The 57,671-nt window shown below is 26.6% G+C and carries 46 protein-coding genes (2 of these 46 running past the window's edge); 35 read left to right on the forward strand and 11 right to left on the reverse strand.

Annotated features, from left to right (window positions below; genetic code table 11):
* The 3 genes from KHQ81_00830 to KHQ81_00840 all read left to right on the forward strand — a co-directional run.
* A protein-coding gene (locus tag KHQ81_00830; GenBank protein QVK18292.1) for an ATP-binding cassette domain-containing protein crosses the window boundary here: on the forward strand, nucleotides 1–2,181 show its 3' portion. Its footprint begins 537 nt before the window's first position; the window shows 2,181 of its 2,718 coding nt (coding positions 538–2,718); its start codon lies beyond the left edge, outside the window; the stop codon is at nucleotides 2,179–2,181.
* A 677-nt stretch (nucleotides 2,182–2,858) separates the two neighbouring features.
* A complete protein-coding gene (locus KHQ81_00835; protein QVK18293.1) occupies nucleotides 2,859–3,239 on the forward strand; it encodes a hypothetical protein in 381 nt (126 codons plus the stop codon).
* A 233-nt stretch (nucleotides 3,240–3,472) separates the two neighbouring features.
* The gene (locus tag KHQ81_00840; protein ID QVK18294.1) at nucleotides 3,473–4,939 is read left to right on the forward strand and encodes a helix-turn-helix domain-containing protein; all 1,467 of its coding nucleotides are present in this window, start codon (nucleotides 3,473–3,475) and stop codon (nucleotides 4,937–4,939) included.
* 651 nt (nucleotides 4,940–5,590) lie between these two features.
* On the opposite strand, the gene KHQ81_00845 is transcribed toward KHQ81_00840, so the two are convergent.
* Nucleotides 5,591–7,018 carry a DDE-type integrase/transposase/recombinase gene (locus tag KHQ81_00845; GenBank protein ID QVK18295.1) on the reverse strand — a complete coding sequence of 476 codons (1,428 nt, stop codon included), beginning with the start codon at nucleotides 7,016–7,018 and terminating at the stop codon, nucleotides 5,591–5,593.
* Between the two features lie 210 nt (nucleotides 7,019–7,228).
* On the opposite strand from KHQ81_00845, the gene KHQ81_00850 reads away from it, so the two are divergent.
* From KHQ81_00850 to KHQ81_00885, 8 genes are all read left to right on the forward strand, one after another.
* Nucleotides 7,229–8,959 carry a hypothetical protein gene (locus KHQ81_00850; GenBank protein ID QVK18296.1) on the forward strand — a complete coding sequence of 577 codons (1,731 nt, stop codon included), beginning with the start codon at nucleotides 7,229–7,231 and terminating at the stop codon, nucleotides 8,957–8,959.
* A 661-nt stretch (nucleotides 8,960–9,620) separates the two neighbouring features.
* A complete protein-coding gene (locus tag KHQ81_00855) occupies nucleotides 9,621–11,201 on the forward strand; it encodes an ABC transporter ATP-binding protein (protein QVK18297.1) in 1,581 nt (526 codons plus the stop codon).
* A complete protein-coding gene (locus KHQ81_00860; protein QVK18298.1) occupies nucleotides 11,185–12,780 on the forward strand; it encodes an ABC transporter ATP-binding protein in 1,596 nt (531 codons plus the stop codon). Before KHQ81_00855 ends, KHQ81_00860 begins: the two co-directional genes overlap by 17 nt.
* Before the next feature lie 501 nt (nucleotides 12,781–13,281).
* Nucleotides 13,282–14,625, forward strand: a complete 1,344-nt coding sequence (locus KHQ81_00865; protein ID QVK18299.1) for an IS3 family transposase — start codon at nucleotides 13,282–13,284, stop codon at nucleotides 14,623–14,625.
* 342 nt (nucleotides 14,626–14,967) lie between these two features.
* A complete protein-coding gene (locus KHQ81_00870; protein QVK18300.1) occupies nucleotides 14,968–15,471 on the forward strand; it encodes a ferritin in 504 nt (167 codons plus the stop codon).
* 530 nt (nucleotides 15,472–16,001) lie between these two features.
* Nucleotides 16,002–17,873, forward strand: a complete 1,872-nt coding sequence (locus KHQ81_00875; protein ID QVK18301.1) for a hypothetical protein — start codon at nucleotides 16,002–16,004, stop codon at nucleotides 17,871–17,873.
* Between the two features lie 108 nt (nucleotides 17,874–17,981).
* Nucleotides 17,982–18,692 (forward strand): hypothetical protein, encoded by a 711-nt coding sequence (locus tag KHQ81_00880; protein ID QVK18302.1) that lies wholly within the window; start codon nucleotides 17,982–17,984, stop codon nucleotides 18,690–18,692.
* Between the two features lie 289 nt (nucleotides 18,693–18,981).
* Nucleotides 18,982–19,848 (forward strand): hypothetical protein, encoded by an 867-nt coding sequence (locus KHQ81_00885; protein ID QVK18303.1) that lies wholly within the window; start codon nucleotides 18,982–18,984, stop codon nucleotides 19,846–19,848.
* A 312-nt stretch (nucleotides 19,849–20,160) separates the two neighbouring features.
* Here KHQ81_00885 and KHQ81_00890 read toward each other — a convergent pair whose 3' ends face one another.
* Complete coding sequence (locus KHQ81_00890) at nucleotides 20,161–21,120, reverse strand: SAM-dependent methyltransferase (GenBank protein ID QVK18304.1); 960 nt, start codon at nucleotides 21,118–21,120, stop codon at nucleotides 20,161–20,163.
* A 566-nt stretch (nucleotides 21,121–21,686) separates the two neighbouring features.
* Here KHQ81_00890 and KHQ81_00895 point away from each other — a divergent pair.
* The 13 genes from KHQ81_00895 to KHQ81_00955 all read left to right on the forward strand — a co-directional run bounded on the left by KHQ81_00895 (nucleotide 21,687) and on the right by KHQ81_00955 (nucleotide 38,414).
* Nucleotides 21,687–22,106 (forward strand): hypothetical protein, encoded by a 420-nt coding sequence (locus tag KHQ81_00895; protein QVK18305.1) that lies wholly within the window; start codon nucleotides 21,687–21,689, stop codon nucleotides 22,104–22,106.
* Nucleotides 22,103–22,999: a hypothetical protein gene (locus tag KHQ81_00900; protein QVK18306.1), complete on the forward strand. Its 897-nt coding sequence runs from the start codon at nucleotides 22,103–22,105 to the stop codon at nucleotides 22,997–22,999. The genes KHQ81_00895 and KHQ81_00900 overlap by 4 nt, the downstream gene beginning before the upstream one ends.
* The gene (locus tag KHQ81_00905; GenBank protein QVK18307.1) at nucleotides 23,000–24,100 is read left to right on the forward strand and encodes an ATP-binding protein; all 1,101 of its coding nucleotides are present in this window, start codon (nucleotides 23,000–23,002) and stop codon (nucleotides 24,098–24,100) included.
* Nucleotides 24,101–24,202: 102 nt separating this feature from the next.
* Nucleotides 24,203–24,742: an O-acetyl-ADP-ribose deacetylase gene (locus tag KHQ81_00910; GenBank protein QVK18308.1), complete on the forward strand. Its 540-nt coding sequence runs from the start codon at nucleotides 24,203–24,205 to the stop codon at nucleotides 24,740–24,742.
* 251 nt (nucleotides 24,743–24,993) lie between these two features.
* Nucleotides 24,994–26,427, forward strand: a complete 1,434-nt coding sequence (locus KHQ81_00915; protein QVK18309.1) for a helix-turn-helix transcriptional regulator — start codon at nucleotides 24,994–24,996, stop codon at nucleotides 26,425–26,427.
* 406 nt (nucleotides 26,428–26,833) lie between these two features.
* Complete coding sequence (locus KHQ81_00920; protein ID QVK18310.1) at nucleotides 26,834–27,391, forward strand: hypothetical protein; 558 nt, start codon at nucleotides 26,834–26,836, stop codon at nucleotides 27,389–27,391.
* An 86-nt stretch (nucleotides 27,392–27,477) separates the two neighbouring features.
* On the forward strand, nucleotides 27,478–29,115 hold the full coding sequence (locus KHQ81_00925; GenBank protein ID QVK18311.1) for a hypothetical protein: 1,638 nt from the start codon (nucleotides 27,478–27,480) through the stop codon (nucleotides 29,113–29,115).
* Nucleotides 29,116–29,194: 79 nt separating this feature from the next.
* Nucleotides 29,195–29,500, forward strand: coding sequence for a hypothetical protein (locus tag KHQ81_00930; protein ID QVK18312.1), 306 nt, complete (start codon nucleotides 29,195–29,197; stop codon nucleotides 29,498–29,500).
* Between the two features lie 151 nt (nucleotides 29,501–29,651).
* Nucleotides 29,652–31,343 carry a hypothetical protein gene (locus KHQ81_00935; protein ID QVK18313.1) on the forward strand — a complete coding sequence of 564 codons (1,692 nt, stop codon included), beginning with the start codon at nucleotides 29,652–29,654 and terminating at the stop codon, nucleotides 31,341–31,343.
* 274 nt (nucleotides 31,344–31,617) lie between these two features.
* The gene (locus KHQ81_00940; protein QVK18314.1) at nucleotides 31,618–33,267 is read left to right on the forward strand and encodes a peptidase S41; all 1,650 of its coding nucleotides are present in this window, start codon (nucleotides 31,618–31,620) and stop codon (nucleotides 33,265–33,267) included.
* A gap of 424 nt (nucleotides 33,268–33,691) precedes the next feature.
* A complete protein-coding gene (locus tag KHQ81_00945; GenBank protein QVK18315.1) occupies nucleotides 33,692–35,947 on the forward strand; it encodes a hypothetical protein in 2,256 nt (751 codons plus the stop codon).
* Between the two features lie 92 nt (nucleotides 35,948–36,039).
* Nucleotides 36,040–37,551, forward strand: a complete 1,512-nt coding sequence (locus KHQ81_00950) for a hypothetical protein (GenBank protein QVK18316.1) — start codon at nucleotides 36,040–36,042, stop codon at nucleotides 37,549–37,551.
* 83 nt (nucleotides 37,552–37,634) lie between these two features.
* Nucleotides 37,635–38,414, forward strand: a complete 780-nt coding sequence (locus tag KHQ81_00955) for an AAC(3) family N-acetyltransferase (protein ID QVK18317.1) — start codon at nucleotides 37,635–37,637, stop codon at nucleotides 38,412–38,414.
* A gap of 155 nt (nucleotides 38,415–38,569) precedes the next feature.
* Here the strand turns inward: KHQ81_00955 and KHQ81_00960 are convergent, their stop codons facing one another.
* The 3 genes from KHQ81_00960 to KHQ81_00970 form a co-directional block, all read right to left on the reverse strand.
* A complete protein-coding gene (locus KHQ81_00960; GenBank protein ID QVK18318.1) occupies nucleotides 38,570–39,037 on the reverse strand; it encodes a LysM peptidoglycan-binding domain-containing protein in 468 nt (155 codons plus the stop codon).
* Nucleotides 39,038–39,173: 136 nt separating this feature from the next.
* Entirely contained in the window at nucleotides 39,174–39,992 is an 819-nt protein-coding gene (locus KHQ81_00965; GenBank protein ID QVK18319.1) for a purine-nucleoside phosphorylase, read from the reverse strand.
* A 180-nt stretch (nucleotides 39,993–40,172) separates the two neighbouring features.
* A complete protein-coding gene (locus tag KHQ81_00970; protein ID QVK18320.1) occupies nucleotides 40,173–40,364 on the reverse strand; it encodes a hypothetical protein in 192 nt (63 codons plus the stop codon).
* Between the two features lie 244 nt (nucleotides 40,365–40,608).
* Here KHQ81_00970 and KHQ81_00975 point away from each other — a divergent pair, with 244 nt between their 5' ends.
* Genes KHQ81_00975 through arsB form a run of 3 tightly spaced genes read left to right on the forward strand, consistent with a single transcriptional unit; the run spans nucleotide 40,609 to nucleotide 42,398 of the window.
* Nucleotides 40,609–40,938, forward strand: coding sequence for a winged helix-turn-helix transcriptional regulator (locus tag KHQ81_00975; protein QVK18321.1), 330 nt, complete (start codon nucleotides 40,609–40,611; stop codon nucleotides 40,936–40,938).
* 9 nt (nucleotides 40,939–40,947) lie between these two features.
* Complete coding sequence (locus KHQ81_00980; protein QVK18322.1) at nucleotides 40,948–41,346, forward strand: arsenate reductase ArsC; 399 nt, start codon at nucleotides 40,948–40,950, stop codon at nucleotides 41,344–41,346.
* A gap of 2 nt (nucleotides 41,347–41,348) precedes the next feature.
* Entirely contained in the window at nucleotides 41,349–42,398 is a 1,050-nt protein-coding gene (arsB, locus tag KHQ81_00985; protein ID QVK18323.1) for an ACR3 family arsenite efflux transporter, read from the forward strand.
* A gap of 93 nt (nucleotides 42,399–42,491) precedes the next feature.
* On the opposite strand, the gene KHQ81_00990 is transcribed toward arsB, so the two are convergent.
* The 3 genes from KHQ81_00990 to KHQ81_01000 all read right to left on the reverse strand — a co-directional run bounded on the left by KHQ81_00990 (nucleotide 42,492) and on the right by KHQ81_01000 (nucleotide 45,114).
* A complete protein-coding gene (locus KHQ81_00990; protein QVK19515.1) occupies nucleotides 42,492–43,520 on the reverse strand; it encodes a DUF2804 domain-containing protein in 1,029 nt (342 codons plus the stop codon).
* Between the two features lie 82 nt (nucleotides 43,521–43,602).
* Entirely contained in the window at nucleotides 43,603–44,043 is a 441-nt protein-coding gene (locus KHQ81_00995) for a YaiI/YqxD family protein (protein QVK18324.1), read from the reverse strand.
* Between the two features lie 564 nt (nucleotides 44,044–44,607).
* A complete protein-coding gene (locus KHQ81_01000) occupies nucleotides 44,608–45,114 on the reverse strand; it encodes a hypothetical protein (GenBank protein QVK18325.1) in 507 nt (168 codons plus the stop codon).
* 152 nt (nucleotides 45,115–45,266) lie between these two features.
* Between KHQ81_01000 and KHQ81_01005 the strand changes: the two genes are divergently transcribed.
* Both KHQ81_01005 and KHQ81_01010 read left to right on the forward strand, forming a co-directional pair.
* Nucleotides 45,267–45,938: a haloacid dehalogenase-like hydrolase gene (locus KHQ81_01005; GenBank protein ID QVK18326.1), complete on the forward strand. Its 672-nt coding sequence runs from the start codon at nucleotides 45,267–45,269 to the stop codon at nucleotides 45,936–45,938.
* Nucleotides 45,939–46,047: 109 nt separating this feature from the next.
* Entirely contained in the window at nucleotides 46,048–47,199 is a 1,152-nt protein-coding gene (locus KHQ81_01010; protein ID QVK18327.1) for a GNAT family N-acetyltransferase, read from the forward strand.
* A 337-nt stretch (nucleotides 47,200–47,536) separates the two neighbouring features.
* On the opposite strand, the gene KHQ81_01015 is transcribed toward KHQ81_01010, so the two are convergent.
* From KHQ81_01015 to KHQ81_01025, 3 genes are read right to left on the reverse strand one after another with little or no spacing between them, the layout of a single operon-like run.
* Entirely contained in the window at nucleotides 47,537–48,751 is a 1,215-nt protein-coding gene (locus KHQ81_01015; GenBank protein ID QVK18328.1) for an aspartate kinase, read from the reverse strand.
* 21 nt (nucleotides 48,752–48,772) lie between these two features.
* Entirely contained in the window at nucleotides 48,773–50,056 is a 1,284-nt protein-coding gene (locus KHQ81_01020) for a homoserine dehydrogenase (GenBank protein QVK18329.1), read from the reverse strand.
* Nucleotides 50,053–51,066: an aspartate-semialdehyde dehydrogenase gene (locus tag KHQ81_01025; protein ID QVK18330.1), complete on the reverse strand. Its 1,014-nt coding sequence runs from the start codon at nucleotides 51,064–51,066 to the stop codon at nucleotides 50,053–50,055. The genes KHQ81_01020 and KHQ81_01025 overlap by 4 nt, the downstream gene beginning before the upstream one ends.
* A 124-nt stretch (nucleotides 51,067–51,190) precedes the next feature.
* Between KHQ81_01025 and KHQ81_01030 the strand changes: the two genes are divergently transcribed.
* From KHQ81_01030 to ltrA, 6 genes are all read left to right on the forward strand, one after another.
* A complete protein-coding gene (locus KHQ81_01030; GenBank protein QVK19516.1) occupies nucleotides 51,191–52,672 on the forward strand; it encodes a threonine synthase in 1,482 nt (493 codons plus the stop codon).
* A gap of 9 nt (nucleotides 52,673–52,681) precedes the next feature.
* Nucleotides 52,682–53,569 carry a homoserine kinase gene (locus KHQ81_01035; protein QVK18331.1) on the forward strand — a complete coding sequence of 296 codons (888 nt, stop codon included), beginning with the start codon at nucleotides 52,682–52,684 and terminating at the stop codon, nucleotides 53,567–53,569.
* A 36-nt stretch (nucleotides 53,570–53,605) separates the two neighbouring features.
* Nucleotides 53,606–54,043 (forward strand): ACT domain-containing protein, encoded by a 438-nt coding sequence (locus KHQ81_01040; GenBank protein QVK18332.1) that lies wholly within the window; start codon nucleotides 53,606–53,608, stop codon nucleotides 54,041–54,043.
* Nucleotides 54,044–54,172: 129 nt separating this feature from the next.
* Nucleotides 54,173–54,916: a helix-turn-helix transcriptional regulator gene (locus KHQ81_01045; protein QVK18333.1), complete on the forward strand. Its 744-nt coding sequence runs from the start codon at nucleotides 54,173–54,175 to the stop codon at nucleotides 54,914–54,916.
* Between the two features lie 16 nt (nucleotides 54,917–54,932).
* Nucleotides 54,933–56,858: a DUF5011 domain-containing protein gene (locus KHQ81_01050; protein ID QVK18334.1), complete on the forward strand. Its 1,926-nt coding sequence runs from the start codon at nucleotides 54,933–54,935 to the stop codon at nucleotides 56,856–56,858.
* 559 nt (nucleotides 56,859–57,417) lie between these two features.
* Nucleotides 57,418–57,671, forward strand: partial view of a group II intron reverse transcriptase/maturase gene (gene ltrA / locus KHQ81_01055; GenBank protein ID QVK18335.1) — the beginning only. Its footprint extends 1,018 nt past the window's final position; 254 of the gene's 1,272 nt are visible here — the first part of the coding sequence; the start codon lies at nucleotides 57,418–57,420; its stop codon lies beyond the right edge, outside the window.

Consider the following 57,671-nt stretch of genomic DNA (forward strand, 5'->3'; position numbering starts at 1 on the left):
ATTAATTTGTTAAAAGAGTTATCAAAAGAAAAACTAGTTATTGTAGTTAGCCATGATCGTTCGTTAGCTGATGAATATGGTGATCGAATTATTGAATTATCAGATGGGAGGCTAATTGGTGATTTTAATAAACAAAAATATGACAAGGAAAATACAAAAATAAATCTTTATTCGTCCACTAAAGATTTAAAAAAATATAAAGTATCTTATAAATTTTCCTTGCTCATGGCAGTTCTAAATTTTAAAAGAAAAAAGTTACGGTTTACTTTCGCTATAATGCTATCGACATTTGCATTTATTTTATTTGGAGTCATTGATACAACTAGATATTCTAAAGCTGATACGACATTAAAGTCATTTTATGATTCAGGTATAGATTACGTTAGTCTTAAAAAGACTTATTCAAGAACTGAAAATGATGAATTCTATACTATGAGTTCAAAAATATCAAATAGGGATATTAATGTGTTAGCTGAGAAATTTCCCAATTATCAATTTATTCCAGCTTTTGATCAATATAATGATGAATATCAGCAAACTTATTGTTATGAACAGCCTAGAGGTGGAGAAAAAGTATATTTTAACGGTGAAATTACAGGGACTGTAGAAATGAATAATTCATTCATTGAAGATTATAATCTAAAATTATTAGCGGGTAAATTTCCCGAGAAAAATAGTGAGGATAATGAAATTCTAATAACAGAATATACCTTTCAACATTTTAAAAAGTTTGGCTATAAAAATAGTGGAAATAAAATTGAAATCACAAACTATCAAGATATGCTTGGTAAGCAAATGATTCTGCGAGATAAACAATTTGTGATAACAGGTGTCATTAATACTCATTTTAATTTTGATAGGTATAATGTATTACTAAAAAAGAATCTCGTATTAGATGACTATATTGATTTAATAAATGAAATGAATGAATATGTAACTACAGGTCGACATAGTGTCATTTTTGTAAGGGATGGTTACTATAATGATAATTTAAATCCGATATATACAGGGTTAACTGATAATGCCCTTACAATGATATTTAATAAAGATGAATCTGGCAAAGATGTTGGAGCCAAATTCTTTTCAGTTTCAAAATTAGATAATTTAGATCAAGTGACTCTGTGGGAAGATGAAATTGAAAAAACAGAGTTAGCTGATAATGAAGTGTTAATTCCAATATCATCTATACCTACAACTCAAATAATTGTTAATATGCAAACATTTTCTGAATTAATATACCAAACTTCTAACATATTGATTAATGAGTTTACTGAATTGCACTTTAAAGAAATACAAATGGAATTTGAAAATGAGTATGGATCAGGAAGTCCAATAGATTATGCAAATTTTATAAGAAGAGGTTATGGTAACCCGTTTCACGAAGGTTTTGACAAGGATTATTTTAAGTCAGAAGCTGTGAAAAAGGTGTTAAATGAGATATTTTTTGACTTATTAAAATCTGTAGAGTTATTTAATTTTGAAAATAATTATGGACAATATAATTTTGAAGAAAACGTGAAAGTTGTGGGCTTTTATGGTACCACTGACAATTCTTCTTCATTTAATTTACCTATAATAGTTTCAGATAAATTGTTCAATGATTTTATTGAAGCCTCAGAGGGGGATTTTAATTTTGTATTTACTAAACTGACACACAATCCAAATGAGGATATTGAATTAGTTAAATACAATAATGAAACAGGTGTAGGAGTAAGATATCATATTGTCAATGAAGTAACATATGTGATTAAACAAGTCTCTTCTTGGTTAGAAATATTTTCTCGAATATCTTTTTACTTAGGGATTGGTCTTGCACTTTTTTCTATAGTGCTGTTTTTTAACTTTATTTCCACTAGTATTTCTAACAGAAAAAAAGAAATTGGAATTATTCGCGCTTTAGGTTCAACAGGAAAAGATATTTTTAGAATTTTTATCTGTGAAAGTGTAATCATAGCAATGGTTATTTTCGTTCTATCTTTAGTTGGAACGTACTCAATAAGTGTTTACTCTAATTACTTTTTAAGAAATAAATATTGTCTTATACTTACCCTATCATCGTTTAAACTACGACAAGTAATCTTATTAATAGCTTTAAGTATTTCTGTAGCGATAGTATCAACATATATACCAATAAAGAGATTTTCAAAACAAAAACCTATTGATGTAATTAATAATATGTAATTCTTTATAAGAGTACATCAATATCGGTTTCTTACAGTTATTTAGTAACATTAACCTGTATACTGATTTTTGGATTGTGTTTATATTTAAATGCACCAACATATAAAGGTAATCTTCTAGATTCTAATTTGAATGACATAGAGATTATTGAGTCAATATTTAGTTCTACAATAATTTCACTAAGAGGATTTATTTTTGTTTTAGTTGGAGGGTTGGGCATAATAAGTTATTTAAAAAATTAAAATTGAATACAAAGATATGTCAGTATTTATGTTCCAATTTAGATTGACAATAGTTGCACAGTTCATTTTAAAAAATATATCTACATATGGACGAGGAGACATAATATCCTTGTATATGGTGATCAATTATAGAATTAAATGCTCCTGCAGTTTATAATAGAACTACAGGAGTTTTTATTTACATATAAAAATAATCCTTTATTACATCAAAAGTATCGAAAACAGCTAAAATAGTTATGAGTTTGGAGTGGGTTAAATGTATTGTCCTTATTGTAGTAATGAATTAAGGTAAATGATCAATATTATTGTCAGACGGGAGACTGTTACTTTTCTATTAATATTAGTCAAGAGTTTGAAAAGATAACTAATAGTAATTACAAAAATGATAACTTAAAAGATTATGGTAATTTTTTTTGTGTTAAATGTGGAAAACAAATGTTAAAGAATGATGAAATTGAATATTGTGTTGACTGTTCATTTGAAATTAATAAAAGTTTAAATTTTAGAATTACTGAATTTGCTCCACATAAATGTTTAGTACTTAATATAAAAGATTTATATAAATGGATTATAGGTAAAGAATTAAAAAATATCACAATAATAAAAGAAAAACAAATTACTGAACAGTCTGGTTACATTAATCTTTTTACTAGTGACTTAGTTGGGAGAATTACATTAAATAGTAATGGTTTTGTAGATAAAAAAATTATATCAGCTGATACAAGTAAACAAGTTTACTATGATGTTTCGATTTATTATGAAATAAATAAATTTTTTGAATCAATTAATAATTTTATTACTTACTTAGATGAGTGAAATAATACTTTAATATGGTAAGTAGTAATTTTTTTTAGAACTGCAAGTTATTGTTAACAGAAAAAGTTAGAAAAATTAAACAGTTTTGCGTAGAGTCTAATTTATAATAAGTGTGAGCAGATTTACTACTATAGAATAAATTTTGTTTTATATAATGAAATATCATAAAAAAAATCAAAAGTTAGTTGAGGAATTATTTTATACTATTAATATCTAATGATTGGGGTGAAAATATGAGTAATAGGGAGTTAATTAGTAAAGTAACAGATTATGTTGATATCAATTTACTAGATGATATTCATATAGAGGATTTATTATCTATTAGTAACTATAAATTATCACAATTTTATATAATTTTTAATCATGTGACTGGACAGACACCAAAAGAATATATAAGAAATAGACGATTATCATTATCTTGTTATGATCTATTATTTTCTAAGTTAAGTATATTGGATATTGCAATAAAATATAAGTTTTCATCTCAAGAGGCTTATACAAGAGCATTTTCAAAGTTATTCAATATTAATCCAGGGAAATTTAGAAAGAGTAATATAACTAAAGGGATAACTAAAAAAAATGAAGGGGATAAAATTATGGAATATAAATTTCCAAGTGAAAAAATTCTGAGTAATGTTGAGAAAGTAGGATTTTGCGTTGAAGAAGGGAAAATGCCTGAAAATATAACATTTCCAAGTTGTTTAGCCTCAGTTATGAGATACTTAGGTGAAGATTTTCCAAAGATACCACAAACACAAAGCATACCATTTATCGCAAATTATGCATACATACATTTTTTAGGTGTCACTGGTATGGCATATAGTATGCTTTGGAGAGATGGTTGGCACTTAGATAATGTTGATTACATGTTTATAGAAAACCCACTAGAAATTATCAAAAAAGCATTTGATTCTATCGGATATGATTATAAAGTTTTAGTAAAGGACGAGGATGAAGCATCTAAGCAATACTATACTCAAGAAATCATAAAATCTATTAATAGAAATGTCCCAGTTTTAGCCTTCGGAGTAGTAGGTCAAAGTGATTGTTGTATTATAACCGGCTACGATAATATGGGTGATGAGTTAATAGGTTGGAGTTTTTATCAGGATGATCCTAAATATAATGATGACTTAAATTACACTGTAGAAGGGTATTTTCAAAAGAGTAATTGGTATGATAAGACCAAAAGTATAATAATTGTTGGAGAAAAGAATAATCATTTTAATCGTTCATTAGTGACCAAAGATATCTTATTATGGGCTATAAAAGTAATGGAAACAAAATCAATTTATGGTAGAAATAGTGGGATAAATGCGATAGAATCTTGGAAAGATCATTTACTAAATGAGAACTATTTTACAAAAGTAGATGATGAAATCCTAGAAAGAATGTTTTTAAGCCATACACTTGCCACTTTAATGTTTGCAGAGAGCCGTTATTATGGTAGCTTATTTTTACAGAGTATTGCTTCTCAGGATATAAAATTTGAAAATGAATTAACTGAGGCATCTTTCTACTGTAATAAAATTCATAATCTAGTGTATAAAATGTGGGGTATCTGTAACATTGAGTTAAGTGAAGATAATAAAAAGATATTTAAAAATCAAGAGACACGAGAGAAATTTGCGGAAATCTTGGATGAAGCAAAACAACTAGATATAAAAACACTTAACATCTTTAAGCAAATAGTGAAGTAATAATAAAAAAACAAATTATACATCTGGTCCACTAATCTATATACTAATGTTAGTTAGTAGAATAACAGTTAATAGCAATGGTTTTGTAGATAAAGAAATTATTTCAAATGATACGAGCAGGAGAATCGGATGAAAGCATTAATATAATAAATTAGTACTGATGTGGATACTATACGACACGCCCCATCTCCCTTGAATGAAAACACAATGATTAAATAATTAAGGTTAAATAAATAATAGATAAATAAATATAAAGGTGTATCTAAAACATGGTTTTGATACACCTTTTTAGGTGTTCTATAAAGCGCTATGGAGGAGAATATCCTATAATCTAACACAAGAAATAAGTTCATGAAAAAACTAAAAGAATTTGATGAACGACTAATAAATATTGGTTTTAGAATCTTGATTCTTGTTAATTTTCTTTCCAATAATTGACAAGTGAAATATAGAGTGAGATAATAAAATTAATTGACTGGTAGTGTCAAATAAATTATGAAAACACATAAAAACTCTATAATCAAAAATAAAAAGAACTGAATTTGTAGTGTGTTGGACTACAATACTCAGTTTAATCGTACTATGCATTTTATGTAAATAAAAAAAAGCATATTCAAATACGCTTAAATAGAGATACTCCTTAGTTAAGAATTAGTTTATATAAGAGTAACTCATATCTATTAGAGAAAGCCATTTGCTTGGCGTATGAGGTAAATCATCAAATTCTTCTAACTTAACAGGCGGATTATAACCTAACGATTTATGTGGTCTTAGAAAGTTAAAAAACGTTGTAAACAAGACCATATAAGCATTAGCGCTCTTGATATTACCAAATCCGTTCATTTGGATATAATCGTCTTTGAAAGTTCTATTTAAACGCTCAGTTACTTGTTTAAATGGACGGTAATCCTTGTCTGTTTTCGTGTTATTAGTGAGTCCTATAACTTGAAATAAATCGAAATTTATGTTCATGCTTTTAAAGTATGACCATGCAACGTTGTAAATAGGATTACCATCCACAACTACTTTCAAATTCTTAGGTAGTTCAGTGTATTTTTTGAATGTTTGATATAGTGAAACGACTGCTGAAAAAGTATCACGTTTACTAAAAACTTGATAAGAAGTAATAATCTTTTTAATTTTATCTGAGAAGAAGAAGATATAATGCTTCTTCCCCTTAACCCTAACATATGTTTCATCCCCACAAAGGTCAGATGATAAATCATATGGGTAATTTTCAAGTAAGGGACGAATCATTGTAGAAACACTATTTGCATAATTCATCACGGTTTGATGGGAAATCTTAACTTGGTGAATATCATACATGATAGCTGCAGTTTTCCTACTCGACAAACCGTAGTTAACGTAATACGTTAAGATTAAGCCTAGAGTATGCTTAGAATGTCTGATATTGGCTAAATCAACCTTCATATTTAAATTAGACATAGAGTCACGTTCTAGGGAATCAAAGTTAATATCGAAAGCACGATAGATATAATGAAGTTTAAATTTACCTGGTTTCTTTTTGAATTGTTTTAATTGATCTGGTGTTAATTTCTTTAATTTATCTAAATAAAAGGAACATTTCTTATGTCTACATTTATAAATAATATAACTATTACGGTCTTTAATTCTTTCAAGGTTCTTTGAACAATGAGGACATTTTAAAATAATCTTTTCAAGAAAATCATTATTCAAGGTAAATGTATGACTACATACCTTACAAAGTAACTGTTTTGATTTAATATTATTTTCATAGATGTAATCATGAGGAGCACCACAAATAGGGCAATTTCCTTTGAAATCAAGTTTTGATGGCCTTCGTCTAGTAACTGGTTTGAGATGCTTATTGTACTTTAAAAAATACACATTAAGCAATTCTTGATAATCTAGCTTTTCAACCTTCTGAATAATAGGTTCACCATCAACAGTGAACTTCCTAAAAGGTTCATAATAAGTGCCAGATGACTTAGAACTAGGTGTAGAAATAATGTGTGAATCTAGAAAAAGAATAAATTTATAAAGTAGTTTGTTTAAATACTTTAAAAATACTGAAAGAACTGATATAATTTTAACCATGATAGATACTCCTTATAGTTTTTTTGTGGTGATTAAATTATATCAGGTGTATCTATCTTTTTGTATTTATATGATAAAAAAATATAACGAGCAACCTCCAAAATACAGGGGGGGATACTTATTATAGAATAAAAACAAAATATATATAAGGTTTTGTATTGGTTTTAAGAAAAACTTTTACACTACCAATTGACTTAGGGGAGGATTTTTATGAAAAAGGTAGTATATTTTATTGTTATTATGGTATTTTCTATTTACTTATTTGTTTGTAAGAATAAAGATGAATTTAATAAAATTCCTGAATGCACAAATGGATCAGTAGAGGATGGATGTCTTATGGTAACAACTAGTAATCAACTTGAAGATAAAGATAGGCATCTTACTGTAACACCTGGTGTTCAGCTTGAAGTTAAAGATCTATCAGATGAATACTCAATTGATGCTAATACTTTAACGACATATACAAATAGTAATGATATAAATCGTTATGTTAATATTGAAGAATTCATCCAATTTTTTGAAGGTGCTATACATCCATTAAGTGTTGAGAAAGATAAGGATTTAACATTATCTTTAGAAGTTGAAACTGAAAATGAAATTGGGGAAAACGAAAAATATAATGCTAGAATAGTTTTTGATAGTGATGATGAGACGATTTATTTTAGTGACTTTCACTACTCAGAGTATTTAAATGTGGATGCAGAAACGGATTTTGGTGAAGGTTTAGTAGTTATTGATTATATCACTGAATCAAAGAGCCTTGAGAAAACAATGGATTTAAAACCCTATGGAATAAATATTGTTGAAAAAGATAACAAATACTACATTCCACTCTACTTAGCGAATTTATTATTAACAGGTGATTCTGCACATATTTATGATGTAAATTATACGTTATATTTGTTTGATAATTTCAGTGATGCAATGTTTACAGAAGATTTAACAACATATCAAAAAGTTAAAGCTACTAATAAGCTATTTTCAAATTCTAAGAATTTTTTAGCACTACTATTTGACTATTATTATGGATTAAAAGACTATAAACAAGTTGACTCTTATATTAAAGAATTTAATGATTATGAATTAGAAGAACAAGATAATTTCTTAGATTACTACAACGAATTAACTGAATTTTTAGTCGATAATGATGATTTACATACATGGTTAATTTCAACAGGTTATAATTTAGATATGGAATCTTATACACCAGATCTATCTAATCTAAAAAAGTCCAGTAATATTTACAGAAATGCAATTAGTTCATATGTGTCTCATCAGTGCTCTTTACAAACAGAAGAAATTACTTATGAAGAAATTGATGGTGTTATGTACATTAAAATTAATGCTTTTTCAGAACAGACTGATGAGTTATTGAAACCAGTAATGGAAATTGCATCTCAATATGATGATATTGTTTTTGATGTAAAATGTAATGGTGGTGGAATGGTTAGTGGTGTGATTCACTTATTATCTTATATGACAGATGAACCAATTGATATTCATTATCGTGATGAAGTGTTAGATATAAATAATAATCTTATCTTTGAAACAACTGAAAGTAATTATATGGATAAGAATTATTATGTGGTTACATCACCTGTAACATTTAGTGCTGCAAATTTATTTGTCTCTATTGTGAAAGAAAATGAACTTGGGGTTGTGATAGGTGAGCCTTCGTTAGGAGGTGCCTGCGCAATCAAAATGGTTGTATTACCAGATGGAAGTATCATTCAAATGTCAGGACCTATTGGTTTTACCAATTCAGATTATGAAACAATTGAAAATGGAGTTACTGTAGATTTTGAACTAATACCAAGTGATTATGATGAAACGTATGAAAGGCGTGCTGCCTTTTTTGCAACATCGAAGGATATTAATTCAAGTATTGACTATCAAAACTTTGATGATGAAATGACTATGGATGATCTGGTATTTTCCTGAAAAACCAATCATTTATTTTATAAATACTGAAGCTCAAACATAACATACATATAATTACGATACACAAGACCTTAATACAATTTCATTTGAATTTCCAGTAAAAACGATTGAATACTACAATAATGAAATCTATCTTACTTTATCCAAAGAAGCTGAAAATTCAACATCGAGCAATAAAGTATTTACCGTTGAAGAGAGCGGTAAGTATTTTGTTGAGATTAATACACCGACCTTATATGATATATTAATCTACAATGAAAATGGACAAATCATTAATAGCACAATTCAAGAAAACATACCACTTATATTAACTGAAGGAACATATTACTTCCAAGTAACTAATCTAGACACTATACCACTTTAATAGTTGGTGGGGTGATAACGATAGAAATAGAAGGTTATAAAGATAAAATATTTACACTATCAATACAGTAACAGGTCTTTTGTTGTCTTAGGATGTATAAGTGGAGGAAAATATATAACGTTAATGACCACCTCCACTAAATGTTTATAGATTTTTTAAAGTCTTTGATTTATAATGATATCAGGGACTTTTTTTTACAATAAATGTCATTTTTAGACACATATTTAATGAGTAAATGCCAATATACACTTTTATTAAGTCTTGATAGTAATTTAAAGTAAAAATCGGAGAAGATAAATGAAAATTTTTAATCAAAAAATCAATGTGATCCCTTTTATTATTCATAATTTATTGAAAAAGCTTTATTTTCTCGCAAATGCATTTTTTATAAAATATCTTTTTGATATGACATTAAATAATAAAAGTAATAACTTAATACAATTTTCAATATATTATCTGTTAGTTTTTATTTTTATTAATTTTCTATTAAGCATAATTAATTATTTAAACAATAAAAATAAAATGAAAAAAGCAGACAATGTTAAAATATATTTACATATAAAAGTGCTTGATTTAGAAGATACAACCCAAGGGTTTAATACAGTTGAAATAACTAAAAGAATTGATAAAGATTTAGATACTATTATTAGTACTAAAATAGATATAAATGCTGAAATTATAGGTAGTTTATTAATAACCCTTATATATTTATATATTTTATATAAAATTAATTTATTATTCTTGATTGTATTGTTAGTTTCTTCTCTTTTATTTTTCATATCACCATTAATCTTTAGTAACACTTTTAAATCAGATTATGAAAAACAAACAAAAATTGAAGAAACTTTAGAAAAAACTATTAAATCAAGTATTGATAACTTTTTAATTATAAAATTATACAATTTACAGAAATATTACTCTATGAGATATTCTATTAGTTCAAAAGATGTTACCAAAATTAGTTTTAATAATGAAAAAAATGATATTTTAAACAATGTATTACTAGACACAGTTAATATTTTTCTTAAAGTTATATTAGTAATGACGAGCTTTTACTTATTTACCAAAGGAAAAGTACCTCTTACAGATGCATTATTTTTACTATTCATCGCAAATTCCTTAAAAAATATTATATCATCGATGTTTAAATATATTAGTAAATTAAAAAGTCAGATAATTGCTAAATCAAGGATAGAAGAGTTATTTCATGAAAAAAGAGATAATTTAAATAATGTAGATTTTATTAGAGAAATTCAGTTTAAAGATGTTAGTTTATTTCATCAAATAAAAGATAAAAAAATATGCGTTTCTAAAAATATTAGTTTTAGAATAAGTAAAAAATCAGTTAACCTAGTTCATGGTGATAATGGAAGTGGTAAATCTACTTTAGTATCTACTTTATTAGGACTAAATAAATCTTATTCTGGTAATATTCTTTTGAATGGTATTAATTTAAGACAAATAGATGTTAGGTCTTTGAGAAGGAAAATTGCTTATATGCCACAAGAATCAACTTTATTGAATCAAACAGGTTATGAAAATATTTATGCAATTACTAATAATGAATATAACTTAGATAAGATGAATTATCTTATGAATGAATTAAATCTAACTGATGAAATACTGAAAATGAATATTAATGAAATATCAGGCGGAGAAAAAAGAAAAGTTGAACTCCTTAGCTTGTTACTTAAAAATTATGATGTATTAATCTTAGATGAATTTGAAAACAATCTTGATCTTGATACAATTAATAATATTAATAAATTATTATATAAGTTAGATAAAATAGTTATCATAATATCTCATAGAATATCTAATTTAGATGAATTTCAAAATAAAATACTAATAGGAGGAATGAATGAAAAAAATACTTAGAAAAGAATTTAGAAAAAAATTCTTACTTGCAATATTTATTACTGTAATTTCTGAATTAATTCTTGAATTAGTAAACATCAAATTAATTGAATTAATATCAGAAAGTATTGATAATTTTTTTATTCATTCTAATATAGATTATAGCTATTTTATAAAGTTAGGTGTAGTGTATTTAATTTTCATGTTATTAATAATTCCTCTCTCTGATTTATTTGGTAATTTAAAACTTCTAAAATCTGGAGAGGAGTTCTATAAATACATTTTTAACACCTATTTAATTCAAAAATATGAATATATTAATAGTAAAGATAAAGGGGAGTTGTATAATAACATTGATTGGCATCCTATTTCTTATACTTTAGGATCATTTGAAATATATACTAAAACAATAATAAAATTCACAACAGCAATAGTAATTATTGTGATGTTATTAACTATTCATCATGTATTATTCTTGGTTTTCTTTGGGATTACTATTTTACTAATTGTGATTCCTATTATTACTGGTAAAATAAAATCGAGATTATTTAAAGAAAATATTAATTTAAGTAATGTAGCAAAAGAGGTATCGCTTGAAACCATCGAATTAAGAGATTTTATAAGAATTAATCAACTTGAAAAATATCAAATTAATAGATTGAAAAATGTCTATTATAATTATTTCAAATCAAAAACAAAAAAAATGAGATTTAACATTTTATATGGAAATTTTAATTCAATGGTAGAATTATTTGTACATTCAATGTATTTTATAATTGGTGCATATTGTATTTCAAAATCAATTATAACGGTAGGAATTTTTATAACATTTTATGGATTATCAATTATTCTTAAGTCAACTTTAAAGAGTTTGTTTAGTCAATATTCAAGCTTCATTGAATTAAAAGTTGTTGAAGAAAAACTAATAGAACTACTCGGCAATATTGAAGTTAATAAAGGTATTGATGTTGGTCGAATAAAAAGTATTAGATGTAATAATTTTAACTTTGGCTATACGAAAGATCATGTTTTTTTGAGTAATATTAAATTAGATATAAGTGAGGCAGATAAAGTTTTAATTCAAGGTTCAAATGGAAGTGGTAAATCAACACTTGTCAAATTACTTCTAAAGACACATGAATTAGAGCGAAATAGTATTTATATAAATGATATCGATATTTGTGACTTGAATCCATATTCACTAAGAAAAGAGATTGTGTATGTACCACAAAAACCGTTATTGTTAGATGCGACTGTGTATGAGAATATCGCTATCAAATGTGATGATGAAAATAGAATTATAGAATACTTGAACAAATTTGATATTTTAAATAAAAAGGATGTTATGATATCTGAGAATCAAAGTAATCTTTCAGGTGGAGAAATTCAAAAAATATCCTTAATAAGAGCTTTAATGTTAAATCCTAGTGTTATAATTTTTGATGAAATTGACAATAATTTAGATAAAAATTCAATTGATAAATTACTTAATTATATCAACCAATTAGATTGTATTTGTATTTTAATAATGCATAAATTGAAACCTAGATTTATTAACAAAGTGTTTAGTTTAGGTGACCCGTATCCTACACAGATATAAATATTTTGTCAACAGGTTTTAAAACATGAAGAATTTTATAATTAAAACAATTCTTTTGAATATGCTAAAAGATATTTAGAGAATCAAACTTTGAGTTTTAATGAGAGAAGTATGCGAACTTTAGGTTTAATTAATGAAGACAAATATTATACTAACTTACGTCTTATTCTTTCAGACCAATCACCTTTTATACTATTTAAAATAAATGGGTTTATAATTTTATAAGTAAATTTTTCAAGTGATTTTATTATAAACTTACTTGAATAAATAAAATAAAGTCTTTGATTTATAGAATATCAAGGCTTTTTTTATTCAGTAATTGAATATTGACCAATAAATGTCCTAATATTATGCATTTAGTTGTTGAACCTTTATTAAAAATTAATGTATAAAAGGAGCAATTTGATATTATACCTATATAGTAGACACGAAATAAAAAAGTGTTGGTTATGTAGGTATTTTATTTTATAATAGAGAAAGTTGAAGACGGGAGTAATAATAATGAGTAAAATAAGTATTAAAGAATATATTAAAGAACATCGTCAAGAATTGGAACAGAATCCTAATGTGCTTAAGGTAGGTAAGATACTTCAATATACCCCTAAATTTAAGATTAAGGCTGTAGAGATGAGAAAACAAGGATATCCAATGAGGGAAATATTCGAACTAAATAAACTACCATTTAATAAAGATAAAAATGATATGTATGTACTAAAGTGGATAAAGCAATATGATGAACAAGGAAAAGAATCCTTCTATAAGAAAAATAGAGGTCGTAATAAAAATGGCAAATCAGGACGACCAAAGAAAGAAATAGAATTATCTAGTGATGAAAAAGTACTGATCCAAGAGAAATTAATAGAAGTCCTAAGAAAAGAAAATGAAGAATTAAAAAAAGAATACAGGCTAGGAAAGGAAGTGAAACAAAGCGGAAATGAGTTTAAAATTAAGCCTACTCAAGATATTTTCCGTTATATACATAAAATAAAAGATCAAGTTAAAATATCCATTGAGTTATTATGTAAATATTATGAAGTATCTCGATCAGGTTATTATAAGTGGGTTAAAACAATACCTAATAGACAAAAAAGAGAAGAACAGGATTACGCTGATTTTGTAGTTATAAAAAAAACATGGTTAAAACATAATAAGAAGCATGGATACTTAAGAATAAATATGGATTTAAAAAACGATGAAGGCATTGTCATGAATCCTAAGAAGATTTATAGACTAATGAAGAAATATGGAATACGAGCTGAAATACGTAAGGTAAACCCTTATTTAGGGATTATGCAGGCAAATAAGGAACACAATTATTTTGAAAACAAATTAGATAGACAGTTTGATGTTAAAGAGCCAGATACTGTATTTGTGACCGACATAACTTATTTAATCTATGGTAACCAAAGATATTATTTATCTGTCGTTAAAGAGCTTTGTACGAGAGAAATAGTGGCTTGGAAGCTATCTAGAGGATTAAGTTTAAATTTATCACTTGAAATAATTGATCAACTTGTTAAAAAATACGGAAAGAAAAAGTTGAAAAACACCATGATTCATTCAGACCAAGGTGTTCATTATACAAATCCGTCATATGTAAATAAATTGAAAGAATTAAATATAATACAATCTATGTCTAGAAGAGGTAATTGCCTGGATAACGCTAAAATGGAAACATTCTTTGGTCATTTCAAAGATGAATGTGATTATCAACAGGCTAAAGACTTTTATGAGTTATATAAAATTGTTGATAACTATATGAGATATTATAACTGTAAGAGATATCAATGGACATTAAATAAGATGGCCCCTACTCAATATAGAAACCATCTTAAAGCAGCTTAATGAAATTTTTACTTTTTTTGTTTCTGTCTACTTGACAGGTGTAAGTTCAATTTGCTCCTTTTAATTATTGGGTATTCGTTTTGTCATAAGCAATTAGAATATATTTTTCTCCTAATTCTTTTTCTAATTGTTGAATCTTTTTTAATTGTTCTGTATTTAAGTTAGAAACAGGATATTCCATAAAATCATCACTCCTTATTTTGTATTATGCCCAATAATAATAATATTTAGCCATTTTTTTAGAACAAACATAAGTAAATAAAATAAGTAGTATAATAGCATAATATTTGGCAAATAATAAAAAATATTATATAATTATGGTAGACATAAGGAGGAATATTAATGATTAGTGAAAAATTAGAAAAAGAGTTAAATTTACAAGTTAATCGTGAGATAGAATCAGCTTATATTTATCAAGCGATGGCTGCATATGCAAATGAGTTGGATTTACCTGGAGCTGTAAACTTCTTTGAAGTACAAGCTGAAGAGGAATTATTCCATGCTAAAAAAATGATGCACTTTATTATGGACCGTGGTGGAAGAGCTGAAATTACTGGATTTGAAACACCTAGAAAGGATTACTCATCTTTACTAGATGTATTAGAGAATGCATTAATTCATGAAAGAAAAGTAACTGGATGGATTAATGATATTATGGATATCGCGATTTCCGAAAAAGATCATGCTGCACGTTCATTTTTAAATTGGTATGTGGATGAACAAGTAGAAGAAGAAGCACAATTTGAAGAATTAATTGCGAAAGTAAAGAAATTAGATGTGGTTGGATTATATTTAATTGATCAAGAAATGGCAGCAAGAACTTTTACACCACCACAACAAGCTTAATTAAATTTCAATTTCTACCAGCCTTTCTTTATTATATAAAAAAGGCTCATTAGGATAATAAGGTTACTAGCTTAATCAAGTTGGTAACCTTTTATTTATTGAGAGAATATAATTACTAAAAAACCCATATAATTGGTTTCTTTATCTCTAAACTAAATTATTTAAGAATAATTCAAATTCATTTTTTTCTACTACAATCAAATACACATGTATGATTCAATATTTTATGATATTAGAATTTAAATTATCAGGTAATGAATGTAGTGTTTATTGTGGAGTCTATTTGTAATGTTATATGGATTGGTTGAAAGAAGTTCAAAGAAACAAGTTATGTTAACACAAATGGTGCTGTTCATTTATATAAATAGGGTTAAAAATATCGTCATATGTGAAAAAAAGAAAATAGAACCAACTAAGACTACTATATTTATAGTCGTTTTTTGTGATATAATAAACAGTATAGGATAAGTTCTTTTTTTATTTTTTTCTGTGTTTACAACTTAATTTAGAATATATGTGGGGAGGGAAAGATGAGAATAAAAGTCAATAAAGAATATTTGAGTAAGTACTATGTTGAAGACCATAAATTCTTTACATATGTTGGTCAAAATAGTATTATTCACTTCTATGATACTGAGGTTACAGATTTTAATGATGTATACAAGAATCAAGAAATTGATGTTCAAACAAGTGGAAGTGAGTATTACGTATTAATTAAGAAAAGTTATTTTGATTATACTTTAAGTGAAAATAAATCTGCGTTAGAAGAATTTGAAAGAATACTAAATTACAATAAAGGTATTGCTGGGTATTTCTTCTATCTTTTTCCGTTTATTATTTATGTGTGGCAATTTAACTTTTTACCAGGATTATGTTCATCCTTCATACTATATAGACTTCCTTTTGTACTTCAAGTATTAGGTGTTATTTTTATATATTTTATATTTTACGGAGTACCTATTTATCTCTTCTTAAAACTTAGAAAAAGTCGAATTCAAGCAGTGTGGTTTGGTAAGTATATTTTGCAGAATATTAAGAATAAAGAATATAGGTTAAAACGAGAAGAAATTGTCAATCCTAAGGTAAAGAAGGTTAATTTTTGGCATCAAAGACTATTTGGTTTTGTGGGTTTCTTTTTTCATCACTTTGGTAAAAAAGTTGCATTTATGTATATTGCTTTTATTTCATTCTTTGTAATTATTATTGGTATATTTTTTCAAATGTGTGACGAACCGATTGATTATTTACCAGTGTTAACTAGAGAATTATGGCTTTCTGATTTTGATAGACTAAGGTTTATTAAAACTAAATATGAGTTTGAAGAAATAATATATGACTTAGAAGTTGAGACTAATGTTGAACGGTGTGGAGAATATATCTGTAATTTTGGCTCAAACTCTAAATTATATGATAGGGATTTTAATGAAATTGAATTAGAGGTTTATCTAGGTGATACAGAAAAGTTTTATAGACTTGTTGGAGCTGGTGAAGGTAAAGCAGTAATAAGTTACAGATTAGAAAATAAACGCATGGCTAATTACAAAATTATCGATTTAGTAAATGAAAAAGTCATTATTAATATAGACAATTCATATCTGAATCTTAATGCTGATGATTTAATATTCTTTACAAAATGCGAGATGTTCAATGGAAGCATTTATCTAGTTGGTTCTCAATATATTGATGAAGAAAGAAATGGGATAATTTATAGAATAAATGAGAGTGAAGATACTCAAATATATACTTCAACTAATGATTTCCTATCGAGTATGGCTATTAAGAGTGATGCGATAATTATTTCAGAAATACAAAGGAAAATAACTGAAAATCCGATTATTAAAGAACTAGATTTAGATTTAAATGTGATCAAGCAAACCGTTTTAAATGATAATCATGTACTATATTCATGGGTAGTTCAAAATGAGGTTATCTTTTTGGATTATAAAGGTTCTATCTACAAATACTTCAAAATGAATGAAGACTTTGAGGTAGAGTACCTTTATACCTATGTATTAGATGCTTTTCAGCTGCATTTCTTTGAGGATACAATTATACAAGGTTATTCGCTTACAAGTTTTACTGAATTTGATAATGAGTTCAATAAAGTAAACAAAGGTTTAGAATGTTTCGGATGCTCTGATGAAGAATACTTTGCTTTTTATAATTTTATTCTTGTGGATGATAAACTTTATGCTGTAAATAATGATAGAGTTATTAAGTTCACATTAACAGATGATTATGATTACTCAATTTTAAGAGGTACAATAACAAATATAGGATTTATAGTTTTTCTTTCTATTTTGATTATTCCTTCAACTATAAGTTATTTAGTTTTAAATAAAAGACAAAAATCAGTAGATTCAATATTAAATTATTTTAATTATCAAAAAAAATTAAATTAGATATAATCTTTGATGTTGGATATCAGTGAGTTGTTTCTATACTTAGATTATTTATGCACAATAGAACTGATTTAATAAAAAATATATTAACAATTGGAAGTGTGAAAAATGAATGAAATATTAAAAAAGGTTTTAGTGACAACATTTATTATAGTCGCATTTACTTTATATGTTTTATTCATTTTTTTCACAGATAATGTTCCTGTAAAAGAATTGGAATATATAGGAATTCTATTGTGTTTTGGTTTTAGTTATATAATATATGATACCTTACTTGATACATGGACTGTGCGTATTGCCTTATTCTTTACAGCTATCGCAGATCTATTTTTACTCTTAATGGTTGGGTATGAGGTAATCGGTGTTATCGTATTCAGTATTGTTCAGCTTATTTATGGAATTAGGCTAATGTTTATGGTCAATCGTAAATTGACGCTTTATAAGTCAATTAAATTAAGACTCGTGTTCATTATAATATTTCAATTAATTGGTTTAATCATTGTTAAGAATTATAATCTATTAATCCTAATTACATTATTTTATTTAGCTAATCTAGTTACAAATGTCGTCTTAGCAATTTACCACTATAAGACAAATACAGTCTTTGCGATTGGTTTATTCCTCTTTCTGTGTTGTGATATTTTTGTTGGATTAAATAATAGTCAAGATTATCTGAATATATCAGGAAGTTCAATTTGGAATAAACTATTAAACTTGCCAATTGATTTAATATGGTTTTTCTATTTTCCATCTCAGGTACTCATTACAATTAGTATTTTAACTAATAAAGTGATTCTTACATCAAAGCACAGGTGTTAATTGTTGTAATATAAAATAGGATAAAAATTGAAAAATTATTAAGTATATGAAAAAAATTATAACTTATGAATTCTTAATTAATATAAGTAGCAATTGTTTTTGTACATAACATTTTTCAATGCTGCTAAGGCAATTAAAGGCACTAGAGAAAATTTATTAACAGAATTACCAAAATCCGCGATTGCAAATATAATTACAGAAGACAATGTTCAACATTAAGATGTATAACGACAGGTTGACTAGGACGTACATTGTTCTAGTCAATTTTTATCTAATCTGGAGGTAAAGTGTGAAAAAAGGAATTAAATTTTTAATTTTTCTTAACATTATTTGTTACATTAATTTATTTATATTGTCCTATAGAACATCACTAGTAGGTATGAACATTGTAAATCAGATTTGGCTAGTATCACCTTATTTGTTTGTTTTTATATTTTTATATTCTTTTTCACCATCTTATTCTACGATAAAAAAATATAGTGTTATCGATTATGTGATCAGAATATTAGCAATATTAATTTGTTATAAAGCAAGTAATTTTAATTTCAATTCAAAAACCTATATTATCTTAACCTCAATAGCAGTTTTAATTTTCATTATTAATTTTTTTCTAGAAGTAAGGATGTATAATAAAATTAAACAATACTGTGATAATAATGAAGATAAAAAGGGATTAAGTTTGAATGATGTAATGATTTTATCTAAAGATAAAGAAATTAATGAACAATTTAAAAAATCAGGAAAAAGAACACTCAGATCTTTATTTAATTGGTGGAATCTTATATTTGCATGGGTGATATTTATGTTTTCTATTGTTTTTTTGAAATCAGATATTTCATGTTTTATGATAATAGCTATAATTTTATTATTAATAGTTACCTATTTAGTAATTAAGAGTATTTTATCACACCTAATAGTTTTTCATTATGTAGATTATACAGATGATTATAAAAAGAAGAGAAAAATTATTAATGTGGGTGGAATAATATTAGCTTTTATCAGTGTATTTTTTATTACATTTCTTGGGGGTGAAGATTTAGCTTACTGTAATGGATTAGTAATAATATTTTTCTTACCTCTTTATAGAACTGAAAAGTACGCTATCATTAAAGAAAAAGAAGAACTAGATCAAATTGTTGAAAATAAAAAAGTTTAAATTTTAATAAAATCTATTGAGATTCATTTAATTTAAAAAGTGTGAACATCCACATCAGAGCAAGACATACTTTATACATAATATAATTATAGAAAAAAACTTCTATGGTTTTATAAAAACTATAGAAGTTTTTTTGAGAAAAAGCGGATTTTATTATAAAAAGTAGGAGAGATGTCTAAAATGTACCGTATATTCAATGAAATATATAATAAAAATGATGAATTTCATTAATAAGTTCAATTGTAATAATGTAAAATATGTTGTTCCTTTTTATTAATTTTGGATAGTTAACATTAAATTTTATTTCAATCTCTAGTAACAAATTGTGATATATCGACTAAATTTATCTCTTTTTTGTACAAAACATTTTTCAATAATGGTAAAACCACTTGAAGTAATTAATTCACTCATATCATCCATTGAAATAATAATTGCTTTTCTAGCAATTTTTTTTGTTTTTTCAATGATTAATGATTGCTCACTTAATGATGTTTTAGAGAATTTACCATATGGTAAATCAACAATAGCTACATCATAAGTATCAGTTATATCGCATATATTTTTCTTTTTTACATCATCTTTAAATCCAAAGAATTTAAGATTTTCATTACACTTATTAACAACAACTGGATTTAAATCAAATCCCTTAATATTTACACCCATATAGCGTCCTTCAATGATTACAGTACCAATACCACAACAAGGATCAACTAAATTTAAATTAAAGTTGTTACTAATTGCGATGTTAATAAGTGTTTTCGCTATTACAATATCAAGCGCATATGAGTAGTTAAATGGTTTTTGTTTTCGTTCTATCCAAGTACTATCATTTTTTATATAATGACCAAAGATCCATTGATTGTTTATTTTTGTTAATGCTAATTTAATTTTAGGATTGTGAAGTGCAAAATTACCCTCAATCGCAAACCCAATTGTTCTTAATGCTTTTAAGCTATCTTCGTATTTTACTTTATCATCTGTTTTTATAAATCGAATTTTATAATCTTCATAAAATAATTGATCTTTTTTTACTGCTCTTTCTAAGGCTTCTAAACTATTTTCTAGATATAGGATAACTATGCAACCTTTTATGAAAACACTTCTTGATGGATCAATATAATTTGAGGTTGTAAAGTATTTATTCTTTGGTATAAATCCAAAGATAGACTTCATTTCTATATCACATAGATCTTTAAGATTATCAGAATAATTTAAAAAATATTGGTATTTGATTATATTATCATAGTTATTTGTTTTATTTGAACTTCTCATAATATCATACCTTCACTCTAGAGATTAAATCTTTTTTAATTATATCATTAATAGTCTACTAAGTCATATCAGATGATGAATTATGAAAAGAAATAATACAATGACAATTTTAGTATTTTGATTTATATAATATATCATGTCATTGAGATAATTAAAGAAAAATATCTTAAACCAATTAATAACCTTACCTATTATATTGAACTCGATTATCAAAAGTTTTTATTAATTCCTTCGTTAGATGAACTATCAGAGACATATAAATTAAACAAATAAAAAACCCATATCTTACGTTTTCTAGGTGAGGATTTCTTGTTACAAGGTATGCTATAATTACGCGTACAATTATTGGTAATAATTGGTATATCAATTTGTCATAATATGGTATAATTTTTGTGAAATAAGAATACAAAGTATTGGTAAAATATTGGATATATCCTCCAATTTATAAAATTCTTATAATTTCATTAATAATAGGAGCATTGATACTTGTAATTGGGATTATAATTTAATTCAGTCTTAAGGGAAAAAGTGAATGTTTAAGTGTATTAAAAAGAAAAGGAGTAAGTATGGAGAAGTTAATAAATAATAATGATCACGTAATCAAAAAGGCTTTTAATAATAACGTGATGTTTACAGCAGCATTTATAACAGGACCAGTAATAATGACAATCATAACTGTGTTGAATATGCACAAATTAAAGGTTAAGAAAACGAAACAACTTGTATTATTAATAATAGGAATTATTTTTTGTTTATTGTATTTATATGCTTTCACTTTGGATAATTCAAAATATGTTTTCTTGACTATGTTTGCAACAGGTTCAATAATCTATTGGATTTATAATTTACTTGCAAGAATGGATATTATCATTTTTGAGAAATTAACACCCAAAACTAATGTTTTAGAAGTTTCAATTAATAAATATTACTATATGGCTCTTTTATTACATTTTGTAATTAGACGTTTGGCAGGTGCTTTGTTATGATACGAAACGATATTCGAAAGAACTTTGAACTTGCTAACCATTATTCCAATACAGGTAAATTTAAAGAAAGTGAAGAGTTATATAAATTAATAATTGAAGATGGTACAAATGACTATGGAGCTTATGTAAATTTAGCCAATCTTTATAGAAAATATGGAAAATCCCTTGAAGCTTATGAAGTATCATTAGCAGCAAGAGAAAAATATGGACCAGATTTACTAATAGATCAATTTATTTATTTTTATTTTTTAGATATTCATGACTATGTAGCAGCTGAAGATATGCTTTTAGATTGTTTAGAATTAGATCCCAATGATAGTAGTATGCTAATTCGGTATGCTGATTTATTAATTATAACAGGTTGTAAAGATAAAGATAAAATAAAGTATTTCATTGAAAAAGCAATTGAAAATGATCCAAATAATAATGTTGTTCTACAGAATTGTATCAATTTCTATTCATTAAAGCTTAAGTACCTAAAAGATCTAAATTTTTTACTAGAACAATTCTTCGAAAGTCAAATAGATGAGTTTAATAAATATTATACATTAGGCCTTGTTGAGTATGAAAAAAGAAATTATAAACAGTCATATGAATACTATTATAATGCTTTTATGATACGACCTAATAATCAAACAATTTTATATCTACTGAATGAATTAAAATTTAAAAAAAGTAAATTTTATATTCTACGAATGTTGGTTGAGAGATTTGGTGGTACCCATTTATATTACGGTTTATTGATAGTATTAAGTATTGTCTGTGATTTTATTGGGTTAAGTTCTTACAGTAAGTATTTTTTGATGATTACAGCATTCATTACAGTTTATTGGTTAATAACATATCTAATTATTAGTTTATCATATAAAAAATTATTGAAGGAGAATCATTAAATGTATGAATTAGAAGATTTATATGAAGAATTAAAGAATAGTGACAATAAAAGTGAAATCTACTATGAAATAGCCCTAATTTATATTAATAAAGGATTATTTCAAAAAGGATTATTTGAACTAAATAATTGCCTTAAATATGATAGTAAGGGAGTATTTAAGCGAAATATTATCGACTTAATTGATTATATTATTCCATTTTTACCAGAAAAAGTTAGTGGATCAAAAAGACAAGAAGAAATAGATCGAAGTATCACCTTTAAAGATGTTGGTGGGCTTGAAGAAGTAAAAAAAGCTGTTGAGATGAAGATAATCAAACCGTTTAAAAACCCAGAATTGTTTAAGAAATATAAAAAGAAATCAGGTGGAGGAGTACTGTTATATGGACCTCCGGGATGCGGAAAAACATTTATTGCTCGTGCAACAGCTGGTGAGTGTGGTGCTCATTTTATAAATGTTTTTATCTCAGATATTTTAGATCCTTATATTGGTGTTAGTGAAAAAAACATTAAAGAAGTATTTGATAATGCTCGTGCAAATAAACCATGTGTTCTCTTTTTTGATGAGATAGACAGTTTAGGTCATAAAAGATCTAATTTACGCGGTAGTAATGTTAGAACAACAATTGATGAATTTTTAACACAGCTTGAAGGATTTAATACGGATAATGATGGAATATTGATAATATCAGCGACTAATACACCTTGGGATGTGGATGATGCTTTTCTAAGACCTGGGCGTTTTGATAAAATGATTTTTGTAACCCCCCCTGATTTAGCAGCTAGAATGGAAATATTTAAAATTAAAACAACTGATCTAACGATTGACGATGTTAATTATTTAACCCTTGCGGAAATGACAGAACTTTATTCAGGAGCGGATATTCAAAATGTTGTTGAGCTTGCAAGTGAATATGTAATAAATGAAGTATTTGAAACAGAAAATGAACGAAATCTTAATATAAATGATTTTATTAAAGCAATTTCAACTACTCACCCGACTACACTCGAGTGGATTAAAACAGTTAAAAACATCATGAGATTTTCAAGACGATCATTATATGAAGAAGTAAGAAATTATATCAAAAGGAATAAATTATGATTTCAATATTAAATTTTATTCCTACTAATGAAAATTAAGTAATTAATAAAAAAAACTAAAAAAACTTTTAATTTTTCATTATATAAAAAGGGTGATATTTAAATGACAAATATAACTATTTTTAAGGGCGATATAACAAAAATAAAAGTTGATGCCATAGTAAATGCTGCTAATAGTAGTTTGCTTGGTGGAGGAGGTGTAGATGGAGCTATTCATAAAGCTGGAGGAAAGAAAATATTAGAGGAGTGTATGTTAATCAGGAATAAAAAGGGCAGTTGTAAGACTGGAGAAGCAGTGATTACAACCGCTGGACGATTAGAGGCAAAATATGTAATTCATACTGTTGGTCCAGTTTGGAATGGTGGTAATAATAATGAACAGTTATTATTAAAAAACTGTTACTTAATTTCTCTTAAGTTAGCAGTAGATAATGGTGTAAAGTCAATTGCTTTTCCTAATATAAGCACTGGAATATATAAATTTCCTAAACAGTTAGCAGCGAAAATCGCAATTAAAACTATACAAGATTTTGTTGAAACAGATGTAAATATAAACGAAATAATTTTAGTTTGCTATGATGAAGAGAATTATAAAATATATTTGAACATAATAGAAGACAATGAGTTGATAAATATCAGTTGAATTTACAGTTATCAATATTCTTTTATCAAGATATTAGAATAATGTACAATTATTCTTGTTTAAAATGAGATAGATTTCCTAAGAAATAAAACTTAGACATCTATCTCTTTATTTTTAAATCATATAATGATTAATATGAAGTTTACAACGTATTAGTTTACTCAAATCAATGCTTAGTTGAGTCATTCAATGAAGAAGTTATTGATTAAAATTGCTAATTGACTATAATGAAATGGAGGAGGAAAGTTATTATGGATTATCAAAAAATAGGGACTTTTATAAAAGAACTCAGAATGGAAAATAAGTTAACACAAAAAGAAGTAGCAGACATTTTAATTGTTACTCCACAAACAATATCAAAGTGGGAATTAGGACAAAGTTTACCTAGTATTGATTTGTTACAATCTTTAAGTCAAATTTATCATGTGACTGTTGATGAGATTATCAATTGTAAAATAAATGAATCTAATCAAAGAAATAAAAGTAGATTTGACTCAAGAAATATCCTTTCATACATTATTTACTTATTGTTATTAACTATCGGTATAACAATTTGTTTTGTCAATTATCTAGCAATAGATTCACGAATACTAGACTATGGATTGAATAGCTATCCATTTGAAGGTATCTATAATTTTACTCAGGTATCAGTAAAATTATCAAACTGGTTAGTCATAATTTTTACTATATTCTTACCAGTATTACTTGCAACACTTCATGTTCTAGATAAACGCAAAAAATTTCTTTTATCTATTACGATACTTGCTATACTCCTATTAATCACATTTCAAGTTCCAATTATTGCTTCACCAGGATTTATTACTGCTGAAATTGGATTAATGCTTCACTTTATATATACATTATTTTTAATTTTATCAACCATCATCAATTTATCTTACTTTAATATTGATGTCTATTGGTTGATAAATAAAAATAAAAAAGAATTTATTAGTTCTACTGTAATGTTTTTATTAACGATTATCTTACCATTTAATTATTATAATGGTTTCAACTATTTTGGTGTTTTTGAACAAATATTATTTTTCTTCATGTTGTTAGCACCATGTATCATAATTTATGAAACGGTAAATGGATTAAAACGATTCGCAACTTTATATTATGTTATTCTAGGAATTTCTTTAATTTTTAGTAGTTTAGTTAATATATTTAATTCAGAAATATTAATTGGTTCATTTATACAATTAATTTATATCTTATTTTTAGTTATTCCAAATTTTAAAGAAAATCGACTTAATATTAATTTGAAAAATTTAATGACCTCTAACTTTCTTTATATTGAAATAATATCCTTAGTAGTTTATTTATACTACTATATTAATCCAGGTGATTTATTTTTCTCAATTAAAAGTGCAGATATTATTTTTATAACAAATACATCAGTGGGTAAATTCTTTCATCTAAATATTATTATCCTTTTATTAGCTATGATATTAAGCGTTGCAAATCTTCGCATTATGACAAAAATATTTGATATAATGTGGATACTATGGGTGACTTATTTTACGCAAAGTATTTTATTTGATTATGTTTTAAATCCTAACTATAAAACAACAGATGGAATATATCTTTTTATTCCTCCTATATTAATTATTTTGTTTTTTATCTTTTATTTAGTTTTACCTAAAAATAAAACAAAATTAACAGAAAATATGAATTTAGAATAATCAAAAACTTCATTACATTCACAAGCAAACAAGGTATGGTTATACACTCATATTCATTAAGTGCGAATAAATAGGGTTTCTTTATGGAAAGGGAATAGTTGAAAAAATAGATTTTAATTAAACTGATGTAGACAACTAATAAAAATAAAACAGGTAACAATTTGATATCTGTTTTATTTTTTAAAAATTTTAAATGAATTTAAAGAAAATTATTCTTGTTATATTAAGATGAAATATATAGATATATTTATAGAAATCATAAAGTCTTTGGTTTATAATATAACTAAAGTCTTATTTCTTATTAATAAATGCTTTAAATCAAAATAATCAAAAAAGAGTTAATAAATAAAGGAAACTGACTTAAGTTGGTAGTAAGAGGATTTAATTTAATTTGGGAGGATTTTTTATGAGGAGATTATTAAAAAATTATTTATTTATAGTTTTACAATGTATTAATTTAATCTTTCTAATTTGTTTTTTACTTGCCTATAATTTATTAATTAATAATAGTAATGAAATCAAATTTTTATCAAATATCTTATTATTTGATTTTTCCAATGATGTTGGACTTGCTTTTTTCTTAGTATATATTGTATTTCCTATAATTTCTTTAATATTATGGATATTGGCAACTATATTTAATTTAAAGAATAAAGATTCGAAAATTAAACGAATTAATTTCTATGTTCCATTTCTAATAAATCTTGGATTTATTAATTTATACCATATCTGTAAATTTTACCAAGTGATGTGTATAAACATTTTTCATATATTTCTTATATTAACTCCTTTATTATCACTGATTTTAATTGTTAAGTTACTTAAAAACAAAAAGAATAATTTAAATTCAAAAATCAATTATATATTTAAAATCCTAGTAGTGTTACTAATATTTGTTGCTACTGACATCTGGTTAGGATTATTTTATTTGATGGTATACTATTATAGTTCACTTGGAGTGTAGAATTCTATATAAGTAATTTAGAACAATGAAGTCATATCGCCATGTTACTATAATATCTAGTTCAAAAAATTTAGGAGATGATGAAAATGGTAAGAAAATACATTGGTAAGGTGTTTAATAAATTTAAGAATAGTAATGAAACCAAAGATATGAACGATAAATTTGATAAATCCACATTTAAATCAGAATTCAGTTATTATGAAAGTCAAACGAAAAATATATTAGAATCAATTCAATCTGGTAATCAAATAAATCTATATCCAGCTTATATGTTATTATTAGGTACAAGAGATTTCAAAAAAGAAATAATAAAATATTTTTATAGGGTTATTGAAACAAATAATTTATTTAAAATAGAAGAGTCATTTAGATCGATTATAAATTATACATATAATCAAAATTACTGGTGTGAAATTAGTCCAACTAATCTTATTGATGAGCGTTTTTTTGATACGGATGAAAAATTACTTTTATTAGGATTAAGTTCATTTCATCGAAATGGCTATTTTCGTGAAAAAGCATTAAATGAATTAATTGAATGTAATACAGGTAAAGAATTAAAATTCATAATATTGCGATTACATGACTGGGTTGATAAGATAAATAAGATTGCTATGAAATATTGTATACAAAGGATTAATCAATCTAATGTTGAAGAAATTTATAATTGTCTTCCATATTTTCTGAAATTGTCTGAATTCAAAAGATATAATCATCAAATAGTTTTAGAAAAAGTTAATCAGCTTTTTAAACAAGATGTAAATTATCATTATATTTTAAGAGGATTACAAGACCAAAACATAAAAGTTAGAAAGTATTTCTATTATTTATATTTTGAAAAGGAAAACCCAAACTTAGATAGATTTGTAAATTATTTAAGCAAAGAAAAAGAACCTTATATTAAATTCATAGTTCTTATTAAATTATTTGAAATATTAAATAAAGAAGAAGTTATGGACTATTATAAGTATTTTATTCATGATAAATATAGTAGAATAAGATCGTTTATTATTTACAAACTTCATCAAATAAAAGTTGAACAATTAGAAAATATCATCTATCCTTTTATATTTGACCATAGTATATCGATAAGAATATATGTGAGACAGTTATTGTCAGAAATAGATAATTATAATTTTGTTGATGTATATCGATCTGAATTAATTAGAAATTCAAAAGAAGTTTATGGAAGCATATGTGGGTTAGGTGAGATAGGAAATAAAGATGATATTTCACTAATTGCTAATTATTTAGAAACTAGTAGTATAAAAATAGTTAAAGCATGTTTATATTCAATTGCTAAGTTAGATTATAAAAATAATAAAGAGATATACTTGAAATATATAGCGGATGAAAGAATTGGTATTTCAAAGTATGCTTATAAACAGATTAATGAACACATATATGATTATTCTGATAATGAAATATATAGTATCTATAATAATACCAATTTAGATCATGTAAAAATGTTTTCAGCTTCATTATTAACATGTTTTAGTAAATGGAAATCTTTAAGATATATACTTGAATTAATATCAGATAAAGATGAATATATCTATTCTTTATGTAAAGAATCACTTCAAAGTTGGATATATAACTTTAATAAATCTTTTATAACACCTAATAAAGCTGAAATTAATAAAATAAAAGAATTAATGATAATGAATCAAAATTTAATCTCGAAAGAACAAATTGAGTTTCTGTTATTTTCATTAAATGATTAGTAGAAATTAAATAGCAGCGTTGATATTATATCTAAAAAATTAAGTTTTTGATTTATTAAACACCAAGGACCTTTTTTCTTTGAAAATTATCTCAGATACTTTAGATGTATATGAGGGGATTCCATTGTACAGAGAATCAGTGAGTCCTGAAGTTAATGTTGGACAGTTATTCCTTAATGGTAAGCCTTTTAAAAGTGGTACGAAAATAACTGAAAATGGCATCTATACTTTGAAAGTTGCTGGAGTTCATTATTATAAAAATATATATTTTGTTATTGATAAACCCAATTATAAAATTTTATATATTGGAATAGGGTTACTTTTATTGGTAAGTATTAGTGGTATCTATGTGATAAGAAATTTTAAAAAAAATCAAATAATATAGAACAACTTAACTAAATGGTTGATGAAATACATATGATAATAAACTCATTTTTTTCTCCTACTCAAATAGATATAAAACAATATCCCATTTACTTGTATTGTATTAATATGATAATATTATTAATGAAAACTAATATACGAGGAGTGGAAATATGAGAAGCAAAATATTTAGTCTTTTAGCAATATTATTTTTAGTAAGTACTTTGTCAGGATGTAAAGGAGTAGAACAAAAAAAGGAAGAGAAGTTAGACGAGTTGACAAGTGAAACTACAACTGAAGATATAACTAGTAGTGAAACATCAACTAAAGAAGAAGAACCAATAGATCTAGGATTTGAAGTGGTTAACAGTGATTTTAATATGGATTGGAATTCAAGTAGATATGCCAGTATGTTATTTGAACTGACTCCAGAGTATTATTTAGCAAGTTTTTATGATAGTAATAATCAAAACTGGGTATTAAATTCACTTGATGAAACAGGTAATTTACTTGATACGTCAAATGTCAATTATTTAAGTATAATAAAGAATTATGGTGAAAAAGGTTTACTTTATTTGATGAGAGAAAATGATGAATATAAAACGAAAAAAGTGAATAAAGATGGAGAAGTTTGGGAAAAAGAGGGATACTTCAGACAGAGTGATGTACATTTCTCTACGCAAGATGGTGGTTATATCACCAAGCTTGTTCAATATGATAATAAAACAAATAAAAGCAATGCTTATTTAATAAAGTTAAATAGTGAAGGTAATTTTGTTTGGGAATTAGGTCCTTATAATCAAGTAAGAATGATTAAGGAGTATGAGGATGGAAGTTTCTTATTTCAATATTCAAACAAAGACTTGATTACTCATCTTGTTAGATATAACGCTGAGCTTGAACAAGTTATGGATATTGAGATACTAGAATTATTGGAAAATAAAAAGCTTAAGCTAACAGAGAATTACATTTTTGTTCACGTAGTTATTAACAATAAACAACGAATTCAATGTTATGACTTAGATGGTAATTTACAATCAGAATATACCAACTCTAATCAATTTAGTTTATTAACATATGATGATAATTTTGTTTATTTCTTAGAACATGAACTAAAGTACGACCCAAAACCTTATATGGTAAGTACTATTAATCGCTTGGATAATTTGGGTAATAAGGAGACGTTACCTAAATCATATGATAAGCTTAAGATTATGAAACACTATCAAGATGGTAGTATCTTGCTTTCCTATGAAGATCCAGATTTAAACTACTTAAAGTTAACAAGTGATGGTCAGGTTGTCTATGATAAAAAAATGGTTAATGAAGTTGATAATTCAAATTTCTTCTTCATTACTCAATTGATACCTAAGGATCAAGGAGTTATGTATCACTATCAAAAATCAGTTGGGAGCCTAATCGGAAAATTAGATGCTAATGGTGATAAAGAATGGGAAATCCAAGCACAATTAGATAGCTATTATTTAATGGATGGGATAAATGATGATATTTATATCTTCTATGATGAACCAGAAAGTAATATAGAATTTGCGCATCATAATAGTCAAGGAGAATTAATCAATAGTATAACACTTAATGGTAATATTGAATCGATTCAAAATTTTAAAGTATTAGAAAATGGCAATATTGTTTACACTTTACTAGGTCTTGATAAGGAGTATTTAGTAATTTTATCACCTAGTGGTCAGACACTTTATAATCAAGAGTTAAAAGGGTATATCTATAATAACTTCGGTGATCATAAAACTTTCTTTACTATTAATGATAAAGGTGAACAAGAACAAGTTACTTTAAAATACGATGCTATTGGTTTTATCAGTTTTCAAAGTAATTATTATTATTAAAATAAATTTTATAAAGTATTAATAAACCATACACTGTTTTTGCCTCTTGATTAACAAGGATTACTATTTTCTACATAATCCATATCATTTGTAAAAAAATGGTAATATATTTAACTATAAAGTAGATTTATTAAAGTCTTTGATTTATAATGAAATCAAGGACTTTTTTATGCAAAAATTGACAATTTCAGATAATGAAATTAGATACTGGTTTTGTAGTAATTATTCTAAAAATAGTCTTGATATAATATTTAATTTACAGGGGGAATATATGATGAAAAATAGTCTTAGAAGTTTAAGTTTTATCGTTATGGTTTTCTTGATTTTATTAATAACAGGGTGTAGTCTAATTGATAAAAATAATAAAGAAGACACAAGCGAAGTTAATACAGATTATAATACAAACGAAACTAATACAACTACAGATACTGATGAAGAAACAAAACTAATTAATAAATCTAAAAAATTGTATACTAAGGATATTGCATCTGAATATGTTATTAATGCAAAAACATTAGATACTTACAAATATAAAAATGATCAAGCTGTATCATATGTAAATATTTCTGAGTTTATTAAGTTTATGGATGGTGGAATTATCGATTTAAATATTACTAAAAGTGACGTAATGACAATTTCCTATACGTTTGATGTTCCAAGTGAATACCAACAAATCTATGGTGAAACATATTCATATGAAATGACTATAGATGCTGAAAATGAAGTCATATCATATAATGACTTTGATATGGTATCCAGTATAAATGCTCCAATGTTAACTCAATATAAAACTGAGTTAGTTGTTTCTGATATAGATTTAATAGAGGATGATCCTTCAGTAGAGATTGACTTAAAACTATATAATCTGGATATAGTACTTTTTGAAGATGGATATTATATCCCTTTATATCTCGCAAATTTATTTTTTACAGGATCATATATTAATGTTTATGAAATGAGTAATAACATTTATGTTATAGATGACTTTTCTGATTTTAATATGTTATTTAATGCTTTTAGGAATGATCGTACTAAAAAAGTTTCTGATATAAGTTCTCATACAAAGAATTATTTAGCTCTATACTTTGATTACTTTTATGGTTTAAAAGACTATAAAAATATTGAAACCTATAGAACTGTTTTAGATGATTATGACTTTGAAAAAAATACTTTTAAGTCACTACATAAAGAACTAGAAAGCTTTATCAAAAGTCAAAATGATTTACATACTGCGTTAATTTCAACTGGTTATTTAGATAAATTTTTTAGACCAAGTAGCACTCAAAGTAATAAATTATCTAACTATGTGACAGCTTACACTAACAATCAATGTATATTGAGAAAATCTGAGTTAGATTATAAGAATTATGGAGATACATTCGTGATTGAATTAAATCAATTTACACTAGACACTAAAGATCTTTTAAAACCAGCTATGGAAGAAGCAAAAAAATATGATGATATTGTTATTGATGTAAGTTGTAATCCAGGTGGTAATTTAATAGGTGTTGTTGAATTACTTAGTTACATGACAGATGAGAAAATACCTGTTTCCTATATAAATCCAGCAACAGGTGGAAAATTTATTGAATATTATGAAACAACAAACAATGTTTTTCTAGATAAAAATTTCTATGTTTACACATCGCCTGCAACTTTTAGTGCAGCTAATTTATTTACATCTATCGTAAAAGATCAAGAATTAGCAATAATTTTTGGGGAAAAAACAAGTGGCGGAGCCTCTGCGATTACCTATACAGTTTTACCTGATGGTGCATTAATTGTCAATTCAAGTAATTTGACTTTAATTAACAAAAATGATGAAGTAATTGAAGATGGAATAGATGTTGATATAAATTATAATAACCAATTCGATTGGTATGACTTGATTGGTGATTTAAATAATATGCTTCCATCATCATAAAACACAAAGATTAAAATATTGGGTTTGAATTTCTTAATTACACAACAAGAAATGTAATAACACATCACAGAAACTATGGAGGACTAGGAGGGTGTTATATCGGTTCAGTAAAAATTAGTTATTCAGGAATTTTGATGTCGTATTGTAGAATATTATGTATTTCTAAATGGAAAACCTTTTGAAAAGTACAAAACAATTTTAGAAGTATATTATATTGATTTTTTGTTTAATATTTAACAAAAATACTGATCAGTGATGATATCCTATCAGCTAATCAAAAAACGATAATATATTTAAATATAAAGTAGATTTATAAAAGTCGTTGACTTTCTAATGAAATCAAGGACTTTTCTGTGCATAAGATAATAATTTTAACAATATTCATGATATTATATTTTAATAATTTACAAGGTGGGAAAATATTTTGAAAAATAGTGTGAGAAGTTTAGGTCGAATAGTATTGGTAGTATTTATTTTTTTACTTTCAGGGTGTAGTTTGATTTATAAAACTAATACTGAAGAAACAAAGGTAGTAGATGTGACTACTGAAGACACAAAGGTAGATGATACAACTACAGAAGTTACAACAACAGAAACTGAGATTGTGGAAACAAAATTAATTTCAAAATCTAAAGAATTGACTGCTATTGATATTGCTTCTGAATATGTTATTAAGGCTAAGAAATTAGCAACATATACACATAAAGATGATTTAGCTGTTTCATATGTTAATATTTCTGAGTTCATTAAGTTTATGGATGGTGGAATTGTTGATTTAAACATATCTAAAAATGAGATTATGACAATTTCATATACTTTCGATATTCCAAGTGAACTTCAACCAAATTATGATATAACTTATACCTATGAAATGACGATAGATGCTGAAAATGAAGTCATCTCATATAATGACTTTGATATGGTCTCAAATTTAAATGTTCCTATGTTATCTCAATATGAAACTGATTTAATTATTTCTGATATAGAAGTATTTGATGATGATCCTTCAGTTGAGATTAACTTAGCATTATATAATATGGATATCGTTCTTTTTGAAGATGGATATTATATCCCTTTATACCTTGCAAATTTGTTTTTCACAGGAGCAACTATTAATGTATATGAAATGAATGATTATATTTATATAATAGATGACTTTTCTGATTTAAATGAGTTATTTGACGCTTTTGAGATAGATAACAGTAAAAATGTTTCTGATATAAGTCTTTATACGAAGAATTATTTAGCACTATATTTTGATTACTTTTATGGTTTAAAAGACTATAAAAATATTGAAACCTATAGAACTGTTTTAGATGATTATGACTTTGAAGAAAAAGATTCTTTTAATGAGTTATTCAATGAACTTGAAAGATTTATCATTAAGCAAAATGATTTACATACTTCATTAATTTCAGCGGGATATTTGGGTGAAGATTACACACCAATAAAGCCTAAAAGTAATAAACTATCAAAATACATAACAGCTTACAAAAACAACCAATGTTATTTGAGAGAATCTGAGATATCTTATAGATCTTATGAAAATATATTTGTTATTGAAGTAAATCAATTTACACTAGACACTAAAGATCTTTTAAAACCAGCGATGGAAGAAGCAAAAAAATATGATGATATTATTATTGATGTAAGGTGTAATCCAGGTGGTAATTTAATTGGTGTTGTTGAATTACTTAGTTATATGACAGATGAGAAGATACCTGTATCATATATAAATCCAGCAACAGGTGGGAAAATTATTGAATATTATGATACAACTAACAATGTTTTTTTAGATAAAAATTTCTATGTTTACACATCTCCTGCAACCTTTAGTGCTGCTAATTTATTTACATCAATTGTTAAAGATCAAGGGTTAGGTATAGTATTTGGTGGAAAGACAAGTGGGGGAGCCTCTGCGATTATTTATACAGTTTTACCTGATGGCGCACTAATTGTTAATTCAAGTAATTTCACTTTAATAAACAAAGATGGTGAAGTAATTGAAGATGGAATTGATGTTGATTTAAATTACAGTTATCCAATAAGATGGTATGACTTGATTGATGATCTAACTAATATCTTTGTTGACTCTTCAGAAGTTGTAGTTTATAAAAATACTGGGAAGAATTCTGTTGCTTATGATTTTGACATAGACAGAAGTTTAAATGGTTTTGATGTAATCAACTATATACTGTCAGTATATGACTATGAAACAAATGAATTATTACATAATGTGCTATTCACATCTGATGATTTTACATACAATATGTCTAAGGGAGAAGGTAATGTTGCCTATAAAGTTGAAGTTTCTGTTGAGTATAATATTACGAATCGTGAAATAGAAAAGGAAGAAATAATTTTTACTGATATTATTGATGACCATTCAAATACTTTTGATTTATATGCTACTGAAATTCCAATAGGTGAGAAATTTTATGCTTATTCCTACGGTGTTGATGATAAAGATGCATTTAAGTTTACAGTTTCTGAAAGTGGTTTATATAGAATTGAATTAAATGAAAATAAACTATATAGTCATAGTATATTTGATGAAAAGGGTAATTTAATTGGAGAGGGATGTGATTTTCAATTAGAACCAGGTGTTTATTATTTAGTGGCATCTATTCATGATGTTGGAGATTATTCTATACAAGTTAGAAAACGTATAATTAGTTAGATGTAAGATAAATAAGTTGCTAGTGAACAAATACATGATGTAAATTAATAATTTATGAATTTATTAAAAAATTTATATGAGGGGGATATTATATGTTAAACAAATCTTATCAAAAAATATTATCAATGAGTTTAGAAAAAAATATTTGGTTCTTATTATTAGGAACATTTTTATTGCCACTATCTAGTATTGTCATCTTAATATTAAAAGTTATTTATATTCTAAAAGTTGAGAATGATGAAAGTTCACATAGATGGATTTCTATAGATCCAAGTTCATCAATATTTTATATTGCATTATCACTAGTTCTTGTGATTTTATGGGGACTTATTAAAATGAATCTAAATAAACAAAAGGAAGCTTCATCAACATTTTTACATAGTCTGTTTAAAGTTATGTTGCTGGTTAATGTATTTTCATTTATAATAAAAATCTCTAATTTTTTACATTTCCATTTTGAAACATCTTTTAAGATGATGGGATTTAAGCGTTTATTCTTCCAATTGACTGACTTAGTTTGGTATCTTTATATAATAATATTTTTAATCGTTCTTGTTAGAAGCTATTCAAAAAAATATTCAATTGCAACATTATTAGTATTAAAAGAAATTGGTATAGTAACTTCAGCAATATATGTAATCACTAATATCATAATACCAGTTGCTGAGTTTAAGTTCATCAATTTTTCTAATGATCAACTGTTTTTCTATTTTGAATTAGAAAGTATTATTTCAATATTAATTTCGATACCACTATCTATTATCTGGATACTATGGATAAATAAATATGTTTATTTTCATAATATATTTATTAATGAGGATGAGGATATATCTATAGAACCTGATAAATCATCTATTTTTACTGATAACCAAAGATATTTAAATAATAGTTTAAGTAAATATGGAATTATCGCAATCGCTACTGGTGCTATCACATTAAGATTTGGTGTTATTATCTATCTATTGATACAATTACTAAAAAAACATTCTTCTTATACACATAGCATTTTTTATACCTTGAATAAACTTCTAATTGATCCATGTATGATGATCTTATTTTTTGAGATGATTATTTATATATGGATAACAATTCTTGTTTTCTTTAGTAAAAAGAAACTTACATTGACTCCATTAATAACTCTTTTCATTCTCTATTGTCATTCATTGTTAGTTTCTATTATTACATTTCTTTATATTCGCCTAAGATATATGAATTATTCATCATTAGATAGCCCATATAAATACCTTTACATTCAACTTATACTATTCTTATTCTACACAGGCTTTATAGGGATATTGGTTTGGCGTTATCACACTTATATTAAACCACGAGTAATGAAGATAGCTTGTGTTAGTTTTGTTATTACATTACTTGCTAACTTAATTTTTTCTATAACCACTCATCAAAATACTAATATGGGGATAGTTAATAATTTAATGAACTTACCTGGATTCAATATGAGTATAGTTATCGTTTCAATATCAAATGTAGTTATATTTTTATTTTGGATAGTATTTGTCATCTTCTATTATCGTGAAATTAATCTTAATAAGGATATTACTAATGAATCGGATACTCTAGGTAGTAGTGTTCCTTCAGAGTAAATTGAATATAACTTATAATCATAGAACAGATGTAGTTTAAGTGGTAATACACATCAAGTAGTGAGATAAAAGGAGTGTATATTATGAAGGCTCTAATAACAAAAAATACGATAAAGCATGATTTAAAGCAACTTGGGGTATGTCCTAATGATGTTTTAATTGTACATTCTTCACTAAAAAATATAGGTAATGTTGTAGGGGGTCCCGTATCTATTATCTTAGCTTTAGAAGAGATAATATCAGAACAAGGAACTTTGGTAATGCCTACATTTACTGAAAATTTATGTCTTCCTGATGATGAAAATGTCACAAAAGAAGAATTAGGTATAATCAAAGAAAATATGCCAATATTTCATAAGGATTTAACGCCTGTAGATAAAGTTAATGGATTTCTTACTGAAGTATTTAGAAAACAAGATGGGGTTTTTAGAAGCAATCATCCGCACTTATCCTTTGCATCTTGGGGAAAATTCGCTAAAGAAGTAGTTGAAAATCACAATTTTGATTATGCTATGGGTGAAGATTCGCCACTTGGTAAGATATATAAACTGAATGGAAAAGTCTTACTTTTAGGATCACCTAAAGATGCTGTAACAGCTTTACATTTATCAGAGTATAGTGTTAAAAAATTATATAATCCAGGAAAAAAATGGCAAGCAAAGGTTTTAAAGGATAATAGGGAGCAATGGATTGAGTATACAGATGTTGATAATAACAGTGATTATTTTCCAGATTTAATTGATAACTATATATTGAAAAACAATAACTATAAATATGGAAAAGTAGGTAATGCAGACTGCTTTTTGTTCCCTTTGGTAAGTTTGATTGATTTTGGGAAATTATGGCTTGAAAAAAATCGATAAAAGAGTATCATATTAAATATACTTATGTGAATAAATTGAGATAATGTAATGGAATAGAATTAAAACAAGAACAACTCAAATGGAATTTTAAATAAAAAGCATTTATTATATTAGGTAAAAAAATCAGCGAGCAACTCTTTCGCTGATTTTTATGATTATCTAATATTAATTACCTGACCTGCTTCTAAGAATTGTGGATTTAGTTCGATTAAACTTTTTAAATTTAAATTAAACTTTTTTAATATTGTATCTAATGTATCACCTTGTTGAATAGTGTATGTTTTAGCTAATGGAATATTTATATTTTGATTAGGAGCTAATAATAATGAATTAAAATCATTATAAGATTTAATCATTTCGGGTGTTACACCATAAGTTTGTGCAATGCTATTAAAACTATCATTTTTCTTTGTAGTATATGGAAAAAGTTGCATACCGTTAGGTGCTTGAGTAGGAATGAGTAAAACCTGACCTGGATAGATAGTTGTTGAATCTAAATTATTGTATGTAATAATATCATTGGGTGTTATATTATATTTTTGAGCGATTTGATATAAATTATCTCCTGACATTACAACATATTCTTCAGCTTGGTTTTGATTATACCGCTGATTGTTATACATAGATTCCCCCCTTAATTTCTTATATATTATCTTATGATTTTAGTTTATTTTTGCTTAGGCATTTGAGGAGGAACCCTTTAATTTAATAACAACAAAATCTTATAAAAATACATAAATTGTTTTTTGATGTTAGATGTTATAATTTTCTTATAATTGATTGTATTAACTGAGTAAATTTACTTTTTACCATATTAGCTACTTCTATTACTTCATCATGACATAATGGTTTATCTAAAATACCACAAGCCATATTAGTTAAACAAGATATTCCAATGACTTTTAATCCAGCATGAGTAGCTACTATAGCTTCTGGGACAGTTGACATACCAACTGCATCGGCACCCAATACTCTTATCATTCGTATTTCAGCTGGAGTTTCATACGTAGGACCACTCCACCAAGCATAAACACCTTGTTGAATCGGAATATGTTCCTCTTTTGCTATATTCTGAACAAGTTGTCTTAAATCTTTATCGTAGACATTAGATAAATCAGGAAATCTTGGTCCTAAATAATCATTATTTTTTCCAATCAATGGATTTGTTCCAACCAAGTTTATATGATCAGAGATTAACATTAAATCCCCAGGTTTGAAATCTGTATTTACAGCTCCACATGAATTAGTGATTATTAAATGGGAAACACCTAGTTCTTTCATAACTCGAACTGGAAATGACACCTCATCTAATGAATAGCCTTCGTAATAATGAAATCGTCCTTTCATTGCGATAACAGTTTTATCTTTAAACTTACCAATCACAAGTTCATTAGCATGCCCAATCGCAGCTGATTTAGCGAAATAAGGAGTATCACTATAAGGAATGACAATTGAATCGGTTATTTCATCTGCTAAATTACCTAATCCAGATCCTAATATCAATCCAATGGTTGGTTTGTGTGTTGTTTTACTAGAAATGAATTCTTTAGCTTTTAAGATTTGACCAATATTATGCATATTTTTACCTCCGTAAATTTAATAATATCATATATTTAATAATATATATTATAGCATTATTTTATATTTTTAAACATTCTTTGTTTAGGTGTTTAATAATTGTTATGATTTTTTGACAAAACAAAAAAAGATATACTTGATTTTCATCGGTATATCTTTATTAGATATAAATACTAGTTATTAATATAAGATAATTTCATGTATCATAATTAAAATAAAAATGATATTTATTATAGACATAAACCAAATTAAGAACCAAAATAATGCTTTAAATTGATTTTTTTTAAAATACAATGTTAATTTAATAAATAAATACATCAGTATTGGAAATAAAATAAAGATTATAACTTGCCCACTACTATAATCAATCATAACAACTAACCTCCTAATATATTTAGGGATTTCTATAATCGTCACCCTGTATTATATCATATGTAATCCCAACTGACCACAAAATATCTATTATATACTTCGAATAATTTAATTTCAAGTGAATAAATGATAATAATTGTTAAAAAGTGGATAAACTATTTTTGCAAATCTATTGACAACGTATATTCCAATTGGGTAATATAATGATGTAGAGCATTACCAAGCAGTAATATAGGAGGTTGTTATGAACGAAGTAGAAATTTTCAAATTATTATCTGATGAAAATAGATTCAAAATATTTACACTATTATTATTTGTAGAATTGTGTATTTGTGATTTAGAAAAATTCTTAAATATGAAACAAGCAAACGTTTCAAAACATATGATGAAATTTAAAAAACTTAATATTGTTAATACACGAAAAGAAGCACAATGGGTATACTATTGTTTAAGTGAAGAATTTATTAAGAAAAATTACCATTTAATAAACTTTATTAAAGATAAAGTATTAAAAAATAAAGAGTATTGTGTATTAATTAATTCATTGAATGAAAAACAGAATTGTAAAGTATAGGAGGACAAAATGAAAAAAGTAGCATTTGTATGTATTCATAATTCATGTCGTTCACAAATGGCTGAAGGTTGGGCAAATCAATTAGGTAAAGAAGTGATAGAAGCTTATTCAGCAGGAACAGAGAATTATCCTGAGGTTAAACCATTAGCTGTTAAGGTAATGGAAGAAGCAGGAGTTAATATGTCAAATTATCATACTAAATTACTCTCTGATATTCCAAATGATATCGATATATTAATTACGATGGGGTGTGGCGTTGAATGCCCATTTGTCCCATGTAAACATAGAGAAGATTGGGGATTAATAGATCCTTCTGGAGGACCAATTGAAAGGTTTAGAGAAACTAGAGATATAATTAAAAGTAAAGTTGTTGAATTAATTGAAAGAATTAATAAGGGTGAATTATAATAATGGAAAATAGAAAACAGGGCATTGGTTTTTTTGAAAAATATTTAACCCTTTGGGTTTTATTGTGTATGATTGTAGGTGTTTTAATCGGTAGATATATCACTATAATACCTAATTTCTTAGCACAGTTTGAATATGCTCATGTCTCAATTCCAATCGCTATTTTAATTTGGTTAATGATTTATCCCATGATGATGAAAGTGGATTTTCAAAGTGTTAAAAATATTAAGAAAAGTCCAAAAGGTCTATATATAACATGGGTCACAAATTGGTTAATTAAACCCTTTACTATGTTTGGTATTTCTGCATTGTTTTTCTATGTTATCTTTAGTGGATTTATTAGTCATGATTTAGCGACAGATTATTTGTCAGGGGCAGTATTACTAGGAGCAGCGCCTTGTACAGCAATGGTCTTTGTTTGGAGTCATTTAACAAAAGGTAATCCTGCCTATACAGTTGTTCAGGTTGCTACCAATGATTTAATAATCTTGATTGCATTTGTCCCAATTGTCAAATTTTTGTTAGGAGTGACTAATGTTATAGTACCATGGGAAACGTTAATCTTATCTGTTGTATTATTTGTAGTAATCCCTCTTATAGCTGGTATTCTAACGCGAATATTAGTAATTAAAAGTAAAGGTTTAGATTATTTCCAAAATAAATTTATTCCTAAATTTAATCATGTTACTATAATTGGTTTACTATTAACATTAATCATCATTTTCTTATTTCAAGGAGATGTAATCATTAATAATCCACTACATATTGTTTTAATCGCAGTTCCGCTTATTATACAAACATTTTTAATCTTCTTTATTGCATATTTAGCAAGTAAGAAAGCGAAGTTACCTCACAATATTGCAGCACCTGCTGGCATGATCGGTGCATCTAATTTTTTTGAATTATCAGTTGCAGTAGCAATTTCAATCTTTGGAGCAACTTCACCTGTGGCACTTGCTACTACAGTAGGTGTGTTAGTAGAAGTACCTGTCATGTTAACACTTGTTAAAATCGCAAATAAAACGATACATTGGTTTCCTAAAAATTCATAAGTTAAACATTTGTAATTATATTAAAAACGTTTATTATTTATTTTATCAAAACAAAAGGCTATCTACAGTTAATATGTAGATAGCCTAATTTATTTACCATTTATTAAATACTTTTTCAGCAAATCCTAATTTCTTATCAATTGTTATTTCTGTATTATCATCAAGGATTGCTTTCCCACTAAAGTAACCAAATACTTGATTCTGTTTTGAACAAAGAAGACCTAAATTAGTAATTGCTTTTCGATTTAGAATAGGTTCAAATGTCATATTTAACCGATTATCATCAGCTGTAAATGTCCATGGACTTAAAAAATCATCTTTACCTTGTTTTTTGGGAATATTAAACACAATATTATTTAATTTATGAGCTTTACCTTTATAGAAAATCATATTTTCAGTTGCAGAACTTGTATCACCAAAGCCATATCCAATATTAAATCCAAAGGGTTCACCATTAATATTTGTTGAAAGTGATCCCCAATACCATGTGTTTTTATAAGTCCATACACCACGACCCCAATCTAATGTCCCATAAGAGTCATCCGTATTAAATGAGTATGTTTTATCTCCTATCTTAGCAATTCCTTCTGCTTTCATACAGTTTATCTTTTGATTGTAGTAGAAGTGTTTTGGTTTATCAAATGGTGTAGCAATTACCATACTTTCCTGTGGAAAATCCTTTAGAATGATATTTACATTTAGTTCTTTATCTTGATAAAACTTTTTCATTTTACAATGTAAATGTCTTTCAATACCGTTATTTTTAAAAGCTATAGATACACGTTTGTTTTTAAAACTTACATCACCAATTTCACTTGTTTTAGGTAAATTAGTTTTCCCCATAGGTAGTATAGTCATAATGGATGTAGTATTCTGCCACTTTGATTTAAAATCAAGGAGTGATGCACTTATAAGTCCCATATATCCATTATCAGCTATAGTCAATGCAACCCCAAATTGACTATTCCCTATATAATAATAATCCCATTCCTTAATCTTTAGTTTACTGACTTTAATGTCATTACGATTATAGTTAAAGACAAGACTAGTAGAATAACCAGGTAAAGTTAAGTTACCTTGATCATTTAACAACTTATTTTTTTTATTAACAAAATTTTGTATACTTATCCCTCCCTAAAAATAGTATATCATACAACTGTTCTTTAGTCATAACTTATTTTTTACTCAAGTTAGTTATAAAAATTTATTTTACTCTTTTATTAATTATTGATAAAAGACTTTTTTCAAAATTAATATCATTTTCACGATTGCGTTTCTTCGGACCAGAAACTCGTTTATTTGCTTTCCTTTCTTTGGCTGATAGATATCTTCTTAGAAGTAATGTATCAATATTATGAGTTGTATATATTAATCCATCTGGACTTATCGCATAGGCATGTTTACTTAAAGACATACAGGCAACACCATAATCTTGGGTAATAACGATATCATTTTTGTTGATATATTTAATTAATTCATAATCAACACTATCCTTTCCTTTATCAACCATGATAACTTTAGCATAAGTATCATTAAATATATGACTAGTATCGAAAAACAAAATGACATCAATATTATAAGTTTTTGCAACTTTAATGATAATTTCTTTTACAGGGCAACTATCCGCATCCACTAGTATTTTCATTTATTTACCTCTTTAATATAATATTTATATTAAATATACCATACAAAACAGATTTTTTATATATGGCCTTACGCTGAATTTTGTAGATAATTAAAAATATATTCTAATTTAATTAATAGGTAAAAGAACAATTGATTGTTTTGAAGTGCTTTGTGTAGGATACCAATATTATTTTTTTTACTTTACAACTTTACCAAAGTAAAGAATAATGTTTTTATTGTACGTCAAATTGATTTAAAAAATCCATATTACCCAAGGAGGTGTTCTTATGGACAGTGACCATCATCATTTTAAAATAAGTTATCCACATACTAATGGCGTTTGCTATAGAGGTTTCTAATAGAATTGTTTTTATGAATGAGGGAGAAATTTTAGAAGAAGGAACACCTGAAAAAATATTTGAAAAACCTAGCCATCCACGGGTTCGAGATTTTTTAGATAAGATGATTTAATATTAAAAACGAAAGAGATAAAATTCTTTCGTTTTTTAATTGAATAAAGTTTAAATCAATATAACCTTACTGTTTAGTATTGGTTAATTTGAACTAGGTGATCTATAATTACTTAATTAAATTGATTATTCCTACATAATACTACAATTTCGTACGGTGTCGTTTGAGCAGGTATACTTTTGGTGCTAGGACCATATACCACAACCAAGTTTTTGTTTGTAATACTATTTGTAAAGTTTTGTCCGTTTTGCATTGTTATTTTGGTATTAGGAGCAATGTTTAATCGTAATGTACCATCACTACTAACTAGTTGTTCATCAAAATAGTCAACTTTAACATTTCGATTAGGTTTAACTTTTGTCATTACAATCGCTTCATATTGTGGTGGATAGATCATGACAGCTGGTGCCATTGCATCATAAAAACCTTCTACAATATCTCCCACTGAAATAGTTTCATAATCTACTAGAAATGTATATGGAGTCATAATGAAGTTTACAATATTTCCATTATTATCTTGAAGCGTTATAAATTTATAACATCCTTCAGTATTTTCTATTCCCGTTCTAAAATTGCTAATATTTGTTACTTTACCAATAAAAGAATTAAATTTCGTCATTAAATGTCCTCCTGTTTATATATTATTATTCTATCTAATATATGCTTTATAGTAGTAATTGTTCAATTAATAATAAATAATTATATATATAAAAGATTCTTGTTTATTTAGAAGAAATATATGGTAAAATATAATGTAAAGGAGCGATGAAAATGAAGATAGCTGTATTTGACTTTGATAGAACGCTATTTCCAAAGGATACAATACCATATTTAATGAAACAATGGTATAAACTTAAATACTCTAGATTTAAGGTAATACGTATCTATATATCTCTACTTCCAGCTTATGTTGTATACAAATTAGGAATTGGTAATAAGAAAACAAATGAACGATTAAGACTAATCGCTGTAAATGGATTTAATAATTTGTTTATGGGACTAAGTAAAGATAATATAGAGGAATTTTTTACTAGAGTTGGCGATAATATAATAGATATGTTAAATGAACAAGTCGTGAATGAGTTAAAAAATGCACAAAAGAATGGTTTTCATACGGTAATTATTTCTGGTGCATACTTACCATTACTTAATTATATCGCAAAGAATCTTAATGTTGATACTATTTTAGGAACAGAGATATGTTATACCCAAGATGGAATTTATGACCATAACAAAGGTATGAAAGTAATAAATGGGGACGAAAAAGCATTTCTAATAAAGGAAACTTTTCCTGATGGAGATATCGATTGGGATAATAGTTATGCTTATTCAGATAGTATTAGGGATATTGATTTATTAAATCTTGTTGGTAACCCAGTTGTCGTAAATCCAGATCAAGAATTATCTGAAATTGCTAAAAATTCAAAATGGAGAACAATATGATAGTTTTCATGTTCTAATTAAGAATTTTTAGTGTTATAACTCATTAAGTAATAAAATTATTTATAAAGTGGAATTAGTTGTAATTTATTTATGTAGAAGGTGAAGTAGAATGAAGGGGTTAAGTTACTTTAAATTTAGTGGTGATACTGAAGATTATAAAGATAATGTTAGAGAATTAATTTATGAATATGCAATAGAAACATATAAAGTTGATAAGGAGTTTTGTGACACATTTACTAAGGATTTTTTAGATGATATAAAAGCTTGGAACACATTAATGATACTAGTTATTTTCAATCAAGAAGTAATTGGATTTTGTAGTTATTATAGTTCTGTATTGTTTAAAAACCATAGAATACTTGTCCACATCTATATAAAGCCTGAATATAGAAATAAAGGTATCGCTAGAAATTTAGTTGATCAAGTAAGTGTTTATTTAAATACTGATAGGTTAGCTGTAATTAATAAGAGTGAATCATATCATTTTTGGCTTAATATAGGATTTGAAGATCCTATGATCAAAAACGAGGGAAACCTTGTTGTGTTATTAAAGAATAAAGAATATTTCTTGCATATTGCAACAGAAATTGATTTTGAAAAAGCTAAAGTAGAAGGTAGTTATAAAACCAATTCATTTATAGCGGATCAATTTATAAAGTGTACAATTAATGATTTAGTATTAAAAAATTTGAAACAATATAACAATTCAAATGAAAAATATGTCCTTTTAGTAATTAATTCAAATAAACTAAAATCTCATGTGAAGTGGAAAAGTTTTGATAATGATAATATACAATATCCTTGTGTCTATGGAGAAATAAATTTAGATTCAGTGGAACAAATAGTAAACCTAAATAAAAATAAAGATGGTGCTTTTTATCTTCCTGAGGATTTTGAATTGTATGGAAGAAATTATTATAAAAAAATTAGAAACTATTTTTTCAGGTATAAACTGTCATATATCACTCCGATTTTTATTTCAACTTTGTTAATATTTGTATTTGGTATTGCATTAATAACATCAATTAGTAATAATAATTTCAAAATTTTTACAAATATAATATTTATAATCATTATTGTTTTTATATGTATAATAATATGGGGTTTAATATTAAATCTGAAAAGAATTAAAAAAAGGGGACAAAATCATTTTGGGTTTAGCTATGACGCGAGTATGTTGAAATATGAGTTTAAATTTTCAAATTCGTTTAGAAACATAGAAGGAGCAGTGGCATATAATAACACTGATATTTACTTTTAAAAAACTTTTTTCAAATTTGTGTTACGATATTGTTAAGCATGGTCTTTGATGAGGATTTTTTTAAAAAGTATATACCATATATGTATTATTGTCTAGAACATTTTACGGTAAGTATAAAAGTTACAACTAGCACTACCAAGGTGATGTAAAACTAACAGTTATTTACTAGAATGACAATTAAAAATAGATATATATTATACTAGGTAAAGGTAATGAGTTGAATCATTACCTTGTTTGGATTCTGGAAATTAAAGGTTTCAATAATAAAAAATAAAAGATATTTTCATTAAGATTCAAGAGGGTAAGTCTAGTTTTTAAGGTATTTAAGCTTGACTTACTATTTATCAAGATTAAATTTATCGTGTACATATTGAAATGCTTTTTGAGAATTGTTTTGATTTATAATACAAGAAATTTTAATTTCTGAGGTGCTAATCATTTGGATATTAATACCCAATTCATAAAGTGATTTAAAAAAGGTTGAAGCTACTTCTGAACTTCCAGCAAACCCTGTTCCTACTATAGATAGTTTTGAAACAGACTCATCATATATTACAGTTTTACTACCAATTTGATTTTTAAATGCTTCAGTGATATTTAAAGCTTTATGTAAATCATCACTTTTCACAGTGAAAGAAATGTCATTTACAGATTCGCGGTTTATATTTTGGATTATTGTGTCAATATGAATATAGTTTGCTGCTAAAGAAGAAAAAAGTTTGAATGCAACTCCAGGCTCATCAGGGACTTCTAAAACTGAGATTTTTGCGATATTTTCATCTAGAGATATTCCTCTAACAGAGACTTTTTCCACAGCGTTCACCTCCACTATTTCTGTTCCAAGAGAATTTTCAAAACTTGATTTAACAACCAGGGGTATATTAAACTTTCTAGCTAATTCAACTGATCTAGGGTGTAAAACTTTAGCACCTAGACTTGCTAATTCAAGCATCTCATCATAGGAAATTTTATTTAATAATTTAGCATTTAATACAATTCTTGGGTCAGCAGTATATACGCCATTTACATCAGTGTAAATTTCACATTTACAGGCTTTGATTGAAGATGCGATAGCGACTGCTGTGGTATCTGAACCACCTCTTCCTAAGGTGGTTATATCTTTTTCCATACAGTATCCTTGAAACCCTGCAACAATAACAATCTTATTCATAGATAGTTCAGATTCCAGTCTTTCTGTATTTATTTTAATAATTCTTGCTTTATTATGGGTTGAATTTGTAATTATTCCACACTGAGGACCAGTTAGAGAAATAACCTCATGATTTAATTCTCGTATGGCCATAGCAAGAAGTGCGATAGAAACTTGTTCACCAGTTGCTAGTAGCATATCAAGCTCTCTATCAGGTGGATTTGAGCTTATAGCTTTTGCCTTTTCAAGCAATTTATTGGTTGTATCTCCAATAGCTGATACAACCACGATTACTTTATATCCTTTGTTTTTTGAGTCAATAATCTTCTTTGCAACTTTTTTTATTCGATCAATAGACCCTACAGATGTTCCACCATATTTTTGAACGATTATATGCTTCATTTATATCACTTCCCCTATTGATTACATTGCAACAACAGCTACATCATTAGTTTCAATTTCGTCTGTCAGTTCATCTTCGATTCTTAAACAACAATAATTAGGATAATTTATATTTAAGGTATCTATGACCTTATTCATATATTCAGCTGATATGGTTTTAGTAACTAAGATTAGATTTTCTTCTTTATCAAAAATATTATATTTTAGATTGTGTCTATCCAATAATTTGATGATTTCAGTAATTTGTTTTTTGTCTTCAGGAGTTATTCTAATATAGTATCGTCCTTTTAATAACTTAGCTCCTACGGGTTTAATGGTTTCTAAATCCTTAAATTCTAATGATTTATAATCATCATTTATGATGTCGATAATATCTGAGACGACTGCATTAGCTGTCGGATTTTTACCGGCGCCTTGACCATAAAATTGAAGTTCGCCAACAGTGCTTCCAATAATTGATACAATATTAAAAGAATTTTTGACAGTACTAAAAAATGAATGGTTTTGAACTAATATTGGTTCAACAGATGCGGAAAATTCATTATTTTTATTAATAGAACAGCCTATTAATTTAACAGTGAAGTATTTCTTTTTAAAGAACATAATATCAAGTGGTGAAATGGATCTAATCCCACGGCATAGAATATCATCTTCATCAATTTTGATTTTATATGCGATAGATGATAAGATAGCAATCTTTCTTCTAACATCAAAACCTTCGATATCATCAGTAGGGTCAGCTTCAGCGTACCCTAGTTTATAGGCTAAATTTAATGCTTCATCAAAACTAAGATTTTCATCAGACATTTTAGTTAATATAAAATTAGTTGTCCCATTTAAAATACCTTTAATCTCAGTAATTTCATTGGTCGCAATGCTTTGTGTTAGTGGTTTTATAACTGGAATGCCCCCTCCAACACTTGCTTCAAAAAGTAACCCTTTGTATTTTTCTTTTGCTAAAGCAGATAGTTCATCAATATATCTAGAAATTACAGCTTTATTTGCGGTTACTACATGTTTATCTTTTTTTAACGCAGAGGAGATAAATTCATAGGCAGTGTCGATTCCACCCATTGCCTCAACAACAATATCTATTTGTGGATTATTTAAAATATCAGAAAAGTTATCAGTTAGAATATCTTTAGGTAATGACAAATTTCTTTTTTTATTTATGTCATTAACAAGAATTTTAGATATTTCTATCTCTTCACCTAACAATTGATTAAGTTCATTTTTTCGATTGTTAATTATTTCATAGACACCAGACCCTACAGTTCCGATGCCAAGTAAGCCTATTTTTTTCATTTTAAACACCCTTTTTCACTTAATAATTCAAGAATTTGAATAGCGTTTAATGCAGCACCTTTTCTTAAGTTGTCTCCAACAACCCACATAGATAAAGCATTTTTAGATATTAATGCTTTTCTTATTCGTCCAACATATACATTATCTTTTCCATTGACATCTAAAGGAGTTGGATAGACTTCTTCTTTAAGGTTGTCCATAACTGTAATACCAGGCGCTTTTTCAAATAGATTTATGGCTATTTCCTTAGTAATTGTTTCTTTTGTTTCTATTGTAATTGCTTCTGAGTGACAATTTAAAACAGGTACTCTAACAGCTGTTGGTTCTATCTGTATATTAGGGTCTTGTAGAATTTTTTTTGTTTCATTAACCATCTTCATTTCTTCACGTGAATACCCATTATCTAAGAAAATATCGATGTGTGGTAAAAGATTAAATGAAATTGGTTTAGGATAAACCTCAGATTTTAAATCTTCTTTATTAAGTGATTTAAGAGACAATCTCCTTAATTCATCTATCCCTTTATAACCTGTCCCTGAAACTGACTGATAGGTTGATACCCAAATATTTTTAATTAAAGAAAAATCATAGAGGGGCTTTAAAGCCACAACCATTTGAATGGTTGAACAATTAGGATTCGCTATAATTCCTTTATGATTAAATGCAGCTTCTGGATTTACTTCTGGAACGACAAGTGGTACATCATTATCCATTCTAAATGCATTACTATTATCTATTACAATACAACTTCTTTTAACCGCTTCTTTTGCCAATAATTTACTAACATCTGATTCAGCACTGAATATTGCGACATTCACATCAGTAAAAGATTCAGGTTTAGCCTCTTCTACAATATATTTTTTCCCTCTAAAATCAATTTCTTTTCCTGCTGAACGTTTTGAAGCAAGTAGTTTTAATGAATCTATCTTAATTTTTCTTTGATCAAGTATTTTTAATATTTCTTGTCCTACTAATCCTGTTGATCCAACAATAGCTAGATTTATTTTCATAACATATACCTCCTTGTTTGTCCGTTTATAAAAAACACTTGTATTTTATACGAAAACATTATAACATATAAAATAGATTAAACAATAGTTTTTTAGAAAATTCTTGGAGGTTAACATGTTAGATGTGAAATATCAAAGTACACGAGGAGAAGAAGTGAATGTTTCTTCATCAGAGGCAATCATTAAAGGAATCGCAAATGATGGAGGTTTATATGTACCAACTAAATTTCCTGTTATTGACTTACCATTAGATGAACTAACTGAAATGAGTTATAAAGAATTAGCTTTTTATATTATGAAAAAATATTTTACTGATTTTGATGATAAAGAACTTAAAGAATGTATTAATAATGCCTATGATGGAAAGTTTGAATCAATAGATATAGCACCCTCAGTTAAAAAGCAAGGTGTTTATTTTCTAGAACTATATCATGGTCCAACCCTTGCTTTTAAAGATATGGCTTTATCAATACTTCCTTATTTATTAAAAACTGCATCTAAGAAATTAAATATAACTAAGGAGATAATTATACTTACCGCTACATCAGGAGATACAGGGAAAGCAGCGCTTGAAGGATTTTCTAATGTAGAAGGGGTTAAGGTTATCGTATTTTATCCTAAGAATGGAGTAAGTGATATACAAAAAAGACAAATGATTACACAAAATGGATTGAATACTTTTGTTGTGGGTATTGAAGGGAATTTTGATGATGCTCAAACTGGTGTTAAGGAGTTACTTAATAGTAAGGCATTTAATAAAAAGTTAGATGAAAATAATTATATATTCTCATCAGCTAATTCTATAAATATTGGAAGATTAATTCCACAAGTCGTTTATTATTTTTATACTTATTTGAAATTATTAAAGAATGGTAGCCTTAAGAAGGATGAAAAAATAAATATTGTTGTTCCTACAGGCAATTTTGGGAACATATTAGCAGCATTTTATGCTAAAAAAATGGGGTTGCCTGTAAATAAGCTTAGTTGTGCCTCTAATGAAAATAATATTCTTTATGATTTCATTAATACAGGAATCTATGATACAAGAAGAACTTTTAAAATGACGAGTTCACCTTCTATGGATATTCTTATTTCAAGTAATTTGGAAAGGCTCTTATATGAATTTAGTAATCATGATAGTAAATTAATAATAAGTTTAATGAAAAAAATGAAAGAAGAAGGAATCTATGAGTTACCTAAAAAGCATCAAAAAGGGTTAAAAGATTTTTATACTGGGTATGCTTGTGAGGATGAAGTATGTAAAACTATTAAAGAGGTATATGATGAAGCAAAATACCTTATAGATCCGCATACATCTGTTGGCTATTCTGTATACAAAAAATATAAAGAAGATACGAAAGACAATACTAAAACAATCATTGTATCAACTGCTAGTCCTTTTAAGTTCACTAGAAGTGTCTATCAAGCACTAAATGGAAGTGATGATAATCTTAATGATTTTGATTTAATTAATAAACTAGCTGATTATACAAGATTAGAGGTACCAAACGCTATTAAGGATATAGAAAATAGAGAAATTCTTCATAAGTGTACCTGTAATAAGGATGAAATGATGATGATAGTAAAAAAAATATTAAGTATATAGGTGATGGTAATGATAGAGATAAGAGTACCAGCTACAAGTGCAAATATAGGTCCAGGATTTGATTGTCTTGGTGTTGCTTTAAATTTATATAATCGTTATTATATAGAAGAAATTGAAGAAGGTTTAATAATTGAAGGTTGTGATAAAGAATACCAAAATGAAAATAATTTAATATACATCTCAATAATAAAATGCTTTAAAAAAGTCGGATATAAACATAAGGGAATAAAGATTAAAATAAAACAGGATATTCCTGTTTCAAGGGGATTAGGAAGCAGTGCTGCTTGTATCTTAGGGGGGATTATAGGCGCAAATAAGATAGCGGGAGGACTTTTAAGTAAAGAAGAGATTTTACAATTAGCGACTAAAATTGAAGGACATCCTGATAATGTAGCGCCTGCATTATTTGGTGGGATGAAGGTTTCTTTATTAGAAGATAGTAAAGTATACCATAGTAGGATAAAAATCGCTAAGGGATTAAAATTTATTGCTTTAATACCAAACTTCAAACTTTCAACAGATAAATCAAGAGCGATACTTCCAAATACAATACTTCGTAAAGATGGTGTTTTTAATGTGGGTAGAGTATCTTTACTGATATCATCATTAATCAATGGGCAATTTGATTTAATTAAAATTGCTTGTGAAGATAGCTTACATCAAAAATACAGAGGTAGTCTTATAGAAGACTATGATAGTATAATAAACTATTGTGAGAGCCTAGATAGTTTAGGTGTTTTTTTAAGTGGTGCTGGGCCTACTATTATGGTAATATTAGAAGAAAGTAATAAAAGTTTTTATAATGAAATAGTAAGTTATTTGAGTAGATTTAAAAAAAGTTGGATGGTTAAAGAATTAAATATAGATTTTGATGGAGCGATTATAAAAAAATATTGACAAATAGATGAATGTCTTTAAAGGAGAGATATTTATATGAATAGTAAATATTTAGTGATAGATAAGGAAATACTTCCAGATGTATTTGAAAAAGTTTTACAAGCTAAAGAATTATTACGAATGGAAAGAGTAAAGGAAGTAACTGAAGCAGTTAAAAGTGTTGGGATTAGTAGAAGTACATTTTATAAGTATAAGGATCGGGTATTTTCTCTATCTGAAAGTTCAAGAGGTAAGATGGTTAGTATATCTTTTTTACTTAAACATAAGACAGGATTATTATCAAAAGTAATTAATTTAATATCTGATAATAATGGAAATGTATTAACGATAAATCAAGATATACCCATTAATAATGTTGCTAATATATCTATTACATTTGACATAACAAATATAACAAAAAGACTCACAGATATTTTAAGTGATATAGAAAGATTAGAAGGTGTTGAAAAGTTCAATCTTATGTCGATGGAATAAAATAAATTTTATTTAGTTATAGTTAATAAAAAAGAGTAATTCAACTGCCAGTTGAATCACTCTTTTATTAGTTGATTGACTTATTTATTATTAAATTCTATAATTATATTAGAAATTAGGAGGTAAAGTATGGATAATAAAAAAATAGGTTTATTTTTACAGGGATTAAGAAAAGAAAAAAAGATGACACAACTAGATTTAGCGACTCAATTAAACGTTACCCATCAGACGGTTTCTAAATGGGAAAATGGTGATAGCATTCCTGATATTTCTACACTATCATCATTAGCGGAGTATTACCAAATTACAATAGATGAAATACTTCAGGGTGAAAGAAATATAAAAGAAGTTAAAGCTGATGATATATTACATACATGTAAAGTAAAATTAATTGCCCGTTTAGGAAGTGTTGTAATGATCTTCATTTCATTATTTTTATATTATTTAAGTGAGAAGCTAAAAATCGGTGATCACTTTGAACCGATAAACAACTTTGATCCGTTTAATATGGGAGATACCATTATCACATATAACCTTACAGGGTTTGATTTAGTATTTAAAGCGACTAGTTTAACTATTTATACAGGTGGTATATGGATTATCTTTTTATCAGTATTGGTATTACTGACTATATTTGGTTTAGAAGTATTTTCTGTTTTCAAAAGAAACGAATTATACGCATATATAGGAGAAGAGACCTACTTTATGATAAAAAAAATAACAGAAATTGTTATGTTAATAGGATTTTCATTTATTCTGATTGGCGCAATCTTTAACAGTTCTGTACAAGTGAATACAGGTTATATAATTGGTTTCTTATTTACAATAGGATTATTTGGGATAAACTTTTGGGAAAAGAAACAATCAATATAAGATAGAGGTAATCGTTATGAATAAAAATACATTTATTGTAATTATTGTACTCATTTTTCTTAGTGGATGCACAATGAAGGATATAAATGAAAAACCAACTATTAAAGGATTAAATACCATAAATTTAACTTATGAAATAGGAAGTCCAACACCCAGTTGGTTAGATGGGATAACTGCTAGTGATTCTGAAGATGGAAATTTAACAGAAGCAATTAATGTAGACTCTGTAAATGTTAATATGAACAAAATTGGAAGTTATCCAGTTACGTATTCTGTCACTGATAAATCAGGTAATACAACGACAGAAGAAGTAATGGTTCATATAAAGGATTTAAGAGCACCAACAATCCGTGGGTTCTCTGATTTATCAATCGATGTTGGTAGTAATACTAAACCTGATTGGATGAATCATGTGGATGCTAAAGATAATTATGATGGTATAATAACTGATTATATAACGATTGATGATTCACAGGTTGATTATACAACCCCAGGATATTATAAGGTTTATTATAATATAATGGATAGTAGTTATAATTTAACGCAAGCAGAGATAACTTTAAAAGTTCTCGGTGAAGAAGGAAGTATCACAAAACCTATTGAAATAGGAAGTAGTTCTATTATTTCTGGAGCAGATTTTTCATATGGAGAATATAAAATTGAAATCACGATTAATTCTATAAAAAGAGGTCAAGAAGTTGAAACCATTATCTTTGATGAAAATGAAGAACATTCGATTGATAAAAATAGTGAATACATTTTAACTAATATGACTATTAAGTTATTAGATATTAATGAAACTAATAATTATTATCAAACAAATGGCTTTTCTAAATGGGATGATTTTAAGATGGTTTCAATTGATGGTCAAACCTATAACCGTATTTATTCAGATAATATACAAAATAAATTAGAAGAGTGTTCATTAAATAAAGGACGCTCATGTTCTGTAAATATGATAAATGTAGTTGATAAAGATAAAGAGTTACTTATCAATTATAATACACAATGGTTTAGTATTCCGATAGAAACTATTGAAAATCCATGGGAACATGTAACCTATGGAATTGGATATGGAATAGATGTTGTTAGATCAAATTATGCTGACAGTGATGGGATAAAAACTTGTGCTGGTATATATTATTTAGATTGGTTAGATTCATTGCAGTTTGGAAAGACTAATATAAGAAATGATAGTAAACCGATAACTTATACTGCATATAGTTATGAGAGTCTCGTAAATCAATTGAATGGTTCTTATAGATTTTCTAATATTGTTTCAGAAAAAGATGGATTGTATATCACAGATAAATTAAATGGTTTTCCAGAAAAAGAACAGTATAATCAATATAAAAGAAATCTATACTACGCATTAGAACAGGATATTCCAAGATATTCACTTTCTTTACCAGATTATCAAACTAACCTGCTTCCATATGAATATTTAAGACCCAACTTTTTAAGCTATTTGGATAAATTGAGTGCAAATCAAATGAGTTATAATAGTTTTTTTAATTTATTTGGAACCCATGTCATCTCAAATGTTATAATTGGTGGAAGACTAGAGATGTATTGTATGATTCAATCAAATGATGAAGATGCAAATTTGAAATCAAAGTGTAGTCAAATTTCAGCTATAATAGAAGATGAGACAGCTTCTAGTAATCCATTTGAAATTGATTTTACTGCTAATAGGACTATATTAACAACATGTAGAGGCGGAGATACCAATTTTATTTTAGATAAAGCTGATTACCTTGATTGGATGAATTCATTTGATAATCAAAGTGATGAAAATACATATACCTTAATCGCATTTGGTGAGGATGGATTAATTCCAATATGGGAATTACTTCCTCCATCTTATGAGCATTTAAAAAACACTATGGAAGCCAAATTCATAGAATATGCATCAAATAGTAGTAATATCATGAAAAAATAAGTATAGTATTTAGTAAATAAAAAGTCTTTGACTAGTGAAGTCAAGGATTTTTTTAAGTGTGCCAGGCATGTCTATTAACTAGGTGGTGAAAGTCCACTACACGGGAAGATGACTAAAGTGTTAGCCAAGTACAAGGGCGCCTATTGCGAAGTAGGGTCTGAAGGAAGTAGGAGGCAAAATTTTGGCTCGAGGAACACGAATCACATCAGGCGGGTATTATGGATGAGTTTGCTTAACAAAACAAAGTCCGTAGTCATCAAAGCAATAATACACGTAAATGTGGCGAGTATATGAAATGAAAGTGAATAGACTTACCCTGGGAGATCTCATGGACACGTCACGAGCGTGGTTGAAAAAGATTTATCGTGAGAAGTCAGCAGAGCCATAGTAGGGTCCAAACCGAAGGGCGAAACAGTATGTTTAATTGTAAATGTAAATTATAAGACTATATGAACAGTAGAAAATCAGGATTACCTACCTAACTTCGATGGTATCGTAAGGAACCTAGGAGCCTTTAGGACAAACAGTATGGTCTTAACAATGAAAGGAGCAATTACTAATGGAAAATCTTCTAGAATTAATCTTAAGTAACTGCAATTTAAATGAAGCCATCGCTAGAGTAGTGAAGAATAAAGGTGCTGCTGGAATTGATGGGATGAATGTTGAACAAGGAAGATTACATTTTATGAAACATGGTGATGAAATTAAAAGAGCCATAAGAAATAGAAAGTATAAACCTAACCCCGTTAGGAGAGTAGAAATACCAAAACCTGATGGTGGGGTAAGACTACTAGGAATACCAACGGTTATAGA

The organism is Mycoplasmatota bacterium, assembly GCA_018394295.1.
Lineage (GTDB): Bacteria > Bacillota_I > Bacilli_A > Haloplasmatales > Haloplasmataceae > JAENYC01.

Excerpts from the sequence above, each read along its gene's own strand:
- KHQ81_00835 (QVK18293.1), top strand. The coding sequence starts at position 2,859 with ATGTTAAAGAATGATGAAATTGAATATTGTGTTGACTGTTCATTTGAA.
- KHQ81_00975 (QVK18321.1), top strand. The coding sequence starts at position 40,609 with ATGAACGAAGTAGAAATTTTCAAATTATTATCTGATGAAAATAGATTC.
- KHQ81_00855 (QVK18297.1), top strand. The coding sequence starts at position 9,621 with ATGAAAATTTTTAATCAAAAAATCAATGTGATCCCTTTTATTATTCAT.
- KHQ81_01045 (QVK18333.1), top strand. The coding sequence starts at position 54,173 with ATGGATAATAAAAAAATAGGTTTATTTTTACAGGGATTAAGAAAAGAA.
- KHQ81_00955 (QVK18317.1), top strand. The coding sequence starts at position 37,635 with ATGAAGGCTCTAATAACAAAAAATACGATAAAGCATGATTTAAAGCAA.
- arsB (QVK18323.1), top strand. The coding sequence starts at position 41,349 with ATGGAAAATAGAAAACAGGGCATTGGTTTTTTTGAAAAATATTTAACC.
- KHQ81_00910 (QVK18308.1), top strand. The coding sequence starts at position 24,203 with ATGACAAATATAACTATTTTTAAGGGCGATATAACAAAAATAAAAGTT.
- KHQ81_00890 (QVK18304.1), bottom strand. The coding sequence starts at position 21,120 with ATGAGAAGTTCAAATAAAACAAATAACTATGATAATATAATCAAATAC.
- KHQ81_00965 (QVK18319.1), bottom strand. The coding sequence starts at position 39,992 with ATGCATAATATTGGTCAAATCTTAAAAGCTAAAGAATTCATTTCTAGT.
- KHQ81_01050 (QVK18334.1), top strand. The coding sequence starts at position 54,933 with ATGAATAAAAATACATTTATTGTAATTATTGTACTCATTTTTCTTAGT.
- KHQ81_00875 (QVK18301.1), top strand. The coding sequence starts at position 16,002 with ATGAGAATAAAAGTCAATAAAGAATATTTGAGTAAGTACTATGTTGAA.
- KHQ81_00845 (QVK18295.1), bottom strand. The coding sequence starts at position 7,018 with ATGGTTAAAATTATATCAGTTCTTTCAGTATTTTTAAAGTATTTAAAC.
- KHQ81_00950 (QVK18316.1), top strand. The coding sequence starts at position 36,040 with ATGTTAAACAAATCTTATCAAAAAATATTATCAATGAGTTTAGAAAAA.
- KHQ81_00935 (QVK18313.1), top strand. The coding sequence starts at position 29,652 with ATGAGAAGCAAAATATTTAGTCTTTTAGCAATATTATTTTTAGTAAGT.
- KHQ81_01020 (QVK18329.1), bottom strand. The coding sequence starts at position 50,056 with ATGAAAAAAATAGGCTTACTTGGCATCGGAACTGTAGGGTCTGGTGTC.
- KHQ81_00915 (QVK18309.1), top strand. The coding sequence starts at position 24,994 with ATGGATTATCAAAAAATAGGGACTTTTATAAAAGAACTCAGAATGGAA.
- KHQ81_01015 (QVK18328.1), bottom strand. The coding sequence starts at position 48,751 with ATGAAGCATATAATCGTTCAAAAATATGGTGGAACATCTGTAGGGTCT.
- KHQ81_00980 (QVK18322.1), top strand. The coding sequence starts at position 40,948 with ATGAAAAAAGTAGCATTTGTATGTATTCATAATTCATGTCGTTCACAA.
- KHQ81_00840 (QVK18294.1), top strand. The coding sequence starts at position 3,473 with ATGAGTAATAGGGAGTTAATTAGTAAAGTAACAGATTATGTTGATATC.
- KHQ81_00895 (QVK18305.1), top strand. The coding sequence starts at position 21,687 with ATGGAGAAGTTAATAAATAATAATGATCACGTAATCAAAAAGGCTTTT.
- KHQ81_00905 (QVK18307.1), top strand. The coding sequence starts at position 23,000 with ATGTATGAATTAGAAGATTTATATGAAGAATTAAAGAATAGTGACAAT.
- KHQ81_00880 (QVK18302.1), top strand. The coding sequence starts at position 17,982 with ATGAATGAAATATTAAAAAAGGTTTTAGTGACAACATTTATTATAGTC.
- KHQ81_00865 (QVK18299.1), top strand. The coding sequence starts at position 13,282 with ATGAGTAAAATAAGTATTAAAGAATATATTAAAGAACATCGTCAAGAA.
- KHQ81_00920 (QVK18310.1), top strand. The coding sequence starts at position 26,834 with ATGAGGAGATTATTAAAAAATTATTTATTTATAGTTTTACAATGTATT.
- KHQ81_01005 (QVK18326.1), top strand. The coding sequence starts at position 45,267 with ATGAAGATAGCTGTATTTGACTTTGATAGAACGCTATTTCCAAAGGAT.
- KHQ81_00925 (QVK18311.1), top strand. The coding sequence starts at position 27,478 with ATGGTAAGAAAATACATTGGTAAGGTGTTTAATAAATTTAAGAATAGT.
- KHQ81_00900 (QVK18306.1), top strand. The coding sequence starts at position 22,103 with ATGATACGAAACGATATTCGAAAGAACTTTGAACTTGCTAACCATTAT.
- KHQ81_00870 (QVK18300.1), top strand. The coding sequence starts at position 14,968 with ATGATTAGTGAAAAATTAGAAAAAGAGTTAAATTTACAAGTTAATCGT.
- KHQ81_00960 (QVK18318.1), bottom strand. The coding sequence starts at position 39,037 with ATGTATAACAATCAGCGGTATAATCAAAACCAAGCTGAAGAATATGTT.
- KHQ81_00995 (QVK18324.1), bottom strand. The coding sequence starts at position 44,043 with ATGAAAATACTAGTGGATGCGGATAGTTGCCCTGTAAAAGAAATTATC.
- KHQ81_00860 (QVK18298.1), top strand. The coding sequence starts at position 11,185 with ATGAAAAAAATACTTAGAAAAGAATTTAGAAAAAAATTCTTACTTGCA.
- KHQ81_01025 (QVK18330.1), bottom strand. The coding sequence starts at position 51,066 with ATGAAAATAAATCTAGCTATTGTTGGATCAACAGGATTAGTAGGACAA.
- KHQ81_00850 (QVK18296.1), top strand. The coding sequence starts at position 7,229 with ATGAAAAAGGTAGTATATTTTATTGTTATTATGGTATTTTCTATTTAC.
- KHQ81_01000 (QVK18325.1), bottom strand. The coding sequence starts at position 45,114 with ATGACGAAATTTAATTCTTTTATTGGTAAAGTAACAAATATTAGCAAT.
- KHQ81_00940 (QVK18314.1), top strand. The coding sequence starts at position 31,618 with ATGAAAAATAGTCTTAGAAGTTTAAGTTTTATCGTTATGGTTTTCTTG.
- KHQ81_01040 (QVK18332.1), top strand. The coding sequence starts at position 53,606 with ATGAATAGTAAATATTTAGTGATAGATAAGGAAATACTTCCAGATGTA.
- KHQ81_01010 (QVK18327.1), top strand. The coding sequence starts at position 46,048 with ATGAAGGGGTTAAGTTACTTTAAATTTAGTGGTGATACTGAAGATTAT.
- KHQ81_01035 (QVK18331.1), top strand. The coding sequence starts at position 52,682 with ATGATAGAGATAAGAGTACCAGCTACAAGTGCAAATATAGGTCCAGGA.
- KHQ81_00970 (QVK18320.1), bottom strand. The coding sequence starts at position 40,364 with ATGATTGATTATAGTAGTGGGCAAGTTATAATCTTTATTTTATTTCCA.